A 56,274-nucleotide genomic window follows, 5' to 3' on the forward strand; every position below is an offset into this window, starting at 1 on the left:
AGCCCTGACGACGAAGCTCTCCTCAAGGCCTTGCAAACACCCGCCGCAAGGCACTAAGGCGTTTGACCCAAGTCAGGTGGAGGGAACTGTTGGGTCCATGACCCGACCCTCGACTGGCCGCTCGCTGGGCGGCCCACCGTCTGGTCTGCCGATCGCCGCATGGCCTACCGTCTGTGCGAGCACGACGTGCCCCATCCCGACATCGACGCGGTTGCCTACGCAAACAGGTACCGGACGAACTATGCGGGACGCGAGACCCGTGAGGGTGACGTCGAGTGGCACGAGTGTGATGGCTGCTGCCGCGAAGACGGCGAGGGGTGATCACGCAGCACTGCCTTGGTCCCCGTCCCAGGCGCACCGTGCATCGCCTGTCAAGCAGCGTACTGGTCCTCGAACCGGTGGATGGTCGTGAATGAGATCCCGGAGGCGGACAGTGGCAGTGCCGCTCACGCCGCGCCCCCAGATTCCCGAATGGTCTTGTAGAAGGCGTCACCGATCATCGTCGTCAGCGCCTCGCGGAAGTCGGGCTTGTCGAGGAACGCCGTTAGCAGCGCGTCGTTTGCGGTCTGCCGGTCGATGATGACGCCCTCGAGGATGTCGTCGAAGACGGTCATGAATTGGGTCTGGTCGTTGTTCAGGGCAATGGCCTGCGCGCGATCGTTCGTGGCAACCTCGGCTTCGATCTGCTCGAAGAATAACTCGTCAGCGTCACCGAGGTTCATCCCGAACCTCTCGTTGAGGACCTCGATGATCGACGACAACCGCTCGACCGGCGACTCCGCTTGCTTCCCGCGACCCTCGCCGGCGTGCCCGGTGGTCTCGGAGTCCTCTTCGGTGACGGTGGTGAGGGACGCGCTGGTGATCTCGCCTTCCTCCAACCGCAGGTGGGTCAGCACGGCTGCGTCGGTCAGGTCGGGCACGTCGTCGTCCTCGGCGCGCGGCAGCCGGGCCGCGAGGATCTTGCCGTACAGATAGAGCCGTTCCATGTCGGTCGACTTGAACGGCACGACGTGAGCGAGGAAGGCGTAGAGACGGACGTAGTCGCGCAGCGCGGTACGGAAGTTCTCCTGCTCTTCCTCGTCCAGGGCGAGCCAACGCCCGACTGCCGGGTCGGTCTGCGCGTACAACGCCTCGTTCGTGCCAGCGGTGTTGGCGAGGAACGCAGTGACCAGGTCGTCGATCTCCGCACTGTCGAGGACCCCGGACCCGAGCAGCCGGGTCTTCAGATTCGACAGGATGTTCGGGTCGGTCGGCTGGGACCAGGTCCGTTCGAAGTACGGCGCGAACGCCTCAGCCATGTCTTCGGCAGTGTTGACGAAGTCGAGAACGAACGTGTCGTCCTTGCCGGGGCGCGTGCGGTTGAGGCGCGACAGCGTCTGCACGGCCTTCACGCCGTCCAACTTCTTGTCGACGTACATCGTGTGCAGCAGCGGCTCGTCGAAGCCGGTCTGGTACTTCTCGGCTACGACGAGGACCTGGTAGTCGTCCGACTTGAACTTCTTCGGCAACTGGCCCTCGGGGAACCCGTTCATCGAGGCCTCGGTGACGCCCTTCTCGGGGTCGTTCGGGTCGACGGGGTTGTCGGGGTCCAGGACGGTGCCCGAGAACGCGACGAGGGCGTGCAGGTGCTGGTAGCCCTTGGTCTTGATGTAGGCGTCGATCGCTTCCTTCATGCGGACTGCGTGCAGCCGCGAACGGGTCACCACCATCGCCTTCGCGTTGCCGCCGATCTTCTTCGCGGTGTGGGACCGGAAGTGTTCGACGATGATCTCGGCCTTCTGCGAGAACGCCGAGGGGTGTAGCGACACGAATCGGGCCAGCGCCGAGGCGGCCTTGCCCTTCGGCACCTCCGGGTCGTCGCCGGACAAGCCGTTGGCGAGTCGGTAGTAGGTCGCGTAGGTGAGGTAGTTCTCCAAGGTGTCGAGGATGAACTTCTCCTCGATCGCCTGGCGCATCGAGTACAGGTGGAACGGTACGAGCCGCTCACCTGACGGGACCGACGAGTCCGGCACCCGTTCACCGAACATCTCCAACGTCTTCTGCTTCGGGGTGGCGGTGAACGCGAAGAACGACAGGTTGTCCTGCTTGCCGCGGGCCTCGACGTTGCGCAGCAGCGCGTCCTGCGGGTCCTCCTGGGCCGCTGCCGCAGCCGCCTCGGCGTCTTCGGCGGCCTCCAGGGCCTTGTCGCCCTTCAACCCGGCCAGCACCGCCTTCAAGTCCTTGGCGGCTTCACCGGACTGCGAGGAGTGCGCCTCGTCGACGATCACCGCGAACCGGGCCCCAGCCAACTTGGTCACGGCCTCGGAGATGACCGGGAACTTCTGCAGCGTCGTGATGATGATGCGGGCCTTCACCGACTCCAACGCGGCCCGCAACTGCGCGGAGTTCTCGTCGACCTTCGCGATCACACCGGGGGTGTGGTCGAAGGAGGTGACCGTGTTCTGCAACTGCCGGTCGAGCGCGACCCGGTCAGTCACGATGATGACCTTGCTGAACACGGGCTGGTTCCCGCTGAGCCCGGCCTTCACCGCACCGGGGCCGAGCCCGGAGGCATCGTCGGGCGTGTGGAGCGTCGAGAGCCGCTGCGCGAGCCAGGCGATCGTGTTCGACTTGCCGGAACCGGTGGAGTGCTGCGCCAGGTAGTTGTAGCCGGGCCCGTAACCCTTCGCGTGTCCGGTGAGTTCGCGAACGGCGTGCCACTGATGGAAGCGCGGGAAGATGAAGCGGCGCTGGTGTGGCTTGATCTTCGTGACGTGACGCTTCACGCCGTTCTTGTCGGTGGTGTCTTCGCTGACGAACGAGCCGAGGATGTCAAGCCAGGCGTCACGCTGCCAGACCTCCTCCCACAGGTAGGAGGTCTTGTAGCCGCCGGGGTTGATCGGGTTGCCCTTCCCGCCCATCTGGCCGGGGCCGCCGGAACCCTGGTTGAACGGGAGCCAGTCGGTCTTCTCCTTCGCCAGCCGGGTCGTCATCATGACGAGGTCCTGGTCGACGGCGAAGTGGACCAGCGACCGGGCCCGGAACAGCAAGTCGTTGGGGTTGCGGTCCGACTCGTACTGGGTCTGTGCCTGCTTCACCCCCTGGCCGGTGATCTGGTTCTTCAACTCCGCGGTCGCCACCGGGATCCCGTTGACCAGCAGCAGGACGTCGACCGAGTCGTGCGGCTTCGACTCCGAATGGTGGACCTGGCGGGTGATGGTGAGCCGGTTCTTGTCGTAGAGGTCCCACAGGTCTGGGGTGATCCGGTGCGCCGGCGCGAAGTAGGCCAGGTCGAAGTGCAGCCCCATGTCCTCGACGCCGTTGCGGATCACGTGGATGGTGCCGCGCGAGTCGATCTCGTCGGCGACCCGCTTGTTGAACATCTGCTGGGCCTTGTCCTGGCCGCCGCGCAGCCCGATCAACTGCTCCCACTTGTCCGGCTGGGTCGCATGGATGAACGCCAACAACTCGTACGTGTCGATCCCGAGGTCGACGCGGTAGAACGACGCGTCGCCCTGCTCCCACCCGTTCGCCAGCAGGTGCGCCTCGATGGTCGCCTCGAACGCCGACTCGGTGTGCTGCTTGGTCATCAGACTCCCCGTCCAGAAGCAGTGGTCACGTCAAACTCGCCGGTCACGGCGGCAGTAATGAGAGAGCGCTTGCGCTCCTCGAGGAGGCTGTTGCTTTCGCGACACAGCGACCTGACCTCGTTCGTCTCGCTCCGCAACCGTGATGCCTCGCGTCCCAGTTCCCGTTGAATATGGAGCGACGCAGGCGTCGGAACCTCAATCCTTCTGAGATCGCCGATGTTGATTCCTTTGACGGTTGCGCCCGTGATCATTTCCCTCATCCGCGACTGAACCGTCGGGGTTTCCAGAACGGCGTAGAGCCAGTCAGCGTCGCAGCCCAGCGGTGCGATGCGAGCCGAATCCTGGGTGAGATTGGCTCCGGTCAGTTCGTCCGGGACACGACCGATTTCGCCAACGCTGCCACGGATGGCGATGACCAGGTCGCCAGCCTTCACGCGACTCCGGGAGTATTGCGCGTCGATCTCATGGGTCGTGCGCTTCAAGAGGTCAAGTCGAAGCCTGTGAGATGCGACGTCGCCCCCCTTGATGATGGGGACCCCGCCTTCGGTGTCCGGGCCGGGGAGAACGATGCCGTACTGGATCGGACGGCTCGGATCGGTGAGTCGGGCCAGAGGCTCCGAGTCGGGGAAAGGAGTCACCAGCAGCGCCTCTAGAGCGGACTCCAACCGCGCGTTCAGAAGGTCCAGTTGCTCGCGCCGCAGCCGCACCGCTTCGTCGATGCGCGACACCTGGTCGTCGAGGAAGTCGGCGATCTTGCGCTGGACATCGAGGAGCGGGGTGGGGACGGAAACCCCGAGCATGGCTTCGTACTTCAGTCCGTAGCGGGTGACGCCGGTTGCGGACACGGAGAACTGTTCCTTGCAGAAGTCAGATCGGATCGCCCACGCCAGGAAGCGTGGCTCGACGCGTTCGACGCGAGGTCGGAGCATCGCCAGGTGGTACCCGCAGACGAGGTCGTCGGCCGTCTCGGCGACATAGGCGGGAACGGCGATGTCATCGGCCGTCTCCGAGTCCTTCGTGACGATCGTGTCGCCTACCGCGAGCCTGAAGCGTTCGATCTGTGACTTGGTGGCCGTCGCCGCCATGAAGTCACGGTCGTCGCGGATCTCGTTCGAGTAGTACACGTCCGTGTAGTTGCAGAGCCTGACCGCGGCTTCGCCCTCGACGCTCTTCTTGTCTACGTTGCTGACCCTGACCTCAGCGACGTGCCTGAGCGGCATCGTTTCGAGCATCAGCGCAGTCCCCCAAGCAACTCATGGATGCGTGCTTCGCGTTCGGCGATCTCAGCGTCCAACTCGGCGACAGGACGGGGCGGCGTGTAGACGTAGAACTGCCGGGTGAAGGGGATCTCGTAACCGACCTTGGTCTTGGAGTGGTCGATCCACGCCTCCGGTGCGTAGGGGTGCACCTCGCGCTTCAAGTAGCCGTCCGGGTCTTCACCCAGCGGCACGTTCTCGGCGTCGCGGAGGTCCGGGTCGGGCAGCGGCTGACCCTTGCGGTCCGTGGAAACCGGGGCGGCCGGGTCCGGCACTGCTGCGGCCTTCACGAGTTCCTTGGCCACCGGAAGCGGCACCGCCGGGGCGGTGGCCTGTACGGCCTTCAGGCAGGACTTCTCGTCGGCGTACTCCTGCCCGACCAGGCTGGCGAACACTTCCTGCGGCGAGCCGCCGAGAGCGGCCTTCGTCCAGGCCTTCGTCTCGCCGACGGCCGCGACGGCGTCGGGGCTGATGACCCAACGTCGACGCAGCGGCTGCTCGACGGTGACTCGTTGGAACCCGAACGCCTCGTTGGGGAGCACTTTCACTCGCGGGTCATCGAGGCTTGCGTCAGCAGCGTCCATGTAGAGGCGAGTGACCTCGTCGATCGCGCTGCTTGAGATGAACTTGCGCTTCTGGCCGAGGCTCTTGCGCATCTTCTCGAACTCGTTCCGAGCGTCCAGCAACAGCACCTTGCCGCGACGTTCCGGGCGCTTACGGTTCGTCAGAACCCAGAAGTACGTGGAGATGGACGTGTTGTAGAACAGTTGGTCCGGGAGTGCGACGACGGCTTCGAGCCAGTCGTTCTCGATGATCCACTTGCGGATGTTCGACTCACCCGACCCGGCTGCTCCGGAGAACAACGGGGACCCTGAGAACACGATGGCGAGCCGCGAGCCGCCCTCGATGACGTCGGGCGTCGATGGGTCGTCGGCGACCGGCTTCATCTTCGACAGCATGTGCTGGAGGAACAGCAGCGAGCCGTCCGAGGAGCGTGGCGTACCGGCCCCGAAGCGGCCGTCGAAGCCTTCGTTCTCGGCTTCGGCCAGGATCGGTTCGGCGTACTTCTTCCAGTCGACACCGAAAGGGGGGTTGGCGAGCATGTAGTCGAACCGCTCGTCGGGGTGTCCGTCGGCCGACAACGAGTTGCCGAGCACGATGTTCTCCGGCTTCTCGCCCTTGATGAGCATGTCGGAACGGCAGATGGCCCACGTCTCGGGGTTGAGTTCCTGGCCGTAAACCTCCAGGTGCGCGTCCGGGTTGAGAGCGGCCAGGTAGTCCTGGCCCGACGACAGCAACCCACCGGTACCACAGGCCGGGTCGAACAGGGTCCGCACGGGAGCAACCCCGGAGAGCGCCTTCTCGTCCTCGACGAAAAGGATGTTCACCATGAGATTCACGACCTCGCGCGGGGTGAAGTGCTCACCGGCGGTCTCGTTCGCCATCTCGGAGAACCGCCGCAGGAGTTCCTCGAAGATGTAGCCCATCGCGTGGTTCGGGACCGCGTCCGGGTGCAGGTCGATGTCGGCGAACTTGGCGAGCACCTGGTACAGCAGTCCGGCCTTGTCGAGGGTGTCGATCCGTTCGGCGAACTTGTACTTCTCCAACACGTCGGCCGCGCCGGAGGAGAATCCAGCCAGGTAGGAGGTCAGGTTCGCGCGGACGTTCTTGTCGTCGTTGAGCAGGTCCGTGAACGTCAGCGGAGAGACGTTGTAGAACGGCGCTCCCGAGACCCGTTCGAGGATCGGGTCGACGTTGGTGACCTTGCCTTCCAGTGACTTGGCGCGTGCGATGACGTCGGCCTTCGTCGGTTCCAGTACGCAGTCGAGGCGGCGCAGCACGACGAACGGAAGGATGAACTGGCCGTACTCGTGCGCCTTCACGTCGCCGCGGAGCAGGTCCGCGATCGACCAGATGAAGCCGACCTTGTCACCGAAACCGTCTACTGCCGTCATCCACATCCCCTACTCCGTCGCAACTTCGCTGCATCGTGCCAGCAGGCACCGACACACCACTCCTATGCCACGCGGGCCCTCCTTGCGGCGACTTTCCAGATTTCGCTCCGAGGGCCTGGGGTGTCGGATGGGAACATGCGTAGGTGAGAGACGACCGCTCTGTTGTGCTTCACCCCCGGCACCGCCTCATCCGCCTCATCCGCGTCCCGGTGCCGGAACGGACCGGCGATGACCGCGACCAGTGCAGGAGTGTCCATGCCTCAGGTCGTGGACGGCGTTGCGTCGAAGGCTCCTCAGACCACTTCGATCCGCACTTCGGCGGCCACTTCCTTCAACCCATCCTTCCTCCGCGTCCGCGTGGCCGGGAGTCGAACTTCCTTCAACAGCGGAGGTCCGCCTCGGCAGTCATGCCAGATCCACCCAATGGAGTCGAACACGAGCCCGCCGGTCCGTGTCGCCTTGCTGCCCTACTGAGACGAGCCACCCGCCTTGGGATACCGCCTTGGCGAGACAACCCCGACCGCTGTCGGGAACCTCCTTCGCAGTTCTGGGTCGGCGATCGGTGTGGGCCTGACCTCCAAGCCAAGCAAGATCGGTCCGAGGACGGCCTCCATGGCGGCGACGTCTCTCAGCGACAGGTTCAGTTGTCCTCCGAGGATCTTGCCGAGTCGCTTGTACTCGATCCCTGATTGATCCGACAGGGTCTTCTGAGTCTTGGCGGGTGCGTCTGGTTGCTTCATTCTCCGTCGAACACGCGCTGCGAAAGCGTGCTGCACTTCGGCTGCGCGCAGCCCAGTCATGTCTGCAACAGAGGTGGGCTGTCTCCACACCACCGCCTCGCCGGGGCGGCCGAAGGACGACGGGTTACGCGAAAATGACCGCGGTTCACCCCAAGTCTTCTTCGGCACTCATCGACCGTAAGAGGGGTCCCGAAAGCCCCGGGGAGACACACTCATAAACCCACCAAAATGGGATGTTTATTGCGAACTTCGCTTTGGTGGGTCTAACGTGACGGCCAACTGAATCCGTCGCCGCATAGGGCGATGCATGACCGCGAAACTCTCACGGACCGACTTCCCTCTCCCCACGGGAAGCCCGGCTCACCCCTCCGCTTACATCCAGCCTGTTGAAGCCGTAGAGCGGAGTTGGTCAGCCGTGGATCTTGGCGCTTCTGCCTTGGCAGGTATTCGATGAGCCGCGGGATGGCGCCGCGCGCTTCACGCGACACCGACCTGTACGCGCGCGCCGGACTTCCGCAAGCCAGGTATGCCACCTCGAAGGCATCCCCGACAGCAGACCGTTCCTCCTACGACGCGCGCATCGGCAGCATCGTCCACGGCGTCATCGCAACGGTGGCGCGTACGTGCCAGTTGCTGGGCTTCGTCGAACGTGGCGACGTCGTGCAGGAGGCGGTGGCCGCGCAGACGCTGGGGCGCGACCTTGGTCGCGGAGACAAGGCGCGGTTGCGTGTGACGGGGCTGGTGTGTCAGTACCTGGACCTGTACCTGCCTCCGGCGGATGCGACGTTCGTGGGTGCCGAACTACGCCTCGAGAACGGACGAGTCGACCTGGCGTGGAAGCACCCCAAGCACGGTGTCTTCTTCGACGAGTTGAAGACGTGGCGCCACGACAAGGACGCACTCGACGCCGACACCCTCGCCCAGATGGAGCGGTACCTCGATGCCGGGTCGACGAGGTACTCCGAACGGTTCTCGGGCGTCCGCCTCATCACTCTCGGCAACCGTCGCGCCGCGCTCTGGCTGCGTCCCGACGGGCAGATTGACGCGCTGGCAGGGAGCGCGCTGGACCTCTCCAGCCCTGTCCGAAACCCGAACCCAGAGGTGGCCTGATGAGCAAGGCAAGGAACCGTTTCACGGTGGCGGAGAAGCGCGACATCGTCTCGCAGTTGCGCCGTCTCGGCGCCGAAGGACGCCCCCCTCCCGAACACATTCGCGCAGTCGCTGCTCAGTACGGCGTCACGACGCGGGCCGTGAACCTGTGGCTGCGCGACGAGACCCTCACGGGTGAGACCTCTACGTCGGGCGAGACGCCCCCCAAGGGGTTCCGCGTCGACGTCGACATGCTGACCGTTGTCGGCAACGAACAGAACCGTCGGACCGCCTACGAGAAGTTGCGGGCGGCCGGAATCGTCAACGTCGCCTACTCGACCTTCTGTCGCGCCGTCAACGACGTCGACCCGTCCCTCGTCGGCGCTGCCTTGAAGGGACAGAAGGCACTCGTCGGCAACCGCATGTACCTCAAGACCGTCGCCCCGCACCGCGGCTGGGTCTACCACCTGGACCACACTCAGTTGGACCTCTTCATCGCCCCGAGCCACCGCCACACAAAACGGGTGGTGCGTCCCTGGGTCACCGTCATCGTCGACGGCGCCACCGGACTCCTGTGGGCTTTCCCCTGGTACCGGCCCGTGAACGGGTCGATGGTCGCCGCGGCACTCGCCAGTGTCTGCACGCGACAGGAGTATCGGGGGACCGTCGTGGGCGGAGTTCCGGAACAGGTTGTGCTCGACAACGCCGGTGAGCATTTCACCGAACAGATGGCAGCCGCGGTCACCCGCATCGGCACCATCATGACGCCGACGCACGCCCGGTCGTCGTGGCAGAACGGGAAGGCCGAGCGAGCCATCGGGCTCCTCATGAGGCGCTTCGCGGACCGCGCCCCCGGCGCCATCAACGCAGGCGAAGCACGCGACGGAGGCTCCCGCTACCTGGAGAACACCAGAGGAAACACCGACCCGGCGACCCTGTGGACAGCCCGGACGTTCGAACGGACGCTCCAGAACACGGTCGACGAAATCAACTCCGAGATTCCGATGAAGCGTCACGGTGGCCTCACCCGAATCGAAGCCTGGCGACGCGACCAGACAGAACTGCGTTTCATCACCGACCTTGCCGCGCGTCTCGTCGCATTGCCGACCGCGAAGGACACGTACAAGGCCACCAAGGGCGGCATCTCCTTCAACGGACACGACTACGTGCACGAAGACCTCCACGTGGGACGCCGCTACAAGGTGCGATTCCTGCCGACACAGACCGACTTCATCGAGGTCTTCTCCGAGGACGACAAGCACATCGCGCGCGCATGGCGCTCGGACGCCATCCCCGCCGAAGAGCGCAAGAAGTTCCTGGCAGCACGGGCACGAATCGAACGCGACGCGAAGGCCATCGAATCCGGCCTGCAAGCAGCCCGCGCCCATCAAGCCGCACTCGACAACGCCGACCCCCGAGACGACAGCGGAACCGGCGACGTCGACCTCCTGGGCGCCCTCGACGGCACCAACGACGAGAGGGCCCACGTCAAAGCCCTGCCCAAGAAGAAGCGAGTCCGAGCCGCGCGAGAGACCCGCATGGCCCCCGACCTCGCGTTCTTGCAGGAGCACCTCGGCTACCTCAACGAGAAGAAGGAGGACGAGGCATGAACAGCGTCGACCTCGGCCTGACCACCCCACTGGTGCACACGTCGGACTTCGACCGAGGCGTCCTGGTATCCAAGGCCGCCATCGCCAAGAACCGCATCGCGGCCATCGACGGCGTCCCCGGAGTCGGCAAGACGACCTGCGTGCGGCAAGTGGCGAACGAACTCGACCGCCAAGTCGCCCTCGTGACACTGCCCGCCCGCCCCAAGCCGAACGACCTCCTGCGCTACACCTACACCGCGCTCGAGGGTGGGTCGACCGCAGGTATGACGCACTTCGACCTGCAAGACAGCGTGGCCGCCATCCTCAGCGAGGGAGAGTGGGTCATCATCGTCGACGAGATGCAGCAGGCAGCCGCGGCAGCCATGGCCGAACTCGTCTGGCTCTACGAGCACACCTACCACGCCTTCGGTGTCGTGGTCGCGGGAAGCGGCGTCCTTGAAGCCGTCCAGCGACACCCGCAACTGGCAACCCGCATCATGGGCAGCGTCCACTTCCAACCCCTCAGCGGAGGCGACCTCATCCGGACGGTTCAGGCACTCGACGAGCGTTTCGCCGCAACGAGGGGCTCGACCCTCCTGGCACATGACGAAGCCCTCTGCCTTGGCCGACTGCGTCCCTGGGCGATGACGCTCGAATGGCTCGACACCTTGGGGGTACACGAGGGACCGGTCACGCCCGGAGTGCTCGCACAAATCGCCCACCTCATGGTCTCCTCCGAAGTGGGTGCGGCATGAACATCACACTCACTCTTCTCGACCCAACCAGGGGCGCCTTCGAGTTGGTGCCCGACACCGACCCCACCACGGGCAAGACCGTGTGCACAGCGCGCCCGAGCCGACACGAACGGGCGCTCACCCAGGCGGTCCTCGCTGGCTACGGCGTCGACCCGTCCCTGAGCGGAAGCGGGCGGTCCGAAGCGAAGGACTGGCGATACATCAAGGCGCGCATCGCCGCTTACGGCACCACCATGCTGGTCGTGCGCCACGCCGACCTCTTGACCCCCGCCATGCGCCAGAAGTTGCTCCTCCTGGCCCGCGAGCACGACGTTCACCTGGCCCTGACCTGTGACGACAGCACCGGCGCCGACTTGGGAGCATGGGTCCTCGACAACGGCGGCGAGTGTCACGAGGAATCGTCGTGGCTCACCAGCCTGTTCAGCGGAGCCGCAGCCGGCCCACCAGTCGAACATGAAGAGTTCCCGCGGCACCTGCCAGACGGCGACTTCTACGTCTTCCGGGCGCGCTGCCGAGAACTCCTCGACCCGCACTACTTCGCGGTCGTGGACGACCTCTACCGGTCCGTCGCCGTCGACGTCGACGCCAACCCGTTCGAAACCAAGCACGATGCAGCCGACTGGATACGAGCCCGTCACGACTCGCATCCCTACCCCGCCCAGGTGAAGACCATCGTGCGGGCCGCCCAAGCGGCCATGTTCCGACACGGATTCCTCTTGAAGTGCGACCTCGACACCGTCCTCACCGCGGCGAGCGACGCCACGCATCGCCGTCTCAACGACAGCGAACTCAAGCGCCTGCGTGCGTATCGGATGACCGCGCGCCCCGCGGTCTGGGCGCTACGCGACAGCGGACTCAGCGTGACAGAAATGAGCGGCCTGACCCTGGACTCGGACCTGAGCGGGTTGAACCTCCCGGAGACGGCCGCCACGCTCGTCCAGGCCCACCTCGCCTATCGGCGATTGGAGGGGGCCAGCCCGACCGAGGCTGTGTTCACCGAAGCCGAGAGAGGCATGTCCAACGCGATTCGCGAGGCCGCCGTCGAACTTGGTCTGCCGGTGCCGCCAGCCAGCGAACGGCGCGGCGCCACCATCGCCTCCAACTGGCATGCCTCAGCCGGCATCGACCTCATCCCTCTCCAACCCAGGAACCTGCCCGGAGGTGCTGCATGACCACCACCGTTCCAGTGAAGGGCTCCGTGTTCCGCCAGAGGCTGACTCAGGCGGGTCTCAGTGAGCGCCAACTGACTCGGCGCACCGGGCTGGGACCGACCTCGCTGCGCCGCATCCTCTTCCGCAATGAAGTGTCTGGTGCCGTCGCTCTCATTGACGTGCAGCGGTGCTTGGACGAGGTGGGGATGTCTTGGGGTGACTTCCTGGACCCCGTCGTGCTTCCCGCCGCCAACACCGCAGACGCCGACGTGGCCACCTTGGGCGCGCTCCTGAACGGTGCTGGACGCGCAACCTCCGCCGACCGGCTCTGTCGTGCACTCGGCTGGGAACTTGGCCGACTCATCCACGCGGCCGACCGGCTCGACGAGCGACTGCGCCCCTTGGGGCAGCGGCTCATCCGCAATGCCAACGGCTACCGCATTCGGCCGCTCGACACGACCACTGACGCCGCCCTCCGACGCCTCAACGACCTCCGCGACGACGAGGAAGGGATGCACAGCGGGATGGCGCGCGTGCTGTACCAGGTGTACGCAGGGTCGATGTCGAAGCAGGAAACGAAGAACGACCACCGGGTCCAGGTCGCAGCGCTGCTCCACCGCTCCGCCATCCGGGCAAGCGACGCCTCCGGCGAGAGGTACGTCCTGACTGACGACGTCAGGTTCGCGCTCGACTTCTGACGGAGCCAACAAGACAAGAAGGCCCCGGAACCGAGAGGTTCCGGGGCCTTCTTGTTGCCTCAGCGGCGGGAACTAACCGCGAGAATCAGGGAACTAACCGTGAGAATCTGGGAACTATTCGTGAGAATCCCGGGAACTAACGGTGAGAACTTTCATCAGCTGCAGCCGGACGTGCTGCCGCAACCCTCGCAGACGTAGCAGGAGCCGGCGGGACGCATCTTCGTGCCGCAGGTCATGCAGAGCGGGGAGTCGACGGCGGTGCCGGTGATCTTCTCCAGCAGCTCGGCGGAGGTGTGCGCCTCGCCGACCGTCGGCTGCGCAGGGACCTCGCGGGCCTCGGAGCCGTGGGTGTCCTTGGTCTCGACCTCGACGGCCTCGTGGTGCTCGGTCTTGAGCGACTCGGCCTCGCTGAGCTCGACGATCGGCTCGTAGGAGCCGGTCTCGAGGTGGCGCTGGCGCTCCTCGGCCGAGTAGATGCCGAGCATCGAGCGCTCGTCGAAGGCCATGTAGTCCAGGGCCAGGCGGCGGAAGATGTAGTCCATGATCGACTGCGCCATCCGCACGTCCGGGTCGTCGGTCAGGCCGGCGGGCTCGAAGCGCAGGTTGGTGAACTTCGAGACGTAGGTCTCCAGCGGCACGCCGTACTGCAGGCCGATCGAGACCGCGATCGAGAAGGCGTCCATCACACCGGCCAGGGTCGAGCCCTGCTTGCCGAGCTTGAGGAAGACCTCGCCGAGCTCGCCGTCCTCGTGGGCACCCGAGGTCATGTAACCCTCGGCACCGCCCACGGTGAACGACGTCGTACGCGAGATGCGCGACTTCGGCAGGCGCTTGCGGGTGGGGCGGTAGACGATCTTCTCGACGACCTTGGTCTCACCCTCGGCAGCGGCGGCCGCGGCGTCGGCCTTGTCGGCGGCGTCCTTCTTTGCCTTGCCGCCACCGTCGGCCAGCGGCTGGCCGACCTTGCAGTTGTCGCGGTAGACCGCGGTCGCCTTGAGGCCCAGCTTCCAGGACTGCATGTAGACGTCCTCGATCTCCTCGACCGTGGCCGTCTCCGGCAGGTTGACGGTCTTCGAGATCGCACCCGAGAGGAAGGGCTGCGTGGCGGCCATCATGCGCACGTGGCCCATCGGGGCCAGGGCGCGCGCACCCATGGCGGTGTCGAAGACCTCGTAGTGCTCGGTCTTGAGGCCGGGAGCGTCGATGACGTGGCCGTGCTCGCCGATGTAGGCGACGATCGCCTCGACCTGCTCGGGCTGGTAGCCCAGCTTCTTCAAGGCCCGCGGGATGGTCTGGTTGACGATCTGCATCGAGCCGCCACCGACGAGCTTCTTGAACTTGACCAGCGAGAAGTCGGGCTCGATGCCGGTGGTGTCGCAGTCCATCATGAAGCCGATGGTGCCGGTCGGCGCGAGCACGGAGGCCTGCGCGTTGCGGAAGCCGTTGGCCTCGCCCAGCTTGATGACGTCGGCCCACGCCTTGGTGGCCAGCTTGTGCACGCGGCCGTCCTCGGTGTGCAGGACGCGCACCTGGTCGTTGGCCGCCTGGTGCTTGCGCATGACGCGCTTGTGGGCATCGGCGTTGCGGGCGTAGCCGGCGTAGGGGCCGACGACCTTGGCGAGCTCGGCGGAGCGCTTGTAGGAGGTGCCGGTCATCAGCGAGGTGATGGCCGCGGCCATCGAGCGGCCACCCTCGGAGTCGTAGCCCAGACCCATCGCCATCAGCAGGGCGCCGAGGTTGGCGTAGCCGATGCCGAGCTGGCGGTAGTCGCGGGTGTTCTTCTCGATCGACTCGGTCGGGAAGTCACCGAAGGCGACCGAGATGTCCATCGCGGTGATGATGAACTCGACGGCCTTCGCGAAGAGCTCGGCGTCGAAGGTGTCGTCGTCCTTGAGGAACTTCAGCAGGTTGAGCGACGCCAGGTTGCAGGCGGAGTTGTCGAGCGACATGTACTCCGAGCACGGGTTTGACGCAGTGATGCGGCCGGTCTCGGGGTTGGTGTGCCAGTCGTTGATCGTGTCGTCGTACTGCAGGCCCGGGTCGGCGCACTCCCAGGCAGCCTGGGAGATCTTGCGGAAGAGCGAGCGGGCGTCGACGGTCTCGATGACCTCGCCGGTGTCGCGGGCTCGGAGGCCGAACTCCTTGCCCTCCTCGACGGCGCGCATGAACTCGTCGGTGACCCGCACCGAGTTGTTGGCGTTCTGGTACTGCACGGAGGTGATGTCCTTGCCGCCCAGGTCCATGTCGAAGCCGGCGTCGCGCAGGGCGCGGATCTTGTCCTCCTCGCGCGCCTTGGTCTCGACGAACTCCTCGATGTCGGGGTGGTCGACGTCGAGGACGACCATCTTGGCCGCGCGGCGCGTGGCGCCACCGGACTTGATGGTGCCGGCGGAGGCGTCGGCGCCACGCATGAAGGAGACGGGGCCCGAGGCGGTGCCGCCGGAGGAGAGGAGTTCCTTCGACGAGCGGATGCGCGAGAGGTTGAGGCCGGCACCGGAGCCGCCCTTGAAGATGAAGCCCTCCTCCTTGTACCAGTTGAGGATCGAGTCCATCGAGTCGTCGACCGAGAGGATGAAGCAGGCGGAGACCTGCTGCGGCGAGGAGGTGCCGACGTTGAACCAGACGGGCGAGTTGAAGGAGAAGTACTGGTTGACCAGCAGCCAGGTGAGCTCCTCCTCGAAGACCTTGGCGTCGGCCTCACCGAAGTAGCCGTGCTCGATGCCGGCCTTGGTGTAGGTCTTCACCACGCGGTCGATGAGCTGCTTGAGGCTCCACTCGCGGGAGTCGGTGCCCACGGCGCCGCGGAAGTACTTGGTGGTGACGATCGTGGAGGCGTTGACGCTCCAGAAGTCGGGGTACTCCACGCCACGCTGCTCGAAGACGGTCTCGCCCGTCTTCCAGTTGGTCTGGACGACGTCGCGCCGCTCCCAGGTGATCTCGTCGTACGGGTGGGTCCCCTCGGTGCTGAAGACGCGCTGCATCTTCAGTCCACCCTTGTTCACCGTCTTGGCGGCCATGGAATCTCCTCAGTTCCTCGTGATGGCTTCGTCGTGTCTCGGTCGTGCTGTGTCGTACGTCTGGGGCCCGGCACGCAGCTTCCCCACTGCGTACCGGGCGTTCAGGGGGTCACCCGGAGGCGACGGCGGCCGCATCTCGTTCGGCGCGCATGACGGCGATCTCGGTCTCGAAGTCGGCCGCGCTCTCGAAGGCGCGGTAGACCGAGGCGAACCGCAGGTAGGCGACCTCGTCGAGCTCACGCAACGGCGCGAGGATCGTGAGGCCGACCTCGTGGGCAGGGATCTCGGCGCAGCCGGTGGCGCGGAGCGCGATCTCGACCTCCTGGCCCAGGCGGGCCAGCTGGTCCTCCGTCACCGGACGACCCTTGCAGGCCTTCCGGACGCCGTGGATCGCCTTCTCCCGGTTGAAGGGCTCGGACGCGCCGGAGCGCTTCACCACCAACAGCTGCATGAGCTCGACGGTGCTGAAGCGCTTGCCGCACTCGACGCAGGCCCGACGCCGGCGGATCTGGCCGCCGTCGTCGGAGACCCGGGAGTCGAGCACCCGGGTGTCGGTGTGCCGGCAGTGCGGACAGTGCATGTGGCGCCCCTCCCGGTCGCTGCTGGTGGCCTGTGGACGAACGGCCCTGATCTGTGGATCAGCAGGCCGCCGACTGTGCACTCACTCCCAGCCCGTGTGGACTAGATGTGGATAACCACAACGGTGTAACTACTAGATCTAGTGGTAACCGTACGCGGCCTCCCCAATCCTTGGCAAGCGGGTCCGGAGAAGTCGCGAGGAAAGAATCGACGGCGCGACCCATCGGGTGACACGACGCCTGACACAATGGGCGGCGTGGCCCCCGGGAAGCGCGCAGGATCGAGGAAGGCGGCTCGACCGAGCCCGGCCGTCAACAAGTCTGCGCTGGCCTACGCCGGTGGAATCACCGCCTGCGTGATCGCCTGGGGCTACCTGGTCTACGCCGCGATCGACTTCGGTGCCAGCGCCCGCAGCGGCAACGCCGGCGCCTGGTTCCTGCTGATCCTCGCGGGCATCGGGGCAGCCACCTGCCTCTTCGTGGGGCTCATGCTGCTCACCCGCCTGGGCGCCGCGCTCGGCGTCACCCGGCCGCCCACCGATGCGACCGACCCCGACGGCGGCACGGCACCTCCCCGGCCCGTCGGCGGACGCCGCGCTGCGCGCTGAGGACGCGGCGCGGCCTTGCTGGCGTCACCCCTGGCTGGCGTCATCCCCGGCTGGCGCCACCCTTGACGTCAGCCCTGGCTCGGAACGTGCAACCGCTGCCCCAGCGCGACGACAGAGCTCTCCAGGTTGTTGAGCTCACGGATCTCGTGGACCATCGACCGCACCTCGCCGTCGGAGGCCACCTCTGCGGCGATGCCCCAGAGCGTGTCCCCCTCGTTGACCACCACGATCTCGGTGGCCCTCGGCTCGCCGGCCTCCTCGCTGGCCATCGATCCGCCACCGAGAGCGACGGAGACCACCAGCGCCAGCAGCAGCGCCGCCGCCAGGACGACCAGGCGACCCCGACGCGTCAACCGCACCTGACCCGTGGACGCCGGGCGACCGGTCGGGGCGACGCGGATCGACGAGACCTGCATCGACGAGACCTGGGCAATCGGGGTGACGGTGGTGGCGCTCATGGGGACCTCCTGGGGAAGTGGGCGGTCAGCCGGATGGATGTGTTCCGAACGAGTGCGGCACCTTGCGGGCGCCTCGTCCTGATGCCTCCGATGTCTAGTGGCGGGTGCCGACAACTTCGCCGGCCTCACCCTTCCGACTCCGGAGTATCGATCAGACGTTCGATCGAACACATGTACGACATTAGAGCAGGTGTTCGAACGAGGCAAGGATCCGTTCGAACAATCTTTCGACGTGTCGACCGCGTGGCCCCGGCGTACCCGAAATCCGGCAACTGGCCGCGCCACGGCCTGCGAGGTCACCAGATTGCGGCATGCGGACCGTTCCCCACACCCCTAGCGTCGCCCCCATGCGAGACCTCCTGACGACGGCGTCCGACACCATCGAGGCCGACTTCGCGGCCCTCCAGGCCGCGATCGCCGCCTCCCCCGTGCTCTCGTCCTCCGACGAGCCCGACGCGACGGTCTACTGGTCCAACCAGCCGCTGGCCCTGCTCAACGTGATCGTCGACGCGCACATCGCGCCCGAGGTGGCCGCTGCCCGGGCCCAGGAGATCCTGGCTCCCTTCTTCGAGCGTGGGCTGCCCTTCCAGTGGGTGACGACCCCCCGCACCACCAGCCCTGCTCTGGAGGCGGCGTTGGCCCAGGCGGGCCTGGCGGCCCGGGAGTACCCCGCCATGTTCGTGGCTCTGGGGCAGCCGATCGACCCGCGCACGCCCGAGGACGTCTTCATCGACGTGGCCTGGCCCGACGGGGTCGAGCCCGTCAGCCGGGTGATCCTCGAGGACCTGGGCCACCCGGCCGTGCCCGAGGAGGGCAGCGCGCTGGGCGTCCTGGACACCCTGGACCCCGCCGACAACCAGTTCTTCGTCGCCCGCAGCATGCGCACCGGCGACGTGCTTGGGGCCAGCACCATGCACACCCGCGGGTCGAGCGCCATGCTCGCCAACGTGAGCATCACCGCGGCCGCGAGGGGACGGGGAGTCGGGCGCGCCCTGACCGCCACCATGATGAACAGGGCCGCCGCGACCGGCTGCCAGTCGGCGACGCTGATCACCAACTCTCGGGCCTACCCGACCTACGTCGACCTCGGGTTCCGCACCCAGTTCACCTGCGTGGCCTGGGCCTGGGACCCCCGTTCCTGAGTGCGACACGCGGTTCGAACACCTGTTTGAACTGATGGGGCGATGGCACTAGCGTGGTCACCACGTCGGCCCCACGCCCAGGAGGAACTCCCCCATGTCCCACGCCAGCGACAACGGTGACCGCAACAAGGTCGTTCCTCTTCCTGACGGCCCGCCCGACGCCACGGGACTGACCGTCCGTCAGCAGCTGGTGCTCGAGACGATCCAGGAGGCGCTGGAGACCCGCGGCTACCCGCCGAGCATGCGCGAGATCGGTCGGGCAGTGGGCCTGACCAGCTCCAGCAGCGTCGCGCACCAGCTGAAGACGTTGGAGGAGAAGGGGTTCCTCAAGCGTGACCCCAACCGCCCGCGCGCCCTGCAGGTCTTCCTGCCCCCGTCGATGACCTCTCGAGGAGCCGTGGCCGACGCCGACGAGTCGACCTACGACCCCACGGGTGCGGGAGACGCCGCGCCGGCTGCCACCTACGTGCCGGTGGTGGGTCGCATCGCCGCCGGTGGCCCGATCCTGGCGGAGGAGCGCGTGGAGGACGTCTTCCCGTTGCCCCGGCAGCTGGTCGGCGACGGCACGCTCTTCCTGCTCGAGGTGGTGGGCGACTCGATGGTCGACGCCGCGATCTGCAGCGGTGACTACGTCGTGATCCGCCAGCAGCCCGACGCGGTCAACGGCGACATCGTGGCCGCCATGATCGACGGCGAGGCGACGGTGAAGACCTTCCAGCGCAAGGACGGTCAGGTCTGGCTGCTGCCGCACAACGACGCCTTCGAGCCCATCGACGGCACCCACGCCACCATCCTCGGCAAGGTCACCGCCGTCCTGCGCAGCGTCTGAGAGACGCTCGGCCTCAGCCCTCGGCCAGGCGTCCCAGCGCCTGGCGTACGACCGCGGGGTCGGTCGTCGACCACATGGGCGGCAGGCTGGCCTTCAGGAACGACCCGTAGCGCTTGGTGGCCAGCCGGGGGTCCAGGATCGCCACCACACCTCGGTCGTCGGTGGTGCGGATGAGACGACCGGCGCCCTGGGCGAGCAGCAGCGCAGCGTGGGTGGCCGACACCTGCATGAAGCCGTTGCCGCCGGCCCTGTCCGCGGCGCGGGCCCGGGCAGACATCAGCGGGTCGTCGGGTCGCGGAAACGGGATCCGGTCGATCAGCACGAGCTGGCAGGTCTCACCCGGGACGTCGAGGCCCTGCCACAGCGTCAGGGTGCCGAAGAGGTTGGTGTGGTGGTCCTCCACGAACTGCTTGGCCAGCTCCGGCAGCTGCGCATCCCCCTGCGCCAACGTGGTCAGGTGGGGCAGCCGCTCACGCACGGCCTCGGCGGCGGTCTCGGCGGCCCGCCGCGACGAGAAGAGCCCCAACGTACGCCCCTGGGCGGCGTCGATCAGCTCGACGATCTCGTCGATCTGCTTCGGCCCGAGCCCGTCGCGACCCGGGTCGGGCAGGTGGCGGGCGACGTAGAGGATGCCCTGCCGCGCGTAGTCGAAGGGGGACCCGACGTCGAGCCCGCGCCACGGCAGCGCCCCTTCGGCCGCCGTGTCCGGGGCTCCGGTGTCGAGCCGCTCCGACGGCTTGAGACCCAGGCTGCCGGCGACCGCGTTGAAGTCACCGCCCAGCATCAGCGTGGCGGAGGCGAACACCACCGTCTTCTCGGTCAGCAGGCGCTCACGCATCTGGGCCCAGACCTGCAGCGGCGCCACCGCCAGGCGCGCGGGCACCCGCTCGCGGGCCTCGTTGAGCCAGAGCACGTCCGACTCCTTGCAGGCCGCCATCCGCTCCGCCGTGGTGAAGACCTCCTGCGCCAACCCCTTGGCCTGCGTACGCCCCGCGTCGGCGTCGCCCTCGTCCTTGCCGAAGGCGGAGACCAGCGACCGGGCCGCGTCGCGGACCAGGGCGAGCGCGTCGGCGAGCTGCTCACCCGGCTGCTCGATGCGCCCCGGCGCCGTGGCCGCCAACGCATCAGCCAGGGCATCCGCCGCGTCGGCGAGGTCGTCGGCCGGCGAGCTGGACCCACCCTTGTCGCTGACGTGCTTCTGCGAGCGGCGGGCCGCCCGCTCCACGTCGCCGACCGTCAGCTCGTCGGTGGCGGCCTGGGTGACGCGGGCGACCAGCTCGTGCGCCTCGTCGATCACCACGGCGTCGTAGTCGGGGATCATCGGCACGCCCTCGATGGCGTCGATGGCGAGCAGCGAGTGGTTCGTGACGATGAGGTGGGACTGCGCCGCCTTCTCCTTCGCCCGCTCGGCGAAGCACTCCTGGGCGAAGGCGCAGCGTGCCGCACCGAGGCACTCCCGGTGGTTGACGCTGACCTGCCGCCAGGTGCGTTCGTTGTGCCGCGGGGCGTGGTCACGCTCCCCCGTGCCGCCCTGCTCGCTCTCCTCCTCGGCCCACGCCCGCAGGGCGAGGACCTCGGCGCCCATCGAGCCCTCGGGGATGTCGACCAGGACGCCTTGGTCGTCGGGCACGCCCTCGCGGATGCGGTGGAGACAGGCGTAGTTGGAGCGCCCCTTCAACACCGCATAGCTGGCGTCGAGGCGGTCACCGACCGCCTCGACCAACCGCGGGATGTCGCGCTCGACCAGCTGGTGCTGCAGCGCCAGGGTGGCGGTGGCCACGACCACGCGGTCGCCGTTGAGCAGGCTCGGCACGAGGTAGCCGAGCGACTTGCCCGTGCCGGTGCCGGCCTGGACGAGCAGGTGGTGCTGGTCGCGCATCGCGGTGGCGACGGCCTCGGCCATCTGCACCTGGCCCGTACGCTCCTGGCCGCCGAGCGCCTCGACGGCGGCGGCGAGGACCTCACGGACGGCTGACTTCTCGGGCACTGGCTGAACACTAGTCAGCGCCGCCGACAACGAGGTCATCGGCGGCGCTGGCTGTGGACGGGGTCACGGCCCCGGAGCGTCAGACGACGGCGCCGGACTCGTCGGCCTCGTACTTCGCCTTGGTGGGCAGCTCCTTGGCCATCGGCCACTTCTGCTGGAAGTAGCTGACCAGCGGGGTGGCGGTGAAGACCGAGCTGTAGGTGCCGACCAGCAGACCGACCAGGAGCGCGATCGCGAAGTCACGCAGCGAGTCGCCACCGATGATCGCCAGCGCGGCCAGGATGAACATCGTGCCCAGACCGGTGTTGACCGTGCGGGGCAGCGTCTCCACGGCGGCCTTGTTGGCCATCGCCATGAAGGTCTCCCCCGGCTGCGAGCCACGCCAACGTTCGCGGATGCGGTCGAAGACGACGACGGTGTCATTGACCGACAGACCGATGATCGTCATGGCGGCAGCCAGGAAGATGCCGTCGATCGGCTTTCCGAGCCAGGCGAACAGGCCGACCACGATCAGCACGTCGTGCACCATCGCGACCACGGCCGAGACACCGAAGGTCCACTTGAAGCGGACCGCCAGGTAGGCCAGCTGGGCGAGGAAGGCCACACCGAAGGCGATGAGCGCCTTGTTGCGCAGCTCCTGGCCGAAGGACGCGCTGATCTTCTCGTCCCGCTCGAGGGTGGCGCCCTCGCCGGCCGACTCGATGGCGGCGTTGATCTCGGCTGCCTCGTCGCCGTCGATGACGCCGGTGCGCACGAGGATCTTGTCGCCATCGGTCTCCTGCACCGAGGCGATCGGCACGTCCACGTCGGAGAGCGCGTCGCGGGCGTCGTCGGCGGTGAGCGTCTTCTGCGTCGAGTACTCCAGCACCCGGCCACCCGAGAACTCCACGCCCAGGTTGAGGCCGTTGACCGCGATGCCCGCGATCGCGAGCACCGTGGCGGCCGCGGAGACCACCAGCCACGTCTTGCGACGCTTCATCAGGTCGGGGTCCTTGCGCTCCAACCACTTGCGTACCCGCCCGATGTCGCCGATGCCGGTGACGGCGGGGTGCCGAGCGATGGTCTTGTTGGCCACGCCGAGCTCGGTGAGCACTCGGGCGATGATGAGCGCCGAGATCATCGAGGCCACGACACCGATCGTCAGCGTCACACCGAAGCCCTTGATCGGCCCGGAGCCGAGGAAGAAGAGCAGCGCGGCGGCCAGCAGCGTGGTGACGTTGGAGTCGATGATGGCGGTCCACGCCTTGTTGAACCCCACCTGGAGCGCGCGACGCAGGCCCGCCGACGGGTAGGCGGCGTACTCCTCGCGCGCTCGCTCGAAGACCAGCACGTTGGCGTCGATCGCCATGCCGATGGCGAGCACGAAACCGGCAAGTCCGGGCAGCGTCAGCGTGGAGCCGAGCGCGATGAGCATGGCGTACGAGAGCAGGGCGTACGACGCGAGGGCGACGGTCGCCATGAGGCCGACGAAGCGGTAGACGGCGACGATGAAGATGCCGGTCAGGGTGATACCGATGATGCCGGCCCAGATGGAGGCGTCGATCGCCTTCTCACCGAGGGTCGGGCCCATCATCCGGCTCTCGATCGCCTTGACCTCGAGCGGCAGCGAGCCACCCTCGATCAGGGCCGCGAGCTCGTTGGCCTCGTCGACGGTGAAGTCACCGCTGATCTCGGTGGAGCCGGAGATGGAGGAACCGCAGCTGACGTTGACGCCCGGCGCGGAGATGATCCGGTCGTCCAGGACGATCGCGATCCGGTTCTGGTCACCCTGCGCACAGGCGGCTGCGGCGGAGAGCTCGCTGAAGGCTGCCGAGCCCTGGCGGCTGAAGTCGACGTTGACCACCCAGGTGGTGCTGCCCTCGCGCTGCCCCGAGGAGGCGCCCGAGATGTCCTCGCCCTCGAGGACGGCCGGGGCCAGCTCAACGAAGGTGTCCGGGACGTCCGGGTCCTCCATGACGAGGTTGCCCTCCTCCGACGGCTCGGGCGTCTGGCCGGGCTCCTCCGCGGTCAGGCCTCCGGCGGTGACCGCGTGCACGGTCAGCTGGGCGGTCTGGCCGAGCTGCTCGGCCGCCTCGTCGGCGTCCTTGACACCGGGTAGCTCGACGATGATCCGGTTCTCACCGGAGCGCACGATGTTGGGCTCCGAGAGCCCGAGCGCGTTGACGCGCTGCTCCAGGACCGCCTTGGTGCGGTCGGTGTTCTCGGCGTTGGCCACGGTGCCGTTGGGCGAGTCGTAGGTCTGCAGGGTGACGGAGACGCCGCCACGCAGGTCGAGCCCCAGCGTGGGCTTCATGTTCAACGCGATCGCCGCGCACCCGGCCAGCAGGCCGAGCACGAGCACGAAGCGGATCCAGGCAGCACGTGACATGCGCGACATCTTTCCCTAGCGCGGAGGACGCACCGAATCCGGGGCGCCGTGTGGACCAACGGACGGTCGCGCCGGGGAGTTCCCTGCACCCACGCGGGCAAGGTCAGGCGTCCTGATACGGTGCTCGGCGACCGGAGCCCCCGGGATTGAGTTCCCAGGGCGGGCTTCGTACGTACGCCTTCGGGGACCTGCCCCGACGTCGGCCCTTGCCGACGCGGCCGTCGCCAGGTGACGTCCTGCCAGGACCGTCCCGCGACGGGGCGTGCCGCGCGGCCGGTCGGCAAGGAGTCAGCACGTGAACAACGAAGCAGTGTCATTCGGGGTGGGGACGGTCGCCCTCCTCATCGTCCTCTTCTACGGAGGGACCTTCTGGATCTCCACCCGGATCGGGAAGAAGCAGGAGAACGCCGACGACTACATGACCGCCGGGCACAACATCGGGTTCGGCGTCTCGGCCGCCTCGATGACGGCGACCTGGATCTGGGCGTCCTCGATGTATGCCTCGGCCACCTCCGGTTACACCTACGGCATCTCCGGCCCCATCCACTACGGGCTCTGGGGCGCGTTGATGATCCTGTTCATCTACCCCTTCGGCAAACGGATCCGGGCGGTGGCGCCACGGGCGCACACGCTCGCGCAGGTCATGCACGTGCGGCACGGTCGCTCCAGCCAGCTCATGCTCGCGGGCTCCAACGTGGTCGGCAGCGTCATCAGCCTGATGTCGAACTACATCGCCGGTGGCGCGCTGATCGCGTTGCTCTCACCCTTCACCTTCATCCAGGGCGTGCTGATCGTCGCCCTGGGCGTGCTGCTCTACACGCTCTGGTCCGGTTTCCGCGCGAGCGTCCTGACCGACTTCGTGCAGGTCGTGGCGATGCTCGGCGCGGTCGCGGTGATCGTGCCGTTCATCTTCGTCGCCGCCGACTTCCCGACCGCCTTCACCTCAGGCGCCGGCAACCTCACCGACCAGCAGGCGTCCTTCTTCTCCTCCGAGGCCTTCCTCAACCAGGGCGCGCCCTACATCGCCGCCGTGCTGGCGTACGCGATCGGCAACCAGACCATCGCGCAGCGGCTCTTCGCGGTGCGTGAGGACCTCATCAAGCCGACCTTCGTCACCGCCACCGTGGGCTACGGCGCCATGGTGATCGGCGTCGGCATGCTCGGCGTGATGGCGCTCTACCTCGGCCTCGAACCGGCGGAGGGCGACCTCAACAACCTCGTCCCGCAGATGGCCGTGACCTACCTGCCCGGCATCCTCGTCGCGCTCTTCTTCATCATGGTGATCGGCGCCCTGTCGTCGACCGCAGACTCCGACCTCTCGGCGCTGGCCTCCATCGTGATGACCGACGTCTACGGACAGAACGTGGCCGGTCGCGAGGCCAACCCGCGCACGATGCTCCTCATCGGCCGCGTCACGATGATCACCGCCACCGCGTTGGCCATCGCCTTCGCCAGCCTGCAGCTCAACATCCTCGACCTGCTGGTCTTCGTGGGTGCCCTGTGGGGCGCGCTGGTCTTCCCCGTGATCGCCAGCTTCTACTGGAAGAAGGTCACCAACACCGCCTTCACCGTCTCGGTGCTCGCGGCGCTGGCGGCCTTCCTGCCGGTCCGCTTCGCATGGATCCCGACCGGTGGGGCCGTCGGCCTGGTCGTCGACGTGCTCGCGATCGTCGGTGCGGGCGTCGTGCTCGGCCTGATGGCCTTCGGGTTCTTCGGCCAGCGGGTCGGCCTGGCCGTCGGCGTCGTCACCGCTGTCGCGGTCGCCCCCTTCGCCTTCGGCGCGATCCACGAGTACGCCACGCTCAGCGGCTCGCTCGTCGCCTACGCGGTCAGCACCCTCGTCTGCTGGGCGCTGTCGGTGCGCTCCTCCGAGGAGTTCGACTTCGACGAGCTGTCGCGCAGGATCGACGACTTCGACGACGCCACTCCCCACGCCCCCACCCCGACCGCGGCTCCCACCGACGGCCACGGCCGCGGTGACGACGACCTCGACCCGGTCCACTGAGACAGGAGAAGACCCATGAGCACCTTCGCACTGACCTTCTACGTCCTGATGTGGCCCGTGATCGTGGCCGTCGTGCTGGCCGTCATCGGCACGGCCTTCTACCGGGAGTGGCGCGAGGCACGCCGCAACGGCGAGGACCTCGTCTGACCCCGGGCGTACGCGAGCCTCACGCCCGGGCGTACGACTCCAGCTCGCCGGCCAGGTCCGCATGGGCCCGGCCGGCGACACGGGTGCCGTCGCCGGTGTGCTCCATCGTGGCGATCTCGCCCTCCTGGTGCAGCCGGTTGAGCAGGTCGCCCCGCTCGTAGGGCAGCAGCACGTCGAACTCGACCTCAGGGCGCGGCAGCTCCGACTCGACCATCTCCAGCGCCTCGGCGATGCCCTCGCCGGTACGCGCCGAGACCACGACCGAGTGCGGCTCACGCTGGCGCAGCCGCGCGATCGTCATCGGGTCGGCGGCGTCGGCCTTGTTGATGACGACGATCTCGGGGATCTTGTCGGCCTCGATCTCGGAGAAGACCTCCCGCACCGCGGCGAGCTGGCCCTCCGGGTCGGGGTGGGAGCCGTCGACGACGTGCAGGATCAGGTCGGCCTCGGCCACCTCCTCCAGCGTCGAGCGGAACGCCTCGACCAGCTGGTGGGGCAGGTGGCGCACGAAGCCGACGGTGTCGCTCATCGTGTAGACGCGACCGTCGGTCGTGGTGTTGCGACGCGTCGTCGGGTCGAGGGTGGCGAAGAGGGCGTCCTCGACCAGCACGCCCGCGTCGGTGAGCCGGTTGAGGAGCGACGACTTGCCGGCGTTGGTGTAGCCCGCGATGGCGACGCTGGGGATCCGGTTGTCGCGACGCCGTGCCCGCTTCGTCTCGCGGGTGCGCTTCATCGCCTTGAGCTCGCGACGCAGCTTGGCGATCTTGTCGTTGATGCGCCGACGGTCGGTCTCGATCTTGGTCTCACCGGGGCCACGACCACCGATGCCCTCACCACCGGCGACCCGCCCACCGGCCTGGCGCGACAGGTTGCCACCCCAACCACGCAGACGCTGCTTCATGTAGGTGAGCTGGGCCAGCTCGACCTGCGCCTGGCCCTCCTTCGACTTCGCGTGCTGGGCGAAGATGTCGAGGATCAGTGCGGTCCGGTCGACCACCTTGACCTTGAGCCGGTCCTCGAGGTTCCTCAGCTGGCTGGGCGCCAGGTCGCCGTCGCAGATGACCGTGTCGGCGCCGGTGGCGGCCACGATCTCCTTGAGGCCCTCGACCTTGCCGCGGCCGATGTAGGTCGCCGGGTCGGGACGCTGACGACGCTGGTAGACCGCCTCCAGGACCTCCGAGCCGGCGGTCTCGGCCAGCGCAGCGAGCTCGGCCATCGAGTTCTCGGCGTCGGCGACGCTGCCCTCGGTCCAGACACCGACCAGGACGACCCGCTCCAGCCGCAGCTGGCGGTACTCGACCTCGGTGATGTCCTCGAGCTCGGTGCGCAGGCCGGCGGCGCGCTTGAGCGCGTACCGCTCGGCGAGGTCCATCGACCCCGTGGTCTCGTCGATCTCGGGGTCCGGCTCGTCGGCATAGCCGGAGACGAAGTCGTCGTCGACCTCGTCGACATCCTCGACCAGGTCGGAGTCGTCGTCCCAGGAGGTGGTGGAGGCGAGCTCGTCGGCGAGGGAGAAGTGCTTGTGGTTCGTCATATGCCCTCCAGCCTAGGTCGCGGCACCACGGCGCGCGACCCGTTATCGGCTCGGCCTCGGCGTGCCGGGCGCGCAGCCGCGTCTCAGAGGTCGGTGGTGCCCCGGGCCACGACGACGGCCGGACCGGTCATCAGGATCCGGTCGTCGTCGGTCCAGGTGATCGTCAGCGTGCCGCCCGGCAGGTCGACGGTGTACGCGGTGCCGCGCGGCGCGTCGTCGGCCAGAGCGGTCGCGACCATCACCGCACAGGCGCCGGTGCCGCAGCTGCGGGTCTCCCCGGAGCCGCGCTCGTGCACCCGCATCGCCACGTGCTGGGGGCCCCGACGCACCACGAACTCCACGTTGACGCCGTGGGGGTAGACCTCCCGGTCGTGACCCGGTGCTTCCAGCAGGGGGCCGGCGTCGGCGAGGTCGCTGACGAAGGCGACCGCGTGCGGGTTGCCCATGTCGACGTGGACGGCCGGCCAGCTGCGCCCCTCGACGGTGACGGTGGAGTCGGCGCCGCGCCGGGGCGTACCCATGTCGACGGTGAACAGGTCGCCGTCGCGGGTCACCATCTTGACCCCCGCGCGGGTCGCGACCGCGACGGGCTCGTCGGCGTCGACGAGGCCCTCGTCGAGCAGGTGGCGTGCGAAGACGCGTACGCCGTTGCCGCACATCTCCGAGACCGAGCCGTCGGAGTTGCGGTAGTCCATGAACCACTCCGCGCCCGTCTCCCCCAGCACCTCGCTGCGCACGACCCGCAGCACGCCGTCGGCGCCGAGGCCGGCGCGACGGTCGCAGAGCGCGCGGACGCGGTCGGCCGACAGGTCGCCGTGGACGGTGCCGTCGTGGTCGGGCAGCAGCACGAAGTCGTTCTCCGTGCCGTGGCCCTTGAGGAAGTGGTAGGTCACTCCCCGATCCTGCCACGGACCCCGGACGCTGCCCCCACGGTCGACCGGATGGGTGTCCACGTGATGGGCACCACATTTGCGGAGCCCGCCTACCAATGGGTAAGTTTCGGTTACGTAGGGGAAAGCGCCAGAGCCCCTGCACCTGTACTTCCGTCGATGGGAGCCGACTTCGGTCGGTCGGCGGACCCCGTACTGGGGAGGGAGACACGAGGGGCGGTCCTGACGAGGGCCGCCCCTCAGTCATTTCCGGTCGATCGTCACCGCTCGGTCATCTCCGCTCATCCACGGGCTGAGTGCGCGACCGCCGCCACCGCCTGCTCGGCCCGGTCGTCGGCGTCGAACCGCACCCAGTGCACGCGCGGGTCCTTGCGGAACCACGAGTCCTGGCGGCGGGCGAACCGGCGCGTCGCCACCACGGTGCGCTCCTTCGCCTCCTCGAGCGTCAGGTCACCGGCCAGATGGGCGGCGACCTCGCGGTAGCCGATCGCCATCGCGGCCGTACGCCCCCGCGCCAGTCCGGCGTCGAGCAGGCGCTCCACCTCGGCCACGAAGCCGGCGTCGAACATCTCCTGCACCCGCTGCGCGATCCGGGCGTCGAGCGTCGGCCGGTCGATGTCGACCCCGACCTGCACCGTCGCCGGGTCGACGTACTCCAGCCGCGGCAACGTCGCGCTGAACGCCTGCCCGGTCAGCTCGACCACCTCGAGCGCGCGCACGACACGGCGGGCGTTGTCGGGCAGGATCCCCGCGGCGGCCTGCGGGTCCACCTCGGCGAGACGCCGGTGCAGCGCGGGAGACCCGACGCGCTCGGCCTCGGCCTCCAGCCGCGCCCGCACCTCGGGGTCGGTGCCGGGGAAGTCGAAGTGGTCGAGCACCGCGCGCGTGTAGAGCGCGGAGCCGCCGACGAGCACGGGCGTACGCCCCCGCTCACGCACCTGCGCGACCGTCGCGCGCGCCAGGCGCTGGAACTCCGCCACGCTGGCCGGCTCGTCGACCTCCATCAGGTCGAGCAGGTGGTGAGGGATGCCGCGGCGTTGGTCGGGCGGCAGCTTGGCGGTGCCGATGTCCATGCCGCGGTAGACCTGCATCGCGTCGGTGTTGACCACCTCGCCGTCCAGCTGCTCGGCCAGGTCGAGCGAGAGACCGGTCTTGCCGGCGGCCGTGGCGCCGACCACGGCGACGATCGGCGGCAGGGTCATGCGGTTAGTGTTCCAAACGCAGAGCCACCCCACCGGGAGGGGCACCGCCACTCCCCGACGAAGGAGCAGAGATGGGATTCCTCGACGACGCGAAGGCGAAGTTGACCGACGCCGTGGACAAGTCCGGCGACAAGATCGGTGACGCCCTCGACAAGGCCGGCGACATGGCCGACAAGAAGACCGGCGGCAAGCACAGCGACAAGATCGACACCGGCGTGGCCAAGGCCAAGGACGCGCTCGACGGCCTCGACGGCAAGAAGGACGACGACCTGAGGTGAGCGCCTCCGACCCCGCCGGGACGCACGGCCGCTTCGTCGTCGTCCCGGCGTCGTACGTCTACCTCGTGCGCGAGGCCGAGGGTGGCACCGAGGTGCTGCTGCAGCAGCGCGGCGACGTGCCCTACATGGCCGGCCACTGGGCTGCCGGCGCTGCCGGCCACGTGGAGCGCGGCGAGGACGCCATCGCCGCGGCGCGACGCGAGCTGCGCGAGGAGCTGGACGTGGAGGCCACGGACCTGCGCTTCGAGTTCACGATGCAGCGCACCCAGCACGCCGACGCCATCGACGAGCGTGTCGACTTCTTCTTCACCGCCCGCTCGTGGCGGGGCGAGCCGCGGGCGGTCGAGTCCGCGAAGTGCGCCGGACTGGGCTGGTTCCGGCTGGACGATCTGCCCGAGCCGATGGTGCCGCACGAGGCGCACGCACTGGCCCACCTGGGCACGGACGCGGCCTACCTGACCTTCGGCTTCTGAGGCTCCGCCCCCGGCCAGAGCCGCGCGGGTTTCCGTCTCCGGGCGTCGGGTAGGTGACTCCTCACGTCCCCGAGATCCAGGAGTCACCCATGAGCGAGTTGCCCCCGCAGCCCGACGCCGTCGCCGAGGAGCCGCAGCTCCACCCCGGTGGCACCGACGCGATCGTGCCGGAGGGAGGCGAGGACGCCCCGCTGGGCCGCGACCTCCCGCCGGAGCAGAACCCGGCCACCGAAGAGGTGCCCGACGAGGTGGCCGAGCCCGACGACAAGCAGCAGGCGCCCGAGGGCGACGCCGACCAGGAGGCCGGCACCCAGCGCGAGGAGGACCCCGACGGGCCCGACGCCGGCCAGCTCGACGAGAAGGGCGACGCGGAACCGCCGGCCTGAGCACGCCCTCGCACGTCTGTGCGGCAGGTGGGTGTCACCGGGTGACACCCACCTGCCGCGTTGAGTTCGACGCAGCGTCAGCGGCGGCCGCGCTGCGGGCGTACGACACCGGCGGCGCCACCACCGCGGCGCTCCTGTCCACCGCCGCCGGTGAAGTCAGCCGACGCCGCAGGCCGGGGCGTCCGGCAGTGGCGCCGGCACCCCGATCGCGGGCATGCCGAGCCCGACGCCCTTCGGCGGCGCCGGGGCGGACGTACGCCGCTCCCACGCGTCGCCGGAGCGCGTACGCCGCACGGAGCGGATCGGCGCGTCGGCGATCAGGTAGTGCGGGGCGCCGCGGGTGATCTCGACGGTCACCATGTCGCCGGGGCGCACGGAGTCGGCCTCCACCTGCGAGAAGTCGGCACGGAAGTGCACCAAGCGGTTGTCGGGCGCGCGACCCGACAGCCGCAGGGTCTCGCCGTCACGACGGCCCTCACCCTCGGAGACCATCAGCTCGAGCACGCGGCCCTCCAGCTTCTGGTTCTCCTCGTAGGTGATCTCCTCCACCAGCGCGGCGAGGCGCTGGTAGCGGTCCTTCACCACGGCGGGGTCGATCTGGTCGGGCATCGTCGCCGCGGGGGTGCCGGGGCGGATGGAGTACTGGAAGGTGAACGCCTGGGCGAAGCGGGCCTGGCGCACGACCTCCATGGTGTCGAGGAAGTCCTCCTCGGTCTCACCGGGGAAGCCCACGATGATGTCGGTGGAGATCGCGGCGTCGGGGATCGCGGCGCGGACCTTGTCGAGGATGCCCAGGAACTTCTTCTGGCGGTAGGAACGCCGCATCGCGCGCAGCACAGTGTCGGAGCCCGACTGGAGCGGCATGTGCAGCTGGGGCATGACGTTGGGCGTCTCGGCCATGGCGTCGATGACGTCGTCGGTGAACTCGGCCGGGTGCGGCGAGGTGAACCGGACGCGCTCCAGGCCATCGATGTCGCCGCAGGCCCGCAGCAGCTTGGAGAAGGCCTGGCGGTCGCCGAACTCGACGCCGTAGGCGTTGACGTTCTGCCCGAGCAGGGTGACCTCGGAGACGCCGTCGGCGACCAGCGCGCGGATCTCGGCGAGGATGTCGCCGGGGCGACGGTCCTGCTCCTTGCCGCGCAGCGACGGCACGATGCAGAAGGTGCAGGTGTTGTTGCAGCCGACCGAGATCGAGACCCACGCGGCGTAGGCGGAGTCGCGCTTGGTGGGCAGTGTCGAGGGGAAGACCGAGAGCGACTCGAGGATCTCGACCTGCGCCGCCTCCTGCGACCGGGCCCGGTCGAGCAGGGCCGGCAGCGACCCGATGTTGTGGGTGCCGAACACCACGTCGACCCACGGCGCCTTCTTGACGATGGTGTCGCGGTCCTTCTGGGCCATGCAGCCGCCGACGGCGATCTGCATGCCGGGCTTCTTCGCCTTCACCGGAGCCAGGTGACCGAGGTTGCCGTAGAGCCTGTTGTCGGCGTTCTCGCGCACGGCGCAGGTGTTGAAGACCACGACGTCTGCCTGCTCGTCGTCGGAGGCGGCGACGTAGCCCGCGTCCTCGAGGAGGCCGGTGAGGCGCTCGGAGTCGTGGACGTTCATCTGGCACCCGTAGGTCTTCACCTCGTAGGTGCGCGGCATCGTCTCGGCGGGCGGGGCAGGCTGTGCAGTCATGGCGCCCTCAAGACTACGGCCGATCAGGGCGCAGGCGTGAACTCGCCGTCGGCTGCGTAGTCGGCCACGGCGCGCTCGCACGCCTCGACGAGGTCGGCCGAGGGCACGGCGCCCTCCCAGACGGTGTGGCCCCACTCGTCGAGCCCGCCGCACACCTCGGCACCGAGGTGGATGACGCGCACCAGGCTGGTCTCGCCGGCCCGCCGCAGGATCCACCGGAACTCGCCCGGAGGCTCGGGCCAGGAGACCCGCACCTCGTCGCGCTCGACGCCCAGCACACGCACCGCCTCGAGGAGCGTACGCACGGCGCTGACGTGGTCGGCCGCGGAGACGACCGTACGCAGCCCGCGCAGGGCGATGCCGGCGGTGAGGCCGCCGTCGGGCGTCACGTCGAAGCGCAGCTGCAACTGTCTGGACGACTCCCAGCCGCCCCAGTGGTTCGGTGAGAGCACCGCCCACCTCCTGAATTCCGAGATCGGCCAGAAGGTAGCAGCGAGGTCACAGAGCGGTAAAGGTCTGTGAGCCACGGCACTCCCACTGTGGCCCAGGTCGCCCCCTTGGGTCTAGGTTCTTCGCATGACAGCCGCCAAGGAGGAGACCTCCACGCCGTCGACCCGCGATCCGCTGGTCCAGCTGCGTGGTGTCAACAAGTACTTCGGGGAGATGCACGCGCTCAAGGACATCAACCTGACGATCGGCCGCGGCGAGGTCGTGGTGGTCATCGGGCCCTCGGGTTCGGGCAAGTCCACGCTCTGTCGCACGATCAACCGGCTCGAGACGATCTCCGAGGGCTCGATCACCATCGACGGCGAGGAACTGCCCCAGGAGGGCAAGGAGCTCGCCCGCTTGCGCGCCGACGTCGGAATGGTGTTCCAGTCCTTCAACCTCTTCGCCCACAAGACGATCCTGGAGAACGTCACGCTCGGGCCGATGAAGGTCCGCAGGATGAAGAAGGCCGAGGCCGAGCAGCTCGCGATGCAGCTGCTCGAGCGGGTCGGCGTCGAGGCCCAGGCGCAGAAGTACCCCGCCCAGCTCTCCGGCGGCCAGCAGCAGCGTGTCGCGATTGCCCGCGCCCTGGCGATGGAACCGAAGGTGATGCTCTTCGACGAGCCCACCTCCGCGCTCGACCCGGAGATGATCAAGGAGGTCCTCGATGCGATGGTCTCCCTCGCCCAGGGCGGCATGACCATGGTCGTGGTCACACACGAGATGGGCTTTGCCCGCACCGCCGGCGACCGCGTGGTCTTCATGGCCGACGGCGAGATTGTCGAGGAGAACACGCCCGAGGAGTTCTTCACCCACCCGAGGAGCGACCGGGCCAAGGACTTTCTCGGCAAGATCCTCAAGCACTGACCGGACACAGTCTTGACGCACCGATCCACGAGTTCCACCAGCATCAGTTCGCTACAGAGGGAGAAGAAGATGAGAAGCATCCGGACCAAGGCCCTCGCGGTCACCGCCGGTCTCGTACTGACCCTGGGCCTGGCCGCCTGCGGAGGGGATGACGAGGGCAGCGATCCCGAAGTCAACACCGACACCAACTTCGAGTCGGGCACCACGATGGCCGAGATCGCCGATCGTGGCACCGTCACCATCGGCACCAAGTTCGACCAGCCAGGCTTCGGCCTCCAGAACCTCGACGGCGAGCTCGAGGGCTTCGACGTCGAGGTCGCCAAGATCATCGCCGCCGAGCTGGGCATCGCCGCGGAGGACATCGAGTGGAAGGAAGCTCCCTCCGAGGTGCGCGAGCAGGTGATCGAGAACGGCGAGGTCGACTTCGTGGTCGCGACCTACACGATCAACGACGAGCGCAAGAAGCGCATCACCTTCGCGGGCCCCTACTACGTCGCCGGCCAGCAGCTGATGGTCGCCGAGGACAACGACACCATCGAGGGCCCCGAGGACCTGAAGGACAACCCGGAGGCCAAGGTCTGCTCCGTCACCGGCTCCACGCCTGCCGAGAACATCCGCGAGTACCTCGCCAACCCCAAGCAGCTGGTGCTCTTCGACGTCTACGACAAGTGCGCCGACGCCCTCAGCAACGGCCAGGTCGACGTGGTCACCACCGACAACGTGATCCTCGCCGGCTTCGTCTCCAAGAACGAGGGCGAGTTCAAGCTCGTGGGTGAGCAGTTCACCGAGGAGCCCTACGGCATCGGCATCGAGAAGGGCGACGTCGAGTTCTGCGAGTTCATCAACGAGACGCTCGCCGACAACGAGGACGCCTACAACGACGCCTGGTCGTCCACAGCCGGGGAGGTCGAGGGTTCCGAGCCCGCCGAGCTGCCCGAGGCCGACACCTGCTCGTGAGCAGGTCCGACCCCGCCTGAGCTCCATCCGGTCGTCGACGGCGCTGCCCTCACGCGCAACGCCGTCGACGACCACCCATCCCACGTACGAGGAGTGCTGTGGACCCCGTCATCGACAACCTCGACCTCTTTTGGTCGGGCTTCCTGCGATCCTTGGGCATCTGCCTGTGGGGCATGGTTGGCTCGCTGGCCCTCGGCACGGTGATCGCGGCCTTCCGTGTCTCCCCCATCCCGGCGCTGCGCTGGTTCGGGACGGCCTGGGTGACGGTGATCCGCAACAGTCCCCTGACCGTGGTGCTCTTCATGTTCGCGTTCGGCTTCCCCGAGCTCGGCATCAACACCTCGTACTACGTCTTCGGCGTGAGCGGGCTGGTGATCTACACCAGCGCCTTCGTCTGCGAGGCGATCCGGGCGGGCATCAACTCCGTCCAGGTGGGCCAGGCCGAGGCCGCCCGGGCGATCGGCCTGACCTTCGGCCAGAACCTTCGACACATCATCCTGCCGCAGGCGCTGCGCTCCTCGGTCCCGCCGCTGGGCAGCGTCATCATCGCGATGTTCAAGAACTCCGCCCTCGTCGGTGCCTTCGGTGTCGGCGGCGACCTCTGGGAGGTGGGCAAGCGACTCTCCAGTGCGCAGGGCTATGACCAGTTCCCGGTGTTCATCGGGGTCGGCATCGGGTTCCTCTGCATCACCCTGCCGGCCGCTGCCCTGCTGTCCGTGCTGGAGCGAAAGGTGGCGATCGCTCGATGAGCAACGTCCTCTACGACGAGCCCGGCCCCCGCGCACGTCGCCGGTCCCTCATCGGGACCCTCGTCGCAATGGCGGTCTTCGCTGTCATCCTGTGGATGGCCTACCGAAGGCTCGACGAGCGGGGCCAGTTCGACTCCGAGCTGTGGTACCCCCTCATCAATCCCTCCGACGAGCAGTTCCCCGTGGTGTGGGAGCGCCTCGGCGAGGGCCTGTTGGCCACCCTGACGGCCGCCGCTCTGGCCATCGCCTTCTCCCTGATTCTCGGCACCCTGCTCGGCGTCGGCCGACTGATGCTCGGGCGCGTGGCCCGCATCCCCTTTGTCACCGCGATCGAGCTTCTCCGCGGGCTGCCGGTGATCGTGACCATCTTCTGCGTCTACGCGTTCAAGAACTACGCCGATCTGGACATCTCGTGGCTGCCGGGGGACGACGGCCTGTGGTACCTCGTCATCGGCCTCACCCTCTACAACTCGGTGATCATCGCCGAGATCCTGCGCGCGGGCGTCAACTCGCTGCCCCGCGGACAGGCCGAGGCCGGGCTGGCCATCGGGCTCACGTCGCGCCAGACGATGCGCGCCATCCAGCTGCCCCAGGCCTTCAGGACCATGTTGCCAGCGCTGATCAGCCAACTGGTGGTGATCCTCAAGGACACCTCGCTCGTCGCCGTGCTGGGGTTCTACATCGAGCTGCTGCGCCGCGGCAACCTGATCTCGCAGGTGCTCGACAACGCGATCCAGGTGCTCTTCGTGGTCGCGCTGATCTTCATCACGCTCAACTACGCGCTCTCCCGTCTCGCCACCTGGACCGAGCGACGGCTGAGCAGCTCGAGGACCGGGACCCCAGCCGCCAACACGGTCGACACCGGGCTCGCGGTCAACCAGGGCCGGCACTGAGGCGCTGCCATGACTGCCCACCACGTTGACCCACCGTCGTTGCCACCTCAGGACGCACGCCGCCGCGCTCGCCGGATGACCGGACCCGAGCGCCGTGAGCAGCTGATCGACATCGCACGCGGTCTCTTCGCCGAGCGCGGGTTCGAGGCCACGGCGGTCGAGGAGATCGCCTCGAAGGCCGGTGTCTCCAAGCCGGTCGTCTACGAGCACTTCGGGGGTAAGGAGGGGCTCTACGCCGTCGTCGTCGACCGCGAGGTCACGCGGCTGGTGAGCCACATGCGTACTGCGCTGACCCCGGCGGAGCCCCGGGCCCTGCTCGAGGCCGCCGCCATCGCGCTGCTCGACTACATCGAGGCGAGCCCGGACGCCTTCCGGATCGTCGTGCGCGACAGTCCGCCGGGCGCCTCCACGACGACCTTCCAGTCGATCATCGGCGACGTCGGCACCCGCGTCGAGGGCATCCTCGCCGACGCCTTCACCCAGCAGGGCCTCGACGTCGACCACGTGCCGATGTATGCGCAGATGCTGATCGGCATGACCGTCACCCTCGGGCAGTGGTGGCTCGACGAGCGGGAGCCCGACAAGCGCACGGTGGCGGCCCACCTGGTCAACCTGGCCTGGTACGGACTCTCCGGCATGCAGGCCCACCCGGAGCTGCGCACCCGCTGACCCCGCCGGCGTCGCGGACCCTCTCGACGTCAAGAATCTCGACGGTCCGCTACGCTGGCGTCCATGCGGGACGAAGTCGACGACCTGGTGGAGGCGTGGGCGCGCGAGCGCGCCGACCTCGACCTCACGCCCGTCGAAGTCTTCAGCCGCATCGGCCGCCTGGCACGCCACCTCGACCTGGCGCGCAAGGACGCCTTCGCCGCGAGCGACGTGGAGCCGTGGGAGTTCGACGTGCTGGCCGCCCTGCGCCGGGCGGGAGACCCCTACGAGCTCTCCCCCGGCCGCCTCCTGCGCGAGACGCTCGTGACCAGCGGGACGATGACCAACCGCGTCGACCGCCTCACCACCCGTGGCCTGGTGGAGCGCCTCCCCGACCCCAACGACCGCCGCGGGGTGCTCGTACGCCTGACTCCCGAGGGCAGGTCGAGGGTCGACGCCGCCTTCGAGGCGCTGCTCGACGCCGAGCGCGCCCTCATGCCCGATCTCGACGCCGCCGAGCGGGAACAGCTCGCGGCACTGCTGCGCCGCCTGCTCGAACCCTTCCGCTGACCTCCCCCTTATCGTTCTTCGTTGTTATCGTTCTTCGACAAGAGGCACGACGCCCACTCGACGACGGGGACCACCATGACTGACGCGACGCGGCTTGACCGGCTGCTCACCTTCGACCCGCGCGACTTCCAGGTCGCCCGGTTCGCCCTGGCCCTCAGCGCCCTCGCCGTCGCGCTGGTCACCGTGGCCCGTCCGCTGTGGCAGTGGCTGCGCGACGAGCCTCTGGAGGGTGGCATCACGGTGGATGCGGCCGCGACGCAGGTGGCTGCCCGCGAAGGTGCGGAGGTGGCGTGGTCCGGAGACGTGCTGGTGACGCTGGCCTCGCCCACGACCACCGACCGGCTCGCTGCGCTGGCGCCGGGGCTCGCGCTGAGCCTCACCGCCGCCCTGCTGGCCTGGCTGGGCATCCGACTGCTGACCGCCATCGCCTCCGGGGAACCGTTCACCCGGCGCTCCGTGAACGCCCTGCGCGGCATCGCCGCCACCCTGCTCGCGGCGATGCTGGTCGTGCCGGCCACCGACGCGGTGCTGCAGGCCCAGCTCGCCACCTCGGGCCTCGCGGACTCCAACGACGCCGTCTTCGTGCTCGAGCCCTTCCTGCTCCTGCTCGTGGGCACCGTCGCCCTGGTCGTCGCCTCCGTCGCCGAGGCGTTCGCCCGCGGCGCCCGGCTCGCCGACGACGTCGACGGGCTGGTGTGACGTGCCGGTCGAGGAACCCCACCGGGTGGTGTGCCGGCTCGACGAGCTGCTCGCTGACCGCGGCATGACGGTCACTGCCCTGGCCGAGGCGATCGGCGTCACCAACGTCAACCTCAGCGTCCTGAAGAACCAGCGCGCCAAGGCGATCCGCTTCACCACCCTGACCGCGATCTGCGACGTGCTGGAGTGCCAGCCCGGCGACCTCTTCGTCGTCGAGCGCGACTGAACCGGGTCTCCGGCCAGACGCTCAGCCCTCGGCGACCTCCGCGGCCTCGAGCCACTCCATCTCCAGCTCCTCGCGCTCGGCACCCAGCTCGGTGAGCTGCGCGCTGAGCGCGGACATCCGGTCGTAGTCCGACCCCGAGGCCAGCTCGGCCAGCTCGGCGTGGATCTTCTGCTCCGCGGCCGCCAGCTTCTCCATCTGCTTGTCGATGCGCGCCATCGTCTTGCGGGCCGCCCGCGCCTCCGCAGAGCCGGCTCCCCCGCTCGTCGTCTTCGCGACGTCATCGCCGGCGGACGCCCCGGCGGGCGGCGGCGGCGACGTCCCGCGGGTGGCGGGCGTGGTCGACAGGGCAGCGGGCTGGTGCAGCCCGGCCGCCCGGCGCTCGAGGTACTCGTCCACCCCGCGCGGCAGCATCGCGATCTGCCCGTCACCCATCAGGGCCCACACCGAGTCGGTCACCCGCTCGAGGAAGTAGCGGTCATGGGAGACGACGACGAGCGTGCCGGGCCAGGAGTCGAGGAAGTCCTCGAGCACGTTGAGGGTCTCGATGTCGAGGTCGTTGGTGGGCTCGTCGAGCAGCAGCACGTTGGGCTCCTCCAGCAGCAGCTTCAGCAGCTGGAAGCGGCGGCGTTCACCACCCGACAGGTCGCCGAGTCGGGCGGTGAGCCGGTCGCCGGTGAAGCCGAAGCGCTCCAGCAGCGACGTCGGCGTGAAGGTCTGGCCGTCGCTGGTGCGGATCTCGCGGCGGATCGAGTCGACCGTCTCGAGCACCCGGGCGCCCGCGTCGACCTCGTCGATCGCCTGGGTGAGGTGGGCGAGGGCGACCGTACGCCCGTGCTTGACCTTGCCGTGCTGCGGCTCGAGGCCGTGGGAGAGCAGGTGGAGCACGGAGGTCTTGCCGGCGCCGTTGACGCCGACGATGCCGATGCGGTCGCCGGGACCGATCCGCCAGGTGGCGCCCTTCAGCAGCACCTTCTCGCCGCGGGAGAGGTCGACGTCCTCGACGTCGATGACGTCCTTGCCCAGGCGTTGGGTGGCGAACTTCTGCAGCTCCATCCGGTCACGCGGCTCCGGCACGTCGGCGATCAGCTCGTTGGCCGCGTCGATGCGGAACTTCGGCTTGGATGTCCGGGCCGGGGCGCCGCGGCGCAGCCAGGCCAGCTCCTTGCGCACGAGGTTCTGCCGGCGCACCTCACTGGCGGCGGCCTGTCGCTGCCGCTCGGCCTTGGCCAGCACGAACGCCGCGTAGCCGCCCTCGTAGGAGTCGACCTTCCCGTCGTGCACCTCCCAGGTGGTCTGGCAGACCGCGTCGAGGAACCAGCGGTCGTGGGTGACCACGACCAGCGCCGACGACAGCGCGACCAGGTGGCCGGCCAGCCAGGCGACCGCCTCCACGTCGAGGTGGTTGGTGGGCTCGTCGAGCACGACCAGGTCGTGGGGCTCCAGCAGCAGCGCCGCCAACGCGCAACGACGCCGCTCGCCACCGGAGAGCCCGTCGACGACGCGGTCCAGGTCGATGCCGGCCAGCAGCTCGCGCACCACGCCCCGGGCAGCGGGGTCACCGGCCCACTCGTGGTCGGCCTTGCCCCGCAGCACGGCCTCCCGCACGGTGTGGGAGTCGTGGAGCTCGTCGCCCTGGTGGAGGTAGCCGATGTCGATGCCCCCGACGTGCGAGACGCGGCCGGTGTCGGGCTCCTCGAGACCGGTCATCACCTCGAGCAGCGTGGTCTTGCCACCCCCGTTGCGCCCGACGATGCCGACCCGCTCACCCACGTTGATGCCGAGCGAGACGTCGTCGAGCAGCGGCCTGATGCCGTACGCCTTGGAGACGCGCTCGAGGTTGAGGAGGTTGGCCATCGGGTTCGTTTCTCTCGGGTCGTGGCGCTCGGCGGGGTGGCTCAGCCGAGCAGGTGGGCGCCCGCGACGGGGCCGTGGGCGGTGAGCACGACGTCGCGGGTCGCCGACAGGGCGGTGGCGACGTCGCGGGCGGCCTCGGGCGACTCGCAGAGGAAGACGCAGGTCGGCCCGGAGCCCGACACCATGCCGCGCAGCGCGCCCTCGGCCTCGCCGCGGGCGATCAGCTCGCCCAGGTCGGGTCGCAGGTCGACCGCGGCCGCCTCGAGGTCGTTGCGCAGCGCCGCGGCCAGCGCCATCGGGTCGCCCGACGCCAAAGCCGTCAGCACGGGCTGCGCCGGGGCGGGGGTGGCGGGGGCGTCGGGGAAGAGGGTGTCCCAGTGCCGGTAGACCGCCGGGGTGGAGAGCCCACCCGTGTCGGGCACGACCACCCACGCCCAGGAGCCGTGGTCCTCCACCGCGGTGACCACCTCGCCGCGGCCGAGGCCGTGGGCGGTGCCGCCGACGAGGGCGAAGGGCACGTCGGAGCCCAGCTGCGCCGCGAGGTCGAGGAGCGCGTCGTCGGGCGTACGCAGGTCCCACAGGCGGTCGAGGGCGACCAGGGCCGCCGCGGCGTCGGCGGAGCCCCCGGCCATGCCGCCGGCGACCGGGATCGTCTTGTCGATCTCGACCCGCGCGGTCGGGCGACACCCCTCGTCGCACCGGGTCGCGCAGAGCAGCTCGGCGACCCGGTCGACGATGTTGTCGCCGGGTCCGGGGAGCGCGACGTCGCCGAGGTGGACAGCCGTGCGCGTGGTCACCGACCAGTCGTCGGCCCGACTCGCGGTCAGGTCGTCGTAGAGGCTGACGGCCTGGTAGACGGTGTCGAGGGGGTGGAAACCGTCGTCGCGTGGGGCGCCGACACCGAGGTGGAGGTTGATCTTCGCGGCGGACCGCACCCGGACCGCCCCCGGTCGCCCACCCGGGTCGGGCCTCACAGCAGCGCCTCGGTGATGCGGACGAAGTCGTCGAGCACCAGCGTCTCGCCGCGGGCCTGCGGGTCGACGCTGGCCGCGACAAGCGCCGCCTCGGCCCGCTCGCCGGAGCCGTCGACCAGCGACTTCAGGGTCGAGCGCAACGTCTTGCGGCGCTGGGCGAAGGCGGCGTCGACGACCGCGAAGACCTGCTCGCGGGTCGCGGTGGTGGCGGGCGGCTCGCGCCGGGTCCAGGCCACGAGGCCGGAGTCGACGTTGGGCGCCGGCCAGAAGACATTGCGCCCGATCGAGCCGGCGCGGCGGACGTCAGCGAACCAGGACGCCTTGATCGAGGGGATGCCGTAGACCTTCGAGCCGGGCGTCGCCGCGAGCCGGTCGGCCACCTCGGCCTGGACCATGACCAGGCCCCGCTCCAGCGACGGCAGCAGGGTGAGCATGTGCAGCAGCACCGGCACCGACACGTTGTAGGGCAGGTTGGCGACCAGGGCCGTGGGCGGTGGGCCCGGCACCTCGGTGATCCGCAGCGCGTCGCCCAGCACGACCTCGAACCGGTCGGCCTGACCGGGCGCGTAGGTCTCGATCGTCTCCGGGAGCAGGCCGGCCAGCAGCGGGTCGACCTCGACGGCGACGACGCGACGGGCCACCTCGAGCAGGGCCAGGGTCAGTGAGCCCAGGCCCGGGCCCACCTCGACGACGACGTCGTCGGCGGTGACGTGCGAGTCACGCACGATGCGGCGCACCGTGTTGGGGTCGATCACGAAGTTCTGGCCGCGCTGCTTGGTCGGCCGCAGGTCGAGGCGGGCGGCCAGCTGACGCACGTCGGCCGGCCCCAGCAGACGGGGGCCGGCCGATGCGTGGGTCATGCGCGCAAGGGTAGTTGTCGCCCCGAAAGGGGCCCAACTGGCGTCAGCGCAGGCCGAGCTTCGCCGAGCAGTGCGGCCACTGGCCCCACCCGGCACGGGCCTGCAGGATCTTGCCGCGCTTGATCTGCTCCTCGCGGGAGTGCTGGTGCGGCAGGCCGCTGCCGCCGACCGAGGCCCACGTGGCGGCGCTGAACTGCAGGCCGCCGTAGTAGCCGTTGCCGGTGTTGATGCTCCAGTTGCCACCGGACTCGCACTGGGCGAGGCGGTCCCAGACGGTGTTGCCGCCGGCGTAGTTGGCCGCCGGGACCTCGGGGGCCTTGGTGCCGACCTTCACGATCGCGTCCACGGCCTTGCGGCGCACGTCGGCGGAGACGACCTTGCGGGCGACCAGCTTGCCGTTCTCGTAGCGCAGCTCGTAGACCACGTCGCGCAGCCCGGTGCGGCCCTCGCGGACCACGGACTGCTCGCCCTCGGGCATCGAGGCGTCCTCGCGCTCGACGGTGGAGAAGTCGATCGCCTCGCCGTCGACGTCCTTGCGGACGATCTTGATGCGGGTCACGACGACCTTGTCGCCCGCCTTGATCCGCTTGCCGGGGCGGGGGGTGACCTTGTCGTGCTTGCCGACCTTCACACCCAGCTCGTCGAGCACGTCACCGACGGTGAGGGCCGCGACGTCGACCTTGCGGGTCTTGCCGGCACCCACCGCGACGCGGATCGCCTTGGGGGTGACGACCTCGAGCTCCATGCCGGAGCGGCGGATCGACGACGAGCGGCTGACCGAGAGGTCGGCGCCGGAGAAGCGACGTCCGATCTGGTCCAGCGCGCCGGCCACGTCGGTGGCGGTCACCCAGTGGGTGGACTCCTTGCCGTCGACGACCAGGTCCAGGGGGCGGGCGAAGGCGACGGTGATGGCGGAGCCGTCGGAGACCTCGCTGTCGAGGGCGGGCGCGACCTCGTCGCGCTCACCGACCTCGATGCCTTCGGCGGCGAGGACCTCCTCGACGGTGCCTCCCATCACGCTGACCTCGCTGGACTTCCCGTCCAGGGTGAGCGTGACCGACTTGCTGAGGGAGGCGTAGCCCAGGGTGGTGCCCGCGAGGGCGAGGGCGACGACTGCCGTGAGGGCGATGAGGAGCTTGCGGCTGTGCAGGACTGACTGGATGGACGGTGCGACTCGCACGGTTCTCCGAACGTGGTGGTTCCCGGGCCTCAGGGACCGGTGCGGACCGCCACCGAAGGGGAAGGTGTGGTGGTCTGCCGGGCTCGGCGCGGGGCCTGACGCGGCTGCACTGGTCGGGGTGGGGGGTTCCTGATCCCGGCCTTCAGCCCACGACGATAACCACAATGAGGAAGACGCCCAACTCGAACGCGTCAACTCGGCGGGCGACGTGACGAGCCTCTCGGCTCACCAGGCGCCACCGAAGGCGGTCGAGGTGTTGGCGTCGACGGCCGCGCAGAGCTCGCCCAGGTCCTCCTCGCGCACCTCGGCCATCGCCCTCATCGTGAGCGGCACCAGGTAGGAGGCGTTGGGCCGCCCTCGGTAGGGCACCGGCGTCAGGAACGGCGCGTCCGTCTCCACGAGGATCCGGTCCTGCGGGGTTGCCCGCAGCGCCGCTCGCAGGGGGTCGGCGTTCTTGAAGGTCACCGTGCCGGCGAAGGAGAGGTGCGCTCCCCGCTCGACGCAGGCACGGGCGAAGTCGGCGTCACCGGAGAAGCAGTGCATGACCCAACGCTGCGGGGCGCCCTCGGAGTCCAGCACCCGGAGCACGTCGTCGTGGGCGTCGCGGTCGTGGATGACCAGCGTCTTGTCGAGCCGCTTGGCGATGTCGACGTGGCGCCGGAAGCTCTCCTCCTGCGCCCGCAGACCCTCGGGGCCGGTGCGGAAGAAGTCGAGGCCGGTCTCCCCCACCGCCCGCACCCGGTCGTCGGCGGCGAGTCGCTCGATCTCCTCGAGCGCGGACTCCAGTTCGCCACGCTCCGCGAGCCGGGGCGCCTCGTTGGGGTGCAGCGCGACCCCGGCCACGATCGCGGGGTGCGAGCGAGCGCACTCCACCGCCCATCGCGCGCCGGGCAGGTCGCAGCCGATCTGCACGATCCGGGTCACCCCCACCGCGGCGGCGCGAGCCAGCGCCTCCTCGACCGAGATCCAGTCGCCGTCGGCGATGTCGAGGTGGCAGTGGTTGTCGACCACCGGGTGGGGCAGCGGCTCCGGAGCGGGCGGGCGACTCCGGTCACGGCGGGCACCGGTGGTCTCCTCGGTGGCGGCCCGCTCGCGGACGGGTCCGTCGGTCTGCGCGATCTTGGATGCGTTGCGGTCGTGGGCGGTCATCGGTCTCCTCGCACCCGGCTGACGACGGCCTCGGCCACCACGCCGGGGGCCTCCTCGGGGATCCAGTGGCTCACGCCCTCGAGCTCGACGTAGCGGTAGTCGGCCAGCACGAAGTCGCCGCACGCCTCGGCCGCGGCGCGCGAGATGGCGGTGTCGCCGGTGCTCCAGACGTACGTGGTGGGCACGCGCGACCGCGACGTCCACGACGGCCCGTCGCTGCGATCGCCGACCAACGCTCCCAGGCCGGGCACCATCTTCGGCAGCGCGGCCAGCGGGAGGCCGCGGTACCAGCCGAGGGCGTACGGCAGCGCGCCGTCGTCGACGATCTCGCGGTGGAAGCGGGCGACCTGCTCGTCGTCCATGCCGCTGCGACGCCACACCGGGTCGAGCAGGTCCGGGCGCGCCTTCGTGAGCCCCTCGACGAGGCCGGGCACGTTGAAGACGCCGAAGTAGGAGGAACGCAACGCCTGGCCACCGCGCAGCGCCGCGCGCTTCATCGCGCTGCCGTGAGGCACCGACAGCGCGGTCAGACCGGTGACGAGGTCGGGCCGCGAAGCCGCCACCCCCCACGCGACCGTGGCGCCCCAGTCGTGACCGACCAGGTGCACCGGGGTGCCGATGCGCTCGATCAGCGCGACCACGTCGGCCACGAGCGTCGGCACCCGATAGGCCCAGCGGCCGCGGGGCCGCGCACCCGGCGAGTAGCCCCGCTGGTCGGGCGCGTAGGTCCGGAGCCCTGCCTGGTGCAGCAGCGGCTCGACGAGGCGCCAGCAGGTGGCCCGTTGCGGGAACCCGTGGAGCAGCACCACCGGGTCACCGTCGGCCGGGCCTCCCTCGGTGACGTCGAACTCGAGCCCGTCGTGGGCGTAGGTCGTCCTCATCGGTGCACCACCTCGTAGACCTCTCGTTTCGGCACGCCGGCCAGCTTGGCGACGGCCAGGATCGCGTCCTTGCGACTCATCCCCTCAGACTCGTGGTCGGCGACGGCGGCGCGCAACGCCTCGGGGGTGTTCTCGACCGCTGCGGTCGCCTCCGCTCCCTGCACGACGACGGTGACCTCACCACGTACGCCCTCGCCCGCCCACGCCGCCAGCTCGCCGAGGCCGCCGCGCACGACCTCCTCGTGGGTCTTGGTGAGCTCACGGCAGACGGCCGCGGGACGCTCGTCGCCGAAAGCCTGCGCCATCGCCGCCAACGCCGCCTCGGTGCGGTGGGGGGCCTCGAAGAAGACCATCGTGCGCTCCTCCCCCGCCAGCGACGCGAGGCGGCGGCCCCGCTCGCCGGCCTTGCGCGGCAGGAAGCCCTCGAAGCAGAAGCGGTCGACGGGCAGACCGGAGACCGCCAGCGCGGTGAGCACGGCGCTCGGGCCGGGCACGGCCGTGACCCGCACGCCCGCCTCGACGGCAGCGGCCACCAACCGGTAGCCGGGGTCGGAGACGCTCGGCATGCCGGCGTCGGTCACCAGCACCACACGGTCGCCCGACAGCAGCGCCTCGAGCAGCTGGGGCGTACGTCCCTGCTCGTTGCCCTCGAAGTAGGAGAGCACCCGACCCGACAGCGTGATGCCCAGGTCGGTGGTGAGCCGCTTGAGTCGGCGGGTGTCCTCGGCCGCCACCACGTCGGCGCCGGCCAGCTCCTCGGCAAGGCGCGGCGGGGCGTCGTCGGGGCGACCGATCGGGGTCCCGGCCAGGACCAGCACACCGGCGGAGTTCGGGGGCGACGACGGCGTCTCAGACATGGCCCCATCCTGCCGTGCGCCACCGCACGGGATGACTACAGTGACCGATCGTGACCCCACCAGCGAAGAACGCGGCCCGCTCGGCGACGCCTGCGGAGGCCCGGACGCCGACGCCGCGTGGCGTGGCCCCGGCGCACGCGCGGACCCGCTGGGGCCTCGAGCACCCGCTCGTCGCGTGGGGCGCAGCGGTGGCGATGGCGCTCTTCGCCCTGGCGGTGCGGCTGGTGCGTCTGGGCGAGCCGAACTCCTTCGCCTTCGACGAGACCTACTACGCCAAGCACGGCTGGTCGCTGCTGCACCACGGCTACGTACGCAGCTATGCCGAGGGGGCCGACGAGGCGATCCTCGGCGGCGACGCCACGTCGAGCTGGCTGGACAACCCCGAGATGGTGGTCCACCCCGAGGTCGGCAAGTGGATGATCGCCCTGGGTGAGTGGGCCTTCGGCATGGACCCCACCGGCTGGCGGGTGGCCTCGGTGGTCGCCGGCTCGCTGATGGTGCTGGTGATGTGCCGCCTGGCGGCGCGGCTCACCGGCTCGGTCTTCCTCGGCCTGGTGGCGGGCTTCCTGCTCTCCCTCGACGGGCTCCACCTGGTGCTCTCGCGCCTGGCGCTGCTCGACATCTTCCTGGCGCTCTTCATGCTGCTGGGCGTGCACTGCGTGATCGCCGACCGGCAGTGGTTCACCGCCCGCATGCGCGCGGCGGCCGACACGGCCGTCGGCGGATGGGGTCCGCTGCTGCTCGGGCGGCCGTGGCTGGTCGCGGCCGGTCTCTGGTTCGGCCTGGCCGCGGGCACCAAGTGGACCGCGCTCTATCCCCTGGCCGCCTTCGGCGTGTGGCTGTGGCTCTCCAACGCCGCCGCGCGGCGAGCCCTGCGCGTGCCGTGGGCCTGGGCGAAGTCGGTGGTCGTCGACGGGATCCCCGCCTTCGTGCAGCTCGTCGGCGTCGCCTTCGTCGTCTACGTGCTGTCCTGGACCGGCTGGATGCTCAACGCCGAGGAGTACGAGGAGCACCTGTCCGACACCCAGTACACCCGCTTCGACGGCGGCGAGAAGTGGGCCAGCGCCGTCGAGCCCGACGCGGCCTGCGACGGCGTCGGCGACGCCTTCACGTCCTTCTGCGCGCCCAAGGAGACGTGGCAGACGTTCCGGTCGCTGGGCTCCTACCACCGCGACGCCTGGAACTTCCACACCCAGTTCCTCAACGACTCCACCCACACCTACGCCTCGAAACCGGCGGGCTGGTTGCTGATGAACCGCCCGGTGGGCGTCGCCGCCGACCTCGACATCCAGCCCGGCGACCAGGGCTGCGAGGCCGCGGCGGGCTCGACCTGCCTGCGCCAGGTGCTGCTGCTGGGCAACCCGATCCTGTGGTGGGCCGGCTGCGCGGCGCTGGTGGCGTCGTTGGTGCTGTGGATCGGCCGTCGCGACTGGCGCTACGGGGTGGCGGTGGTCGGTGTCGCCTCGACCTGGCTGCCGTGGCTGCGCTACGACGACCGCACGATCTTCCTCTTCTACGCCATCGCCATCCTGCCCTTCGTGGTGCTGGCGTTGACGATGGTCATCGGGACGCTGCTCGGACCGGACCGACGCCCCTCACGGCGACGGACGTGGGGTGCCGCGGTTTCAGGCGTCTTCGTGGCCGCCGTGGTGCTGGCCTTCGGGTGGTTCTGGCCGGTGTGGACCGACCAGCTGATCACGCACCCGGAGTGGCTGTCGCGGATGTGGTTGAAGTCCTGGATCTGAGCGCCGCCGCGCCGGGTGCCGGGGCCGTCTCGTCGTGCCCGTCTGCCCCGGCTGCCCCGGCTACCTCCACCAGGCCGCGCACGATCAACCACTGGGCCGCCAGGTAGGTCGACATCACCCAGAATCCGTGGGCGGGCAGCTCGAGGCCGGCCCCTCGCAGGCCGATGAGGGAGTCGGAGGCGACGAAGAGGGCTGCGCCGGTCGCGGTCGCCGGCGAGATGCGGTGGGCCAGGAAGGCCATCGTGCCGAGCGCCAACCCGTAGCCCGAGACCGCGAAGAGGAACGGGTTGACCCCGCCGGTGGCGGCGAAGAAGCCGGCGAGCGCGAGCCACCACACCGCGTAGGGCGCGAGCAGGCCGGGGCGCGAGGACGTACGCGACGCATCCCCCGCCGCGACGAAGGTGGCGGCGTAGGCCACCTGCGCGATGCCGAAGAGGCCGACGCCGGCGAGGAAGAGGTCGGGGCTGATCAGCGCCAGGTCACCGAACCAGCTGAAGGTCACCGCCACGGCCGCCCACGGCCACCACCCGGGCGCGCTGCGGTCGACGCGGCCGGAGTGGCCGGAGTGGCGCAGTCCGTCGGCGAGCACCAGCGCGAGGGCGGGCATCAACAACGTCTTGGTCACCGGGGCCACCACGCCGGCCCCGGGCACACCCGCGGCGAGCACGAGCTGTGCGGCCAGGTGCACCCCGGTGACGCCCCAGAAGGGCACAGCGGTGCGGGCACGTACGCCCTTGACGCGCGCCAGGTGGGCCAGCCGGGACAGGACGGTGCGTCCGGATCTCACTCGCATGGCGCACAGCCTGCCCCACAGGCCGTCAGGCGTCGAGCCGATCGAAGAACGGACCGAGCACGGTCTCGACCTCGGTCATCACCTCGGCGACACCCCGCCCGCCCTCGACCTGCTTGGAGGCGGTCCACACGACTGACTGCACCATCTCGGCCACGCGCTCGCTGCCGCCGAGGGCGTCGACCACGGGGCGTACGACCGTGTCGTGCAGCTCCTTGCCGGCGCTGGTGACGCGGTCGCGCGCGTGCACCGACAGGCCGGCCACGACCGCGTGCTCCCCCTCGGCCACCAACTCGAGACTCACCCGGCAGTAGGCGCGGGCCTTCTCCCCGCGGGTCGCGGTGGCGTCCATCGCCGCCCGCAGTCGTGCCTGCCACTGGGGGAACACGTCGGAGATGACCGCGTCCATCAGGGCCTCTCGCGACGAGAAGTACTGGTAGAGGCTGGAGCGCGCCAACCCGGCCCGCCGACCCACCTGGGCCAGCGTCGGCGCCGCGCCGGCGGGGTCGCGGCTGGCCTCGGCCAGCAGCTCACGAGCGGCGTCGAGGATCGCTCGCCGTTGCTGGGCGCGGTGCTCAGCCAGGGTCTCGGCGTTGATGCGGGGCACGGCTCAGACCTTAGGGCTCAGACGCCCGTCCACCATCTCGTAGACCCGATCGCAGTGGCGGATCACGTCGTGGTCGTGGGTGACCATCACGGTGGCGACGCCGTGCTCCCGCGTCTCGGCGGCCAGCAGCTCGACCACCTCCTGGGAGCGCTTGCGGTCGAGTGCCGCGGTCGGCTCGTCGACCAGCAGCACCTGGGGTCGCACCATCAGCGCCCGGGCGATGCCGATGCGCTGCCGCTCACCACCGGAGAGCTGGTGCGGACGCCTGTCGGCCTTGTGCTCCATGCCGACCTGCTTGAGCAGGTCGAGCGGGTCGCGGGCGTCGGGGTACTTCCCGAAGGTCGTCGGCAGCCTGAGCTGGTCGAGCGCGGTCAGCGCCGGCACCAGGTTGGAGGACTGGAAGACGAAGCCGACGTGCTCGCGGCGGAGCTTCGAGAGCTCCTTGTTCTTCTTGCCGACCAGCTCGACGTCGCCGATCTTCACCGAGCCCAAGGTGGGGGTGGTGAGTCCTCCGGCGACCGCCAGCAGCGACGACTTGCCCGAGCCGGACGGCCCGAGGACGGCGACGAACTCGCCGGGGGCCACGGTCAGGGACACGTGGTCGAGCGCGGTGACGGTGTCCTCGCCGTCGCCATGGACGAGCGAGACGTCGGTGATCTGCAGGCCGGTCATCGGGAGGCTCCCAGGGCGGTGAGGGGGTCGACCTTGGCGATGCGGACGATGGCGACCGCGGCACCGGCGAGACCCAGGACGATCAGCAGGACGGCAGCCAGGACGATCGGTCCGGCGACCAAGGCGAACGGCATGGCGGTGCCCTGCAGGGCGGCACCCATCGCGACACCGAGTCCGATCCCGACACCGACGGAGCCGAGGAGCAGCAGCAACGCCTGACCGAGACCGTCTCGCAGCAGGTAGCCGGTGGAGGCACCCATCGCCCGCATCACGGCGATCTCGGGCTTGCGCTGGATCGTCAGGACGGTGAAGAACGCCCCGGCGACCATGGCGCAGATGGCGTACAGGAAGACCTGGATCATCTGCAACGTCATCGTCTCGGCGGTGTAGCCGGGCGAGGCGCCGTAGGAGTCCTTCTTGGTCATCGTGGTCGTGCCGACGGCCGCGTCGCCCGCCTCGAGCGCCTCGGCGGTCGGCGTCTCCTCGTGGGCGAGCGCGATCGAGGTGACCTGGCCGACGCGGACGGCGGGCAGCTCCTCGCCCTCGCTGGTGCCGGCGTTGGCCCGCTGCCAGGTGGCGAGGTCGACGTAGGCCATGTCGACGTGGCCGAAGGTGTGCTGGCCGTCGAGGAAGCCGACGACGTCGAGCTCGATGCCGGAGCCCTCGAGGGTCACGACGTCGCCCAGGGCGAGGCCGTCGTCCTTCGCGTGCTCGGAGACGACGATGCCCCTCTCGGCGCCCAGGCCCTCACCCTCGGCGGCCTCGGGCTCGACGAACGTGCCGGGCTCGACACCGATGAGGGTGAGGTCGACCTGCTTGCCGTCCTGGTTGGCGCCGTTGACCAGGGAGAGGCCGAAGGGCGCGGCGTCGGCGACGCCGGGCTGGGCGGCCCACTCGTCGGCCTTCTCGACCGGCACGGAGGAACGAGTGAAGGCCGAGTCCTTCTGGACGTCCTCCTGGAAGGCAAAGGCGCTCACCGGCGAAGCCTGGAGCCCGGAGACACCGTCCCTGACGAGACCCTGGGACAGGCCGCTGAGCAGCACCATCAGGATCGCGATCAGGACGATGACCGCGCCCATCAGGCCGAAGCGGGCCTTCGCGAATCGGAGCTCACGCAGAGCCAGGAACATGGGGTCACCTACCACTTGACGACACGACGTCGGGAAGTTTACGGACGCCATGTCGGGAAGCCCAACGCCAGGTGCACATCGCGTGTCCGGAGTGAGGCGACTCACTTCCTGCTGTGGACACCACCCCGTGCGTGACGCAGGATGCCAAGGACATCACCCCTGCTTTCTCGAGGAGCACCATGTCCGTCAGGCGTACCCGCATCGGGGCGGTCGCCGCCACCCTGGCTGCCACCACACTCGTCCTCAGCTCACTCGGAACGGCCGGCCAGGCCGCTCCGGGCCCCAAGAAGCCGAAGCCCACGCACCCCCATGGGCCGGTGCCCGTCCAGGTGCTCTCCTTCAACGACTTCCACGGTCAACTGGAGGCTCCCGCGGGCAGCAGCGCCACCCTCGGGGCCGCCGAGGACCCCAGCAACACCGTGGTCGGTGGCGCCGAACACCTCGCCACGCACCTGTCGCAGCTGCGCGAGGGCGTACGCCACTCCACGACCGTCGCGGCCGGCGACCTGATCGGCGGCACCCCGTTCCTCTCCGGCCTCTTCCACGACGAGCCCGCGGTGGAGTCGCTCGACGCCATGGGGCTCGACATCTCGTCGGTGGGCAACCACGAGTTCGACGAGGGCGTGACCGAGCTGCTCCGCATGCAGCACGGCGGATGCCACCCCGTCGACGGCTGCTACACCGACGAACGCTTCGGCGGCGCCGACTTCCAGTGGCTCGCCGCCAACGTGAAGTACAAGGAGGGCGCTGCCCCCGGGGACAACAAGAAGCAGCGCCCCAAGAAGGGGCACGGCAAGAAGAAGGGGCACGGCAAGGCCGGACGCACGGTGCTGCCGCCCTACGAGATCCGCCGCTACCAGGGCGTGAAGGTGGCCTACATCGGCATGACCCTCGAGGGCACCCCGGAGATCGTCGCCCAGGCCGGCATCCGCGACGTCGAGTTCCTCGACGAGGCCGAGACCGCCAACACCCTCGTCCGTCAGCTCAAGCGACGCCACGGCGTCGAGGCCTTCGTGGTGCTGCTGCACGAGGGCGGCTTCGCCCCCGGCGGCTACGACGAGTGCGGCGGCCTCTCCGACCCGATCAGGACGATCCACGACAACCTCGACGCGGAGGTCGACCTGCTGGTCACCGGACACACCCACTCGCCCTACGTCTGCACGCTCCCCGACCCGAGGGGCAACCCGCGACACGTCACCAGCGCCTCGGCGCTCGGCCGGGTCGTCACCGAGACCTGGCTGCAGCTCGACCGGCGCTCCGGCGACGTGCTGCGCGACGAGGTGACCTCGACCAACCACCTCGTGACCCGTGACGTGGCGGCGGACCCGCAGCAGAGCTCCATCATCGCGAAGTGGAACGCGCTGGCCGCCCCGATCGCCAACCGTGTGGTGGGCACCATCGCCACCGACATCACCCGGGCCGCCGACCGGGCCACGGAGTCGGCGCTCAGCAACCTCATCGCCGACGCCCAGCTGGCCGCCACCTCCTCACCCGAGGACGGTGGCTCGGTGGTCGCCTTCATGAACCCCGGCGGCGTCCGGGCCGACCTGACGCACAGCCAGGTCAGCGGTGGTGAGCAGCCAGGTGAGGTCACCTACGGGGAGGCCTTCGCGGTGCAGCCGTTCGGCAACCTCGTGGTGACCATGGACCTGACCGGCGAGGCCATCGAACGCCTCCTGGAGCAGCAGTTCACCGACACCGCCGTGCGACTCCACCTCGGGGTCTCCGACGGCTTCACCTACACCTACGACCTCTCCCGGCCAGCCGGGGACAAGGTCGACCCCGCCACGATCCGGATCAACGGCACGGTCGTCGACCCGGAGGCGACCTACCGGGTGACGACCAACAACTTCCTCGCCGACGGCGGCGACGGGTTCACGGTGCTCACCGAGGGCACCGGCCGCAGCGGTGGCGGCGACGACCTGGCAGCCCTGATCGCCTACATGGCGGCGAACCCCTCACTGCAGCCGGCGCCGACGGACCGGGTCACCGAGCTGCCCTGACGGAAGCTGCCCTGACGGAAGCCGCCCCGGCCGGGGGCCACCCCCCGGCCGGGACAGCCTTGTCCGCGCACTGGCCGAGCTGCGCTGTCCGGTCTGCTCTGTCCGGCCTGCTCTGGCCGAGTGGCTGAAGCATGTGGGACGGCGTGAGAGAATGGAGACGCCGTTCTGCTCGTGCAGCCTGTCCAGCAGGCTCTTCGAGGAGGACGGCACCACGCACAATCCGCACCAACCGAAGAGTGTGATCATGGAGTTCTCCCAGGGCCAGACGGTCATCCACCCCCACCACGGTCCCGCCACCGTGGCCAAGGTGTTCAGCCGTACCTTCAAGGGGCAGGAGCGGCAGTACCTCGAGCTGCAGGTGCACAGCAGCGACCTCTCCATCAACCTCCCGGTCGACCAGGCCGACGAGGTCGGGGTCCGTGCCGTGTTCGCCCAGAAGGAGACCGACGACCTGCTCGACGTGCTGCGCGCCCCCACCGGCGCCCAGGAGCAGAACTGGTCGCGTCGCATGAAGGCCAACAGCGAGCGCCTCAAGCTCGGTGACCTGCCGACCACCGCCAGCGTGGTGCGCGACCTGATCCGTCGCCAGGAGGAGCACGGCCTCTCCCCCAACGAGCGCGAGATGCTCAAGACCTCGAGCCGTCTCGTGCTCGCGGAGCTGGCGCTCTCCCTCGCGATCGAGGAGGACGCGGCCGAGGAGCTGCTGCGCGCCGCGGTGCTGGGTCTGGAGACGGCCGCGGAGCCTGCCCAGGCCTGATCTCGTGAACGAGATCGCGAACCGCTGGCCCGACGGCGTGGGCACTGCCACACTGGGGTGATGACCACGCGACGCTGGCTCGGGGCGAGCGCATGTGCCACCACGCTCGTGGCGGCCTCCCTCTCCGGGGTGGTCGCCACGGCGTCCTCCCCCGAGTCCCCCACATCCGCGACGGCATCCTCCTCGCGCGCGGCGCCGTCAGCGCAGTCCGTCCAGGCCAGCCCCCTGCGGACCATCCAGGGCGGCGCCACCCAGCTGTGGAACCCCGGACAGGTCTCCGTGGCGCCCGGCAACCTGCTGGTCGCCGTCAACGAGGGCGCCTACGACCTCGGCACCGACTGGTCGATCACGGTGCACTCCGGCTCCGCCGACGGAGACGTCGCTCCCCTGCGGCGCATCGCGGGCAACCTGACCGGCCTGCGTCGTCCGACCGGGGTCGACGTGGACTCGAGCGGCCGCGTCTTCGTGGCCGACGCCCTCAACGACAGCATCTCCGTCTTCGCCGCCGGCGCCCACGGCAACGTCGCCCCGATCCGGGTGCTGAAGGGTGCCGCGACCCTGCTCGACGGGCCCGCAGGGATCGACGTGGAGCGCAACCGCGTGGCGGTGACCAACCGCGACGACGATGCCGTCCTGGTCTTCGACGTCGAGGCGACGGGTGACACCGCGCCCGAGCGCCGCATCCTGGGCCCCGCCACCGGCCTCGACCAGCCCTACCGCGTCGTGCTCGCCACCACCGGCGAGCTGACCGTCGGCACCTGGACCGGACAGGTGCGTACGTTCGCAGCCGGCGCAGCCGGCGACGCGGCCCCCATTCGCTCCCTTCCCGCCAATGCCGGACCGGTCACCGGACTGGCCCTGGGCTCGGAGGGTCACGTCTACGTGACGGCCCAGTTCTCACCGACCCCGGTCGTGGTCTATGCCCCCGGCGCCACCGCCTCGAGCCGGCCCGTCGCGCAACTGGAGGGCGAGTTCCACGACATCGACCTGCCCCGCGGGATGACGGTGCGTCCGGACCGTCAGGTCGTGGTCACCGACGAGGCGGACGACGCGCTCTACACCTACGCCGACCTCCTCGCCCCGCCGCCGAAGCCGCGCGTCCGTACACCGGGCAAGGTCCGGGCCCTCAAGGTGGCCGGCGGCCCGCGGAAGGCGCGTCGGGCGGTGACGTGGCGCAAGCCCGCCGTCAACGGCGGCGCGAAGGTGACGAAGTACCGCGTCGTGGTGAAGAAGGGCAAGCGCACCGTCGTGAAGCGGGTCGTGTCCAAGCGGAAGGTCGTGCTCCGTCGCGGCAAGCTGCCGCCGGGTCGACTCGTGGTTCGCGTCCAGGCCCGCAACCAGAAGGGCTTCGGCAAGGCAGCCACCCAGCGTTTCCGCGTGCGACGCTGACGCGTTTCCGCCTCCCGGCTGAGGGGGAACCTCTGCTCTCACCCACACGTGAGGAGCACCCATGTCCAAGGTCCTGATCATCGGCGGGCACGGCAAGGTCGCCATGCGCCTGGCCCCGCACCTGGTCGAGCGCGGTGACGAGGTCACGAGCGTCTTCCGCAACCCCGACCACGAGGCCGAGGTCGCCGCCACCGGCGCGCAGGCCGTCGTCGGCGACGTCGAGACCATGAGCACCGAGGCGCTGACCGAGCTGGTCCGCGACCATGACGCCGTCGTCTGGTCGGCCGGAGCCGGGGGCGGTGACCCGGAGCGTACGTACGCAGTCGACCGAGACGCCGCCGTGCGCTCGATGGAGGCAGCCAAGGCCGCCGGCATCCGGCGCTACGTGATGGTCTCGTTCCTGGGCGCGGCGAAGGAGAACCTGCCGCCCGAGGACGACTCCTTCTTCGCCTACGCCGACGCCAAGGTGGCCGCCGACGAGCACCTGCGCACCTCGGGGCTGACGTACACGATCCTGCAGCCCGGGATGCTGACCCTGGAAGAGCCGACCGGTCAGGTCGACGTGCTCGACGATGTGCCCGACGACGGCAACACCTCCGTCAGCCGTGGCGACGTCGCCCTGATGACCGCTGCGGTGCTGGCAGAGGACGCCACCGCCAACCGGACCATCGCCTTCCGCAACGGCGGAACACCGATCGACGAAGCGGTGCGGGGATGAGCTCCTGAGCTCACCCCCCTCACTCCGAGGTGAGTATGGCCTCCAGCAGGGGCCGCAGGGCTGACCGTTGGGAGGCGTCGAGGCGACGCATCACGGTGGAGCCCGCGGCCACCTGGGTGGCCAACTGGGCGCGCACCGACCGACCCTCATCGGTGAGGGCCACCAACCTGACGCGACGGTCCTGACCCGCGACGCGTTCGACCAGCCCGCGGGAGGCGAGCCTGTCGGTCAG

The 56,274-nt window shown here is 69.4% G+C and carries 52 protein-coding genes (1 of these 52 only partly in view); 27 read left to right on the forward strand and 25 right to left on the reverse strand.

Going from position 1 to position 56,274, the window contains the following annotated elements:
* Nucleotides 1-446: 446 nt before the first annotated feature.
* From IEQ44_RS11520 to IEQ44_RS11530, 3 genes are read right to left on the reverse strand one after another with little or no spacing between them, the layout of a single operon-like run.
* Complete coding sequence (locus tag IEQ44_RS11520) at nt 447-3,569, reverse strand: type I restriction endonuclease subunit R (RefSeq protein WP_193638618.1); 3,123 nt, start codon at nt 3,567-3,569, stop codon at nt 447-449.
* Nucleotides 3,569-4,801 carry a restriction endonuclease subunit S gene (locus tag IEQ44_RS11525; protein ID WP_193638619.1) on the reverse strand — a complete coding sequence of 411 codons (1,233 nt, stop codon included), beginning with the start codon at nt 4,799-4,801 and terminating at the stop codon, nt 3,569-3,571. The genes IEQ44_RS11520 and IEQ44_RS11525 overlap by 1 nt, the downstream gene beginning before the upstream one ends.
* Nucleotides 4,801-6,780, reverse strand: coding sequence for a type I restriction-modification system subunit M (locus IEQ44_RS11530; RefSeq protein WP_193638620.1), 1,980 nt, complete (start codon nt 6,778-6,780; stop codon nt 4,801-4,803). Before IEQ44_RS11530 ends, IEQ44_RS11525 begins: the two co-directional genes overlap by 1 nt.
* Nucleotides 6,781-7,970: 1,190 nt before the next feature.
* Between IEQ44_RS11530 and IEQ44_RS11535 the strand changes: the two genes are divergently transcribed.
* From IEQ44_RS11535 to IEQ44_RS11555, 5 genes are all read left to right on the forward strand, one after another.
* Entirely contained in the window at nt 7,971-8,630 is a 660-nt protein-coding gene (locus IEQ44_RS11535; RefSeq protein ID WP_193638621.1) for a hypothetical protein, read from the forward strand.
* Nucleotides 8,630-10,219 (forward strand): TnsB C-terminal domain-containing protein, encoded by a 1,590-nt coding sequence (locus IEQ44_RS11540; RefSeq protein ID WP_193638622.1) that lies wholly within the window; start codon nt 8,630-8,632, stop codon nt 10,217-10,219. Before IEQ44_RS11535 ends, IEQ44_RS11540 begins: the two co-directional genes overlap by 1 nt.
* Nucleotides 10,216-10,953, forward strand: a complete 738-nt coding sequence (locus IEQ44_RS11545; protein WP_193638623.1) for an AAA family ATPase — start codon at nt 10,216-10,218, stop codon at nt 10,951-10,953. Before IEQ44_RS11540 ends, IEQ44_RS11545 begins: the two co-directional genes overlap by 4 nt.
* A complete protein-coding gene (locus IEQ44_RS11550) occupies nt 10,950-12,125 on the forward strand; it encodes a hypothetical protein (protein ID WP_193638624.1) in 1,176 nt (391 codons plus the stop codon). The genes IEQ44_RS11545 and IEQ44_RS11550 overlap by 4 nt, the downstream gene beginning before the upstream one ends.
* Nucleotides 12,126-12,310: 185 nt before the next feature.
* Entirely contained in the window at nt 12,311-12,802 is a 492-nt protein-coding gene (locus tag IEQ44_RS11555; RefSeq protein WP_193638625.1) for a hypothetical protein, read from the forward strand.
* A gap of 155 nt (nt 12,803-12,957) precedes the next feature.
* Here IEQ44_RS11555 and IEQ44_RS11560 read toward each other — a convergent pair whose 3' ends face one another.
* Entirely contained in the window at nt 12,958-15,819 is a 2,862-nt protein-coding gene (locus tag IEQ44_RS11560; protein ID WP_193638626.1) for a vitamin B12-dependent ribonucleotide reductase, read from the reverse strand.
* 109 nt (nt 15,820-15,928) lie between these two features.
* Complete coding sequence (nrdR, locus tag IEQ44_RS11565) at nt 15,929-16,399, reverse strand: transcriptional regulator NrdR (protein WP_193638627.1); 471 nt, start codon at nt 16,397-16,399, stop codon at nt 15,929-15,931.
* A gap of 255 nt (nt 16,400-16,654) precedes the next feature.
* Between nrdR and IEQ44_RS11570 the strand changes: the two genes are divergently transcribed.
* Nucleotides 16,655-17,005 (forward strand): hypothetical protein, encoded by a 351-nt coding sequence (locus IEQ44_RS11570; RefSeq protein ID WP_193638628.1) that lies wholly within the window; start codon nt 16,655-16,657, stop codon nt 17,003-17,005.
* 68 nt (nt 17,006-17,073) lie between these two features.
* Here IEQ44_RS11570 and IEQ44_RS11575 read toward each other — a convergent pair whose 3' ends face one another.
* On the reverse strand, nt 17,074-17,463 hold the full coding sequence (locus tag IEQ44_RS11575) for a LysM peptidoglycan-binding domain-containing protein (protein ID WP_193638629.1): 390 nt from the start codon (nt 17,461-17,463) through the stop codon (nt 17,074-17,076).
* A gap of 347 nt (nt 17,464-17,810) precedes the next feature.
* Here IEQ44_RS11575 and IEQ44_RS11580 point away from each other — a divergent pair, with 347 nt between their 5' ends.
* Complete coding sequence (locus tag IEQ44_RS11580; protein WP_193638630.1) at nt 17,811-18,605, forward strand: GNAT family N-acetyltransferase; 795 nt, start codon at nt 17,811-17,813, stop codon at nt 18,603-18,605.
* A 94-nt stretch (nt 18,606-18,699) separates the two neighbouring features.
* Nucleotides 18,700-19,434, forward strand: a complete 735-nt coding sequence (lexA, locus tag IEQ44_RS11585) for a transcriptional repressor LexA (protein ID WP_193638631.1) — start codon at nt 18,700-18,702, stop codon at nt 19,432-19,434.
* A 13-nt stretch (nt 19,435-19,447) separates the two neighbouring features.
* Here the strand turns inward: lexA and IEQ44_RS11590 are convergent, their stop codons facing one another.
* The gene (locus IEQ44_RS11590) at nt 19,448-21,460 is read right to left on the reverse strand and encodes an ATP-dependent DNA helicase (protein WP_193638632.1); all 2,013 of its coding nucleotides are present in this window, start codon (nt 21,458-21,460) and stop codon (nt 19,448-19,450) included.
* 40 nt (nt 21,461-21,500) lie between these two features.
* A complete protein-coding gene (gene secD, locus IEQ44_RS11595) occupies nt 21,501-23,789 on the reverse strand; it encodes a protein translocase subunit SecD (RefSeq protein WP_193638633.1) in 2,289 nt (762 codons plus the stop codon).
* 146 nt (nt 23,790-23,935) lie between these two features.
* Here secD and IEQ44_RS11600 point away from each other — a divergent pair, with 146 nt between their 5' ends.
* Genes IEQ44_RS11600 through IEQ44_RS17000 form a run of 3 tightly spaced genes read left to right on the forward strand, consistent with a single transcriptional unit; the run spans nt 23,936 to nt 25,941 of the window.
* The gene (locus tag IEQ44_RS11600) at nt 23,936-24,088 is read left to right on the forward strand and encodes a hypothetical protein (protein ID WP_193638634.1); all 153 of its coding nucleotides are present in this window, start codon (nt 23,936-23,938) and stop codon (nt 24,086-24,088) included.
* Entirely contained in the window at nt 24,085-25,794 is a 1,710-nt protein-coding gene (locus IEQ44_RS11605) for a sodium:solute symporter family protein (protein WP_319804635.1), read from the forward strand. The genes IEQ44_RS11600 and IEQ44_RS11605 overlap by 4 nt, the downstream gene beginning before the upstream one ends.
* Nucleotides 25,795-25,809: 15 nt before the next feature.
* On the forward strand, nt 25,810-25,941 hold the full coding sequence (locus tag IEQ44_RS17000) for a putative transporter small subunit (protein WP_227487363.1): 132 nt from the start codon (nt 25,810-25,812) through the stop codon (nt 25,939-25,941).
* 19 nt (nt 25,942-25,960) lie between these two features.
* Here the strand turns inward: IEQ44_RS17000 and hflX are convergent, their stop codons facing one another.
* The 3 genes from hflX to miaA all read right to left on the reverse strand — a co-directional run bounded on the left by hflX (nt 25,961) and on the right by miaA (nt 29,567).
* A complete protein-coding gene (gene hflX / locus IEQ44_RS11610) occupies nt 25,961-27,475 on the reverse strand; it encodes a GTPase HflX (RefSeq protein WP_193638635.1) in 1,515 nt (504 codons plus the stop codon).
* 83 nt (nt 27,476-27,558) lie between these two features.
* A complete protein-coding gene (gene dapF, locus IEQ44_RS11615) occupies nt 27,559-28,368 on the reverse strand; it encodes a diaminopimelate epimerase (RefSeq protein WP_193638727.1) in 810 nt (269 codons plus the stop codon).
* A gap of 278 nt (nt 28,369-28,646) precedes the next feature.
* Entirely contained in the window at nt 28,647-29,567 is a 921-nt protein-coding gene (gene miaA / locus IEQ44_RS11620; protein WP_193638636.1) for a tRNA (adenosine(37)-N6)-dimethylallyltransferase MiaA, read from the reverse strand.
* A gap of 71 nt (nt 29,568-29,638) precedes the next feature.
* On the opposite strand from miaA, the gene IEQ44_RS11625 reads away from it, so the two are divergent.
* The 3 genes from IEQ44_RS11625 (at nt 29,639) to IEQ44_RS11635 (ending at nt 30,704) form a co-directional block, all read left to right on the forward strand.
* Nucleotides 29,639-29,845, forward strand: a complete 207-nt coding sequence (locus tag IEQ44_RS11625) for an antitoxin (protein WP_193638637.1) — start codon at nt 29,639-29,641, stop codon at nt 29,843-29,845.
* Complete coding sequence (locus IEQ44_RS11630; RefSeq protein WP_193638638.1) at nt 29,842-30,318, forward strand: NUDIX domain-containing protein; 477 nt, start codon at nt 29,842-29,844, stop codon at nt 30,316-30,318. The genes IEQ44_RS11625 and IEQ44_RS11630 overlap by 4 nt, the downstream gene beginning before the upstream one ends.
* Before the next feature lie 89 nt (nt 30,319-30,407).
* The gene (locus tag IEQ44_RS11635) at nt 30,408-30,704 is read left to right on the forward strand and encodes a hypothetical protein (protein ID WP_193638639.1); all 297 of its coding nucleotides are present in this window, start codon (nt 30,408-30,410) and stop codon (nt 30,702-30,704) included.
* Between the two features lie 156 nt (nt 30,705-30,860).
* Here IEQ44_RS11635 and miaB read toward each other — a convergent pair whose 3' ends face one another.
* Together miaB and IEQ44_RS11645 are read right to left on the reverse strand one after the other, a co-directional pair.
* Entirely contained in the window at nt 30,861-32,348 is a 1,488-nt protein-coding gene (gene miaB / locus IEQ44_RS11640; RefSeq protein WP_193638728.1) for a tRNA (N6-isopentenyl adenosine(37)-C2)-methylthiotransferase MiaB, read from the reverse strand.
* 56 nt (nt 32,349-32,404) lie between these two features.
* Nucleotides 32,405-32,833 carry a hypothetical protein gene (locus IEQ44_RS11645; RefSeq protein WP_193638640.1) on the reverse strand — a complete coding sequence of 143 codons (429 nt, stop codon included), beginning with the start codon at nt 32,831-32,833 and terminating at the stop codon, nt 32,405-32,407.
* 211 nt (nt 32,834-33,044) lie between these two features.
* Between IEQ44_RS11645 and IEQ44_RS11650 the strand changes: the two genes are divergently transcribed.
* The 8 genes from IEQ44_RS11650 to IEQ44_RS11685 all read left to right on the forward strand — a co-directional run bounded on the left by IEQ44_RS11650 (nt 33,045) and on the right by IEQ44_RS11685 (nt 38,476).
* The gene (locus IEQ44_RS11650) at nt 33,045-33,734 is read left to right on the forward strand and encodes an amino acid ABC transporter ATP-binding protein (RefSeq protein WP_438861850.1); all 690 of its coding nucleotides are present in this window, start codon (nt 33,045-33,047) and stop codon (nt 33,732-33,734) included.
* Nucleotides 33,735-33,803: 69 nt separating this feature from the next.
* Entirely contained in the window at nt 33,804-34,691 is an 888-nt protein-coding gene (locus IEQ44_RS11655; RefSeq protein ID WP_193638642.1) for a glutamate ABC transporter substrate-binding protein, read from the forward strand.
* Between the two features lie 98 nt (nt 34,692-34,789).
* On the forward strand, nt 34,790-35,440 hold the full coding sequence (locus IEQ44_RS11660; RefSeq protein ID WP_193638643.1) for an amino acid ABC transporter permease: 651 nt from the start codon (nt 34,790-34,792) through the stop codon (nt 35,438-35,440).
* Entirely contained in the window at nt 35,437-36,333 is an 897-nt protein-coding gene (locus tag IEQ44_RS11665) for an amino acid ABC transporter permease (RefSeq protein ID WP_193638644.1), read from the forward strand. The genes IEQ44_RS11660 and IEQ44_RS11665 overlap by 4 nt, the downstream gene beginning before the upstream one ends.
* 9 nt (nt 36,334-36,342) lie before the next feature.
* Complete coding sequence (locus tag IEQ44_RS11670) at nt 36,343-37,002, forward strand: TetR/AcrR family transcriptional regulator (RefSeq protein WP_193638645.1); 660 nt, start codon at nt 36,343-36,345, stop codon at nt 37,000-37,002.
* Between the two features lie 63 nt (nt 37,003-37,065).
* A complete protein-coding gene (locus tag IEQ44_RS11675) occupies nt 37,066-37,551 on the forward strand; it encodes a MarR family winged helix-turn-helix transcriptional regulator (protein ID WP_193638646.1) in 486 nt (161 codons plus the stop codon).
* A gap of 75 nt (nt 37,552-37,626) precedes the next feature.
* Nucleotides 37,627-38,250, forward strand: a complete 624-nt coding sequence (locus IEQ44_RS11680) for a DUF2975 domain-containing protein (protein WP_193638647.1) — start codon at nt 37,627-37,629, stop codon at nt 38,248-38,250.
* A 1-nt stretch (nt 38,251) separates the two neighbouring features.
* Nucleotides 38,252-38,476: a helix-turn-helix domain-containing protein gene (locus tag IEQ44_RS11685; protein WP_193638648.1), complete on the forward strand. Its 225-nt coding sequence runs from the start codon at nt 38,252-38,254 to the stop codon at nt 38,474-38,476.
* 21 nt (nt 38,477-38,497) lie between these two features.
* Here the strand turns inward: IEQ44_RS11685 and IEQ44_RS11690 are convergent, their stop codons facing one another.
* The 7 genes from IEQ44_RS11690 to rsmI all read right to left on the reverse strand — a co-directional run bounded on the left by IEQ44_RS11690 (nt 38,498) and on the right by rsmI (nt 46,231).
* Nucleotides 38,498-40,330, reverse strand: coding sequence for an ABC-F family ATP-binding cassette domain-containing protein (locus tag IEQ44_RS11690; protein WP_193638649.1), 1,833 nt, complete (start codon nt 40,328-40,330; stop codon nt 38,498-38,500).
* Between the two features lie 41 nt (nt 40,331-40,371).
* A complete protein-coding gene (locus tag IEQ44_RS11695; RefSeq protein ID WP_319804636.1) occupies nt 40,372-41,304 on the reverse strand; it encodes a 4-(cytidine 5'-diphospho)-2-C-methyl-D-erythritol kinase in 933 nt (310 codons plus the stop codon).
* The gene (gene rsmA / locus IEQ44_RS11700) at nt 41,301-42,164 is read right to left on the reverse strand and encodes a 16S rRNA (adenine(1518)-N(6)/adenine(1519)-N(6))-dimethyltransferase RsmA (protein ID WP_193638650.1); all 864 of its coding nucleotides are present in this window, start codon (nt 42,162-42,164) and stop codon (nt 41,301-41,303) included. Before rsmA ends, IEQ44_RS11695 begins: the two co-directional genes overlap by 4 nt.
* 43 nt (nt 42,165-42,207) lie before the next feature.
* The gene (locus IEQ44_RS11705) at nt 42,208-43,344 is read right to left on the reverse strand and encodes a resuscitation-promoting factor (protein ID WP_193638651.1); all 1,137 of its coding nucleotides are present in this window, start codon (nt 43,342-43,344) and stop codon (nt 42,208-42,210) included.
* 225 nt (nt 43,345-43,569) lie between these two features.
* A complete protein-coding gene (locus IEQ44_RS11710) occupies nt 43,570-44,493 on the reverse strand; it encodes a TatD family hydrolase (RefSeq protein ID WP_193638652.1) in 924 nt (307 codons plus the stop codon).
* Nucleotides 44,490-45,374 (reverse strand): alpha/beta fold hydrolase, encoded by an 885-nt coding sequence (locus IEQ44_RS11715; protein ID WP_193638653.1) that lies wholly within the window; start codon nt 45,372-45,374, stop codon nt 44,490-44,492. The genes IEQ44_RS11710 and IEQ44_RS11715 overlap by 4 nt, the downstream gene beginning before the upstream one ends.
* A complete protein-coding gene (rsmI, locus tag IEQ44_RS11720; RefSeq protein WP_193638654.1) occupies nt 45,371-46,231 on the reverse strand; it encodes a 16S rRNA (cytidine(1402)-2'-O)-methyltransferase in 861 nt (286 codons plus the stop codon). The genes IEQ44_RS11715 and rsmI overlap by 4 nt, the downstream gene beginning before the upstream one ends.
* Nucleotides 46,232-46,281: 50 nt before the next feature.
* Between rsmI and IEQ44_RS11725 the strand changes: the two genes are divergently transcribed.
* Nucleotides 46,282-47,976: a dolichyl-phosphate-mannose--protein mannosyltransferase gene (locus IEQ44_RS11725; protein ID WP_319804637.1), complete on the forward strand. Its 1,695-nt coding sequence runs from the start codon at nt 46,282-46,284 to the stop codon at nt 47,974-47,976.
* Here the strand turns inward: IEQ44_RS11725 and IEQ44_RS11730 are convergent.
* The 4 genes from IEQ44_RS11730 to IEQ44_RS11745 are packed head-to-tail and all read right to left on the reverse strand — an operon-like array spanning nt 47,927 to nt 51,175.
* Nucleotides 47,927-48,769, reverse strand: a complete 843-nt coding sequence (locus IEQ44_RS11730; protein WP_193638655.1) for a lysoplasmalogenase — start codon at nt 48,767-48,769, stop codon at nt 47,927-47,929. The two genes, IEQ44_RS11725 and IEQ44_RS11730, sit on opposite strands and share 50 nt — an antisense overlap.
* Nucleotides 48,770-48,794: 25 nt before the next feature.
* On the reverse strand, nt 48,795-49,373 hold the full coding sequence (locus IEQ44_RS11735; RefSeq protein WP_193638656.1) for a TetR/AcrR family transcriptional regulator: 579 nt from the start codon (nt 49,371-49,373) through the stop codon (nt 48,795-48,797).
* 3 nt (nt 49,374-49,376) lie between these two features.
* Nucleotides 49,377-50,045, reverse strand: coding sequence for an ABC transporter ATP-binding protein (locus IEQ44_RS11740; protein WP_193638657.1), 669 nt, complete (start codon nt 50,043-50,045; stop codon nt 49,377-49,379).
* Nucleotides 50,042-51,175, reverse strand: coding sequence for an ABC transporter permease (locus IEQ44_RS11745; protein ID WP_193638658.1), 1,134 nt, complete (start codon nt 51,173-51,175; stop codon nt 50,042-50,044). Before IEQ44_RS11745 ends, IEQ44_RS11740 begins: the two co-directional genes overlap by 4 nt.
* Nucleotides 51,176-51,354: 179 nt before the next feature.
* Here IEQ44_RS11745 and IEQ44_RS11750 point away from each other — a divergent pair, with 179 nt between their 5' ends.
* The 4 genes from IEQ44_RS11750 to IEQ44_RS11765 all read left to right on the forward strand — a co-directional run bounded on the left by IEQ44_RS11750 (nt 51,355) and on the right by IEQ44_RS11765 (nt 56,042).
* Complete coding sequence (locus IEQ44_RS11750) at nt 51,355-53,178, forward strand: bifunctional metallophosphatase/5'-nucleotidase (RefSeq protein ID WP_193638659.1); 1,824 nt, start codon at nt 51,355-51,357, stop codon at nt 53,176-53,178.
* 244 nt (nt 53,179-53,422) lie between these two features.
* A complete protein-coding gene (locus IEQ44_RS11755) occupies nt 53,423-53,935 on the forward strand; it encodes a CarD family transcriptional regulator (protein ID WP_227487365.1) in 513 nt (170 codons plus the stop codon).
* Nucleotides 53,936-53,995: 60 nt separating this feature from the next.
* Nucleotides 53,996-55,324: a hypothetical protein gene (locus IEQ44_RS11760; RefSeq protein WP_193638661.1), complete on the forward strand. Its 1,329-nt coding sequence runs from the start codon at nt 53,996-53,998 to the stop codon at nt 55,322-55,324.
* Nucleotides 55,325-55,385: 61 nt separating this feature from the next.
* Nucleotides 55,386-56,042, forward strand: a complete 657-nt coding sequence (locus IEQ44_RS11765) for an SDR family oxidoreductase (RefSeq protein WP_193638662.1) — start codon at nt 55,386-55,388, stop codon at nt 56,040-56,042.
* Between the two features lie 19 nt (nt 56,043-56,061).
* Here the strand turns inward: IEQ44_RS11765 and IEQ44_RS11770 are convergent, their stop codons facing one another.
* On the reverse strand, nt 56,062-56,274 hold the final stretch of the coding sequence (locus IEQ44_RS11770; protein WP_193638663.1) for a MarR family winged helix-turn-helix transcriptional regulator. It continues 213 nt past the right edge of the window; only the last 213 of its 426 coding nucleotides appear in the window; its start codon lies beyond the right edge, outside the window; its stop codon occupies nt 56,062-56,064.

Source organism: Nocardioides malaquae, assembly GCF_015070385.1.
GTDB classification, from domain to species: Bacteria; Actinomycetota; Actinomycetes; order Propionibacteriales; family Nocardioidaceae; genus Nocardioides; species Nocardioides malaquae.

Coding starts and splice junctions, on each gene's coding strand:
- miaB (WP_193638728.1), bottom strand. CDS start 32,348: ATGCCGCGCACCTACGAGGTGAAGACCTACGGGTGCCAGATGAACGTC.
- IEQ44_RS11680 (WP_193638647.1), top strand. CDS start 37,627: ATGACTGACGCGACGCGGCTTGACCGGCTGCTCACCTTCGACCCGCGC.
- IEQ44_RS11655 (WP_193638642.1), top strand. CDS start 33,804: ATGAGAAGCATCCGGACCAAGGCCCTCGCGGTCACCGCCGGTCTCGTA.
- IEQ44_RS11625 (WP_193638637.1), top strand. CDS start 29,639: ATGGGATTCCTCGACGACGCGAAGGCGAAGTTGACCGACGCCGTGGAC.
- IEQ44_RS11765 (WP_193638662.1), top strand. CDS start 55,386: ATGTCCAAGGTCCTGATCATCGGCGGGCACGGCAAGGTCGCCATGCGC.
- IEQ44_RS11545 (WP_193638623.1), top strand. CDS start 10,216: ATGAACAGCGTCGACCTCGGCCTGACCACCCCACTGGTGCACACGTCG.
- IEQ44_RS11760 (WP_193638661.1), top strand. CDS start 53,996: ATGACCACGCGACGCTGGCTCGGGGCGAGCGCATGTGCCACCACGCTC.
- IEQ44_RS11550 (WP_193638624.1), top strand. CDS start 10,950: ATGAACATCACACTCACTCTTCTCGACCCAACCAGGGGCGCCTTCGAG.
- rsmA (WP_193638650.1), bottom strand. CDS start 42,164: ATGACCCACGCATCGGCCGGCCCCCGTCTGCTGGGGCCGGCCGACGTG.
- IEQ44_RS11635 (WP_193638639.1), top strand. CDS start 30,408: ATGAGCGAGTTGCCCCCGCAGCCCGACGCCGTCGCCGAGGAGCCGCAG.
- IEQ44_RS11715 (WP_193638653.1), bottom strand. CDS start 45,374: ATGAGGACGACCTACGCCCACGACGGGCTCGAGTTCGACGTCACCGAG.
- IEQ44_RS11555 (WP_193638625.1), top strand. CDS start 12,311: ATGTCTTGGGGTGACTTCCTGGACCCCGTCGTGCTTCCCGCCGCCAAC.
- IEQ44_RS11535 (WP_193638621.1), top strand. CDS start 7,971: ATGAGCCGCGGGATGGCGCCGCGCGCTTCACGCGACACCGACCTGTAC.
- IEQ44_RS11690 (WP_193638649.1), bottom strand. CDS start 40,330: ATGGCCAACCTCCTCAACCTCGAGCGCGTCTCCAAGGCGTACGGCATC.
- IEQ44_RS11650 (WP_438861850.1), top strand. CDS start 33,045: ATGCACGCGCTCAAGGACATCAACCTGACGATCGGCCGCGGCGAGGTC.
- hflX (WP_193638635.1), bottom strand. CDS start 27,475: ATGACGAACCACAAGCACTTCTCCCTCGCCGACGAGCTCGCCTCCACC.
- IEQ44_RS11740 (WP_193638657.1), bottom strand. CDS start 50,045: ATGACCGGCCTGCAGATCACCGACGTCTCGCTCGTCCATGGCGACGGC.
- IEQ44_RS11675 (WP_193638646.1), top strand. CDS start 37,066: ATGCGGGACGAAGTCGACGACCTGGTGGAGGCGTGGGCGCGCGAGCGC.
- secD (WP_193638633.1), bottom strand. CDS start 23,789: ATGTCACGTGCTGCCTGGATCCGCTTCGTGCTCGTGCTCGGCCTGCTG.
- IEQ44_RS17000 (WP_227487363.1), top strand. CDS start 25,810: ATGAGCACCTTCGCACTGACCTTCTACGTCCTGATGTGGCCCGTGATC.
- IEQ44_RS11525 (WP_193638619.1), bottom strand. CDS start 4,801: ATGCTCGAAACGATGCCGCTCAGGCACGTCGCTGAGGTCAGGGTCAGC.
- IEQ44_RS11520 (WP_193638618.1), bottom strand. CDS start 3,569: ATGACCAAGCAGCACACCGAGTCGGCGTTCGAGGCGACCATCGAGGCG.
- IEQ44_RS11755 (WP_227487365.1), top strand. CDS start 53,423: ATGGAGTTCTCCCAGGGCCAGACGGTCATCCACCCCCACCACGGTCCC.
- IEQ44_RS11530 (WP_193638620.1), bottom strand. CDS start 6,780: ATGACGGCAGTAGACGGTTTCGGTGACAAGGTCGGCTTCATCTGGTCG.
- IEQ44_RS11750 (WP_193638659.1), top strand. CDS start 51,355: ATGTCCGTCAGGCGTACCCGCATCGGGGCGGTCGCCGCCACCCTGGCT.
- IEQ44_RS11590 (WP_193638632.1), bottom strand. CDS start 21,460: ATGACCTCGTTGTCGGCGGCGCTGACTAGTGTTCAGCCAGTGCCCGAG.
- IEQ44_RS11580 (WP_193638630.1), top strand. CDS start 17,811: ATGCGAGACCTCCTGACGACGGCGTCCGACACCATCGAGGCCGACTTC.
- IEQ44_RS11730 (WP_193638655.1), bottom strand. CDS start 48,769: ATGCGAGTGAGATCCGGACGCACCGTCCTGTCCCGGCTGGCCCACCTG.
- IEQ44_RS11670 (WP_193638645.1), top strand. CDS start 36,343: ATGACTGCCCACCACGTTGACCCACCGTCGTTGCCACCTCAGGACGCA.
- IEQ44_RS11710 (WP_193638652.1), bottom strand. CDS start 44,493: ATGACCGCCCACGACCGCAACGCATCCAAGATCGCGCAGACCGACGGA.
- lexA (WP_193638631.1), top strand. CDS start 18,700: ATGTCCCACGCCAGCGACAACGGTGACCGCAACAAGGTCGTTCCTCTT.
- IEQ44_RS11540 (WP_193638622.1), top strand. CDS start 8,630: ATGAGCAAGGCAAGGAACCGTTTCACGGTGGCGGAGAAGCGCGACATC.
- nrdR (WP_193638627.1), bottom strand. CDS start 16,399: ATGCACTGTCCGCACTGCCGGCACACCGACACCCGGGTGCTCGACTCC.
- IEQ44_RS11575 (WP_193638629.1), bottom strand. CDS start 17,463: ATGAGCGCCACCACCGTCACCCCGATTGCCCAGGTCTCGTCGATGCAG.
- IEQ44_RS11745 (WP_193638658.1), bottom strand. CDS start 51,175: ATGTTCCTGGCTCTGCGTGAGCTCCGATTCGCGAAGGCCCGCTTCGGC.
- IEQ44_RS11665 (WP_193638644.1), top strand. CDS start 35,437: ATGAGCAACGTCCTCTACGACGAGCCCGGCCCCCGCGCACGTCGCCGG.
- miaA (WP_193638636.1), bottom strand. CDS start 29,567: ATGACCCTGCCGCCGATCGTCGCCGTGGTCGGCGCCACGGCCGCCGGC.
- IEQ44_RS11560 (WP_193638626.1), bottom strand. CDS start 15,819: ATGGCCGCCAAGACGGTGAACAAGGGTGGACTGAAGATGCAGCGCGTC.
- rsmI (WP_193638654.1), bottom strand. CDS start 46,231: ATGTCTGAGACGCCGTCGTCGCCCCCGAACTCCGCCGGTGTGCTGGTC.